This is a genomic window from Azonexus sp. (genome assembly GCF_030824335.1).
Taxonomy (GTDB): Bacteria; Pseudomonadota; Gammaproteobacteria; order Burkholderiales; family Rhodocyclaceae; genus Azonexus.
In genome coordinates this window covers 57,672-115,342 of record NZ_JAVBXX010000003.1, presented here as the reverse complement: position 1 = coordinate 115,342, position 57,671 = coordinate 57,672, and the positions used below count along the sequence as shown (strand labels likewise).

Genomic DNA, 57,671 nt, shown 5'->3' with positions numbered 1-57,671 from the left:
CAATGCGGTCAAGTTCACCGAGCGGGGCGAGGTCGACATCGTTATCCGCCTCAAGGAAGAAACCGAGCACGATGTGCTGATTTATTGCGCCGTTCGGGATACCGGTATTGGCTTGAGCGAAGCGCAGATGGCGCACTTGTTCCAGCGCTTTTCTCAGGCGGATACCTCGACTACCCGCGAGTTTGGCGGCACTGGCCTGGGGCTGGCCATTTCCAGGAAACTGGTCGAACTGATGCATGGCGAGGTCGGTGTCGAGAGCGAACTTGGCCAAGGCAGTACTTTCTGGTTTACGGCCCGTCTCGGCAAGTGTGTCGGGCTGCAAAAGAAACCGGCGCTATCGACCAATCTTCAGGGCAAGCGTGTACTGGTCGTGGACGATAACGACAATGCGCGGCTGGTGCTGGACGACATGCTGCAAGGCATGAGTTTTACGGTCGACCAGGCTGAGTCAGGGAAAATGGCGATTGCGGCAGTGAATCGTGCCGAAGCCCAAGGCACCCCCTACGATATTGTGTTCCTTGACTGGCAAATGCCGGCAATGGATGGGAGCGAGACGGCCAGGCGGCTTAGGGATCTGCCGCTGGAGCACATGCCGCACCTGATGATGGTGACGGCCTTCGGTCGAGAGGAAGTTATCAAGGATTCGGAGGCGGCCGGGATCGAGATGGTGCTGATCAAACCGGTCAATGCCTCGCTATTGTTCGATTCCGTCGCACGTGTGCTGGGCGGGGTGATCGCAGATGGTGCACGCACTGCAGGCGAGGTGCCGAGCGACAGCTTTGAACAACTTGCCAGTATCAAGGGCAGCCGGGTTTTGCTGGTCGAAGACAACGATATGAATCAGGAAGTGGCGACAGAATTGCTCCAGGAGGGTGGGTTTGTCGTCGATCTGGCCGAGAACGGCCAGGTCGCGCTGGAGATGGTCTACGCGGTCGATTACGACGTGGTGCTGATGGATATGCAAATGCCCGTCATGGATGGTGTGACCTCGACCCGGGAAATCCGCAAGGAGGCCCGTTTCAAGGATCTGCCGATTATCGCGATGACCGCCAACGCCATGCAGGTCGACCGCGATCTTTGTCTGGCGGCAGGCATGAACGATCATATTCCCAAGCCGATTGAACCCGAAGATTTGTGGGCTACGCTGCTCAAATGGGTCAAGCCTTGGCACGGGTTCGCCGTGGCGGAGGTGGTGTCGCCAGCACCAGCCACAGAGGAGGAAATACCTTCCGGCATCGACGGGCTGGATACGGCAGCCGGGTTGCGCCGCGTGCTTGGCAAGCGGCGGCTCTACTTGTCGATGTTGAAGAAGTTTGTCGCCGGGCAGAAATTGGCGACGGTAGATATCAAGCAGGCGCTTGAGGCAAACGACTGGCTGACGGCAGAGCGTCTTGCCCACACGTTGAAGGGGCTTGCTGCTCATATCGGTGCTACCGGTCTGCAGCAGATAGCGGAAAAGCTGGAGGCGGCGATCAAGGAAAAGCAGTCACCTCAGGCTGTCGATGTTCGGATCGAAGCATTGAAAGTGCCTCTACATACGCTGATTGCCCAATTGGAGGCGCAACTACCGAAGGCGCCGGCCAAGGTGGCGGTAGTGCTGGATCAGGAAAAACTCAAGTTGGTCTGTACCCAGTTGGAGGCCTTGTTGGTGGACGACGATGCAGAAGCCGCAGACCTCCTGGAGGCGAACGAGGCCTTGCTTGATACGGCCTTTCCCGCGCAGTTTTACGCGATCAGCGAAGGCATTCGCACCTTCAATTTCGAGGCCGCACTGGTCGCGCTGAGATCGGCCTGTGCCAACCCGGCCGGAAAGGAAATGTGATGGATGGGCTGGAATTGATCAAGAAGGCCACCGTGCTGGTGGTGGACGACACGCCGGATAACCTCACCCTGATGAGCAACCTGCTCAAGGATGAGTACAAGGTGAAAGTGGCCAATTGTGGTGAGAAAGCGCTAAAGATTGCGGCTTCGGAAGTGCCGCCTGATCTGATCCTGCTCGACATCATGATGCCCGGCATGGATGGCTATGAGGTGTGCGAAAGGCTCAAGCACGATGTCCTGACGATGGACATCCCGGTCATTTTTCTGACCGCCAAGGCCGAAATGGCGGACGAGCAGCACGGCCTGGAGCTTGGCGCGGTCGACTACATCATCAAACCGATTAGTCCGCCGATTGTCATGGCACGCGTCAAGAATCATCTTTCGCTGAAGCGCATGGCCGATTTTCTGCGTGACAAGAACGAATTTCTCGAACTTGAGGTCAGCAAGCGCACGAAGGAGGTGGTGGCGATCCAGGATGTCACCATTCTTGCCATGGCCTCGATGGCTGAAACGCGCGACACCGAAACCGGCAACCACCTGCGCCGCACGCAGTTCTACGTCAAGGCGCTGGCCGAAAGCTTGCGCGATCATCCGCGCTTTGCCTGGTTTCTCAGCGAAGCCAACATCAATATGTTGTTCAAATCGGCACCCTTGCACGATATCGGCAAGGTTGGCATTCCCGACCGGATTCTTTTGAAACCGGGGCGCCTGGAGCCGCAAGAGTTCGAAATCATGAAAACGCACACCACGCTGGGGCACGATGCCATTGCCCACGCTGAAAAGGCGCTGGGCATCGACTGCGATTTTCTTGCATTCGCCAAGACCATCGCGCTGTCGCATCAGGAGAAATGGGACGGTAGCGGTTATCCGGCAGGGCTAGCCGGTGACGATATTCCCATTCCGGCCCGTCTGATGGCGGTGGCCGATGTCTACGATGCGTTGATCAGCCGCCGTGTTTACAAAGAGGGCATGACACATGAAGCAGCGGTGAAAATCATGCGCGAGGGCCGTGGCACACATTTCGATGCCGACATGTTCGATGCCTTCATCACGATTCAGGAGAGTTTTTGTGCCATTGCCGAGCGCTTTGCCGATAGCCACAGCGATCTGGCCAGGAAGCAGGAATTACTGGCACAAGTCCTGAGTTGATAAAGCGTGCGAAGCCGAGTCGGTCGGTGCTCGCCTTCGGCAATACGGTAAATCTACAGATAAGTTTATCTAATGTATCCGGTGAGAAAACATTGTTTGCTGCAGTGCACCATCGGCTCTATAGTCCAGTTGTCGATTTCGACACGGTATTCAAGGAGTCAGCCATGTCCCTCAGTAACTTTTTTGCCCGTATCTTCGGCTTGTCTGTCGCAAATCCTGGTGCATGCGTCAGCTACGACTACGTGTTTGACGGCGAGGAAAGTGGGCCGCTTGCCGCCAGCGCTGTGAGCGCGCAATGGCTGGCCGGTTTGTGTCTGCCGGAGACTGATCCAGAGGCCTATTTCAAGGAAGTTTTTTCCGGGCCGGTATTTTAAGCCGTTTCATTCACGCACCATCGGCAATATGCCGGGGCATACCTTGAAATTTCTTGCATGATTGTTCGTCCGCATCTCCATTGGTTTCGTTTGTTGTTTGTTTGGCGCGGGTCTGTCCTGCCATATATTGCCAGCCGTTTGTTGCTGGTGGTCACGGTTGCCGTGATCAGCGTCCTGTGCCGAAACTGGTGGATGGCGGAATACGCAGCGTCTTCGCTATCGATTCCGCCATTTACGCTGATGGGTATCGCGCTGGCCATCTTTCTCGGCTTTCGCAACTCGGTCAGCTACGAGCGCTTCTGGGAGGCCCGCAAGCAATGGGGGGCGTTATTGATTGCCGCCCGCTCGTTGACCCGGGAAGTGGCCAGTTTCACGACTGACACCGCGTTGCAGAAGCGCCTTGCCTGTACCTTGTCGGCTTTCGTTTATGCACTCAAGCACCAGTTGCGCAACACCGATGCCCACGACGATCTGGCTTGCCGGCTGCTGCCGGCGCAGATGGCCCAGGTGACGGGGCGGCGCTACGCCACTGCGGCAATTCTTCTGGTGCTGGCGCAGGATCTGGCAAGCGCCCAGAAGAACGGTCTGCTCAGCGACCTGCAATTGCAGTCGATGGATCGCAACCTCAATCTCCTGACGGAAGCGTCCGGTGCCTGCGAGCGCATTGCCAACACGCCGATCCCTTACACCTACCGCGTGCTGATGAATCGTACCGTGATGGCCTATTGCCTTCTCCTGCCGATTGGCCTGAGTACTTCGATTGGCTGGCTGACCCCGCTGATCGCAACGTTTGTCGCCTATACCTTTCTCGCGCTCGATGTGATTGGCGAGCAGATCGAAGAGCCTTTCGGCACCGAACCCAACGATCTGGCACTGGCCTCGATGTGCCATGCAATCGAGGTTTCCGTCTGCGAACTGGTCGGCGAAACCCCGCGCAGCCAGCCACCGGAAATTACGGCGTACGTGCTGACCTGAAATCGCTCGGGAAAATCAGACAGCGTCAGTTGCGCTTCATCGCGAGGAATTCGTCGATCAGGCGGACAAGAATTTCTTCTTCGTCATCATCATCGGCCAGGCCCAGTATTTCAGCGACCTGTCTGACCTTGCCTGGATTGACCTTCTGGCGAGGGGGGGCTGGCGGTGCGGTGTTCTGGATAGTACTGCCTGGAAGAGGGGCTTCCTGCTGCATGGGGGCTGTTTCGGCTCCGGATGCCGGTTTGTGCTCTGCTGCTGCTTCCTGCGGTGCAGCAGCGACAACCGTTTCTTCCTTCTTCTTGCCGCGACCGGTTTCTTCTGAAATGGCGTGGTCGACCCGCTTTTTCGATATTTTTTCACCCTCGGGTAATTGCTCGATCTGGTCGATCAGGGATTCCGCTTTGGCTTCGTTGATCTTGACCAGTTTTTCGAGTTGAACGGCGGCGCCGGTGCTGGCGATTTTTCCCGAATCGAGCAAGGCGCTGACTTTTTCCGACAGATTGGCTGCTGCCGTGGCCTGATTGAGCCAGGTCGAAGGGCGGCCAAAGTGCTGGGCTGCTTCTTCTGGCGAGGCAAATTGCGTTGCAATGTGCTGAATGGCATTGGCCATGTCGCGTGCTTCCAGGGCTGAACGGACGCCGAGGCCCATGTTTTCGAAAACCTGGACTTCCAGTGTGGCATCCGGCGAACAATCCCGGACAATCACCGGCACGATGCTTTCGCCAGCCTGGATGGCCGCCTGGCGACGTCGTTCGCCAACGATGACGATGTAACGACCGGGCGAATTGCCAGGCCGCACGACCAGCGGATGGATCATGCCCAGCTTCTGGATCGAATTGATCAGGCCCTTGATCGCATCCTCGTTCAGATTTTGCCGTGCGGCCTTGAGGTCGGGGTCGAGCAGCGACACGTCGAGCATTTGAAACTGGAATGAACTGTTTTTGAAGGTCATGTGAGATGGCTTATATTGCGGGGCCGCAGATTCGCTGCCGTTTGTATTTTTGAGGAATTGCATTGCGCAGAAAACGCCAGATCAAGGCAGCGCCGCTGCGTGCATCGACCGGGCCTTTACCGGACAAGATTGCCGGGGAGTATCACGGGCAGTTGCTGGTTTTTACCGATGCCAGTAAACGGCGCCAGGCGGCCATTGCTGCGGTCCTGTTTCCGGATCACGCAGGCGAGCCTGTCGTCCTGACCGAACAGGTGCCAATGATCGGCAGCAATGAACTGGAATTGCAGGGAGTTTTATATGGCTTGCTGCAGGCTCGGATGCTTTTTCCTGGTCGGCCCATCGCCTTGTTTTCCGACAACCAGGACGCAATTGTCCGCTTGAGTCGGGCGAAAAGCGTCGGGATTGAGCAGGATGCAGCGCTCGTCACGATATTTCCCGGACTGAGCATGCAAGTCCTGGAAGACGTGGTGCGTCTGGCCTCGTTTCGCTGGGTCAAGGCACACCATTACTGTCGCGGCAACTTGCTGGCCGATGCTGCAGCAGGAAAAATCGCCGGTCAGTAGTGCTGTGAAAGCACCCGTCCGGCGATTTGCCTGCAGATTACTTGGCGGCGGATTTTCTGCCGGGAGCTGCCGGTGGCGAGAAACCGCGCACGCGACACTGGATCTGTTCGATCGGTTTTCCCTTTTCAAACCGCGTGACCGAGCATTGGGCAATTTCGCCCAGTTCGGCCAGTGTGGCGATCGAGGTGCGAACATCGGCCAGTTTGATGCCGACGGCTTGGGCAATTTCGGAATCGAGTAATTGGCCGTGTTTCTTCAGGTGTTGAAGAACTTTTTCATGGTGCATATCGAACCCTTTATTCCAGTGACCCTTTATCAGGTCGTCCGTGAAGGCAAGCCAGACCAGTACAGATGGCCCGATGCGTATTGCTATGGACAGGTTTGCCGGAACGATGTTCCAAAGCAAAAAAGCCCAAGCAATTGCTGGGCTGATCCCTGATTCCGATTGTGCTGCTCGGTTGGTTGCGGGGGCAGGACTTGAACCTGCGACCTTCGGGTTATGAGCCCGACGAGCTGCCAACTGCTCCACCCCGCGTCCGTTATCGTTATTGAAAATGCGAAATAGTTTTCGCTGATTATTTCAATGACTACCGATTGCAAAAGTATATCAGACAAATCGTCGATTGCCCAGCGTTATCGCAATATTGATCTATTAAACAGAAATGGTCGGGGAGGGGATAAGCATTTTCGGCCTGCTCGTATAAGCAAATCGGGTTTTATTATTTTTGTTGCCCGGCGCGCACCCCTAGAGTTCGCTCACTCTAATTTGAAGCGAGGAAACGATCATGAAGCACTCTGTAATTCGCCGGGTCCTGCTGGCGAGTGCGCTGTTCGCCGGGGTTGCCGGTGCCGGCCTGGCCCAAGCCCAAACCACCCTGCTGAATGTCTCGTACGACCCGACGCGCGAGTTGTACGCCGAGTTCAATTCAGTGTTTGCCAAGCACTGGAAAGCCAAGACCGGTGAAGAGTTATCCATCAAGCAGTCGCATGGCGGTTCCGGCAAGCAGGGGCGCGCCGTGATCGACGGTCTGGAAGCGGACGTCGTGACGCTGGCGCTGGCCTACGATATCGACGAGATCGCGCAAATCTCCAATAACAAGCTGTTGCCGAAGGATTGGCAAAAGCGTTTGCCGCACAATAGTTCGCCCTACACCTCGACCATCGTCTTCCTGGTCAAGAAGGGCAATCCAAAGGGCATCAAGGACTGGGACGACCTGATCAAGCCGGGTGTGGAAGTCATCACGCCGAATCCGAAGACCTCCGGCGGGGCGCGCTGGAATTACCTGGCCGCCTGGGGGTATGCGCTGAAGAAGTACGGTAGCGAAGCCAAGGCGCAGGAATTCGTCAAGAACCTGCTGAGCCATGTCCCGGTACTTGACTCGGGGGCGCGCGGCTCGACCAATACCTTCGTCCAGCGCGGTATCGGCGATGTGCTGCTGGCTTGGGAAAACGAAGCCTTCCTGTCGATCAATGAACTGGGGCCGGACAAGTTTGAAATCATCGTTCCGTCGGTGTCCATCCTGGCCGAACCGCCGGTCACCGTGGTCAATGGCGTGACCGAGAAACGTGGCACGACCAAGCTGGCAACGGCTTACCTGGAGTATTTGTACTCGGCTGAAGGGCAGAAGATTGCGGCCAAGAACTACTACCGGCCGATCAAGCCGGAACTGGCTGACAAGAAGGATGTGGCGCGTTTCCCGAAGCTCAATCTGATCAAGATTGACGAACTGGGTGGCTGGCAGGCCGCGCAGAAGAAGCACTTCTCCGATGCTGGGACGTTCGACCAGGTCTATGGCAAGAAGTAAATAGCCGATTCGATTCAACCCGTGAAAGCCGGTGGCGAGAAACCCTCGTCATCGGCTTTATCTATTTTTCGTATAAGAAAATCGGTTTTTATTCGTTAGCGCGCTAATCGGTGCACTTTAGACTTGGTCTCGTTACTTAGTTACCCGGAGCCCATGATGACTCACCGCCTGAAAAATTCCCTGCGCCGTTCGGTTGCCGCACTAGCCTTTCTGACGGCCGGTGCCGCGTTGGCGCAGACGACGATCCTCAATGTTTCTTACGACGTATCGCGTGAGCTGTACAAAGACATCAACCCCGCATTCAGCGCGGCCTGGAAGAAACAGGGTGGGGCCGATATTGCGGTCAACCAGTCGCACGGTGGTTCTTCCAAGCAGGCTGGCGCAGTGATCGGCGGTCTCGAGGCCGATGTGATCACGATGAACCAGTCGCCGGACATCGACATCCTGGTCGAGCGCGGTGGCTTGGTGGCCGCCGACTGGCGCAAGCACTTCCCGCATGATGCGACGCCCTACACGACGACCTCGGTCTTCCTGGTACGCAAAGGCAATCCGAAGAAGATCAAGGATTGGGACGATCTGGCCAAACCGGGTTACCAGGTGATCGTGCCGAATCCGAAGACCTCGGGTAACGGTCGTTACACCTATCTCGCCGCCTGGGGCTATGCCCTGGAAAAAACCGGTTCGGATGCGGGGGCCAAGGATTTTGTCAGCAAGCTGTTCGCCAATGTGCCGGTACTTGATGGCGGCGGTCGCGGGGCAACGACGACCTTCACCCAGCGCGATGTCGGCGATGTGCTGGTCACCTTCGAGAACGAAGCCATCCTGATTGCCAACGAACTGGGGGGGAATCAGTTCGATATCGTTTATCCGTCGCTGTCGATCGAAGCCGCTGCCCCGGTGGCCGTGATTCAGAAGATTGCTGCCAAGCGCGGGACGGAGAAGGTCGCCAAGGCTTACCTGAACTTCCTGTTCTCGCCCGCCGGCCAGGAAAACATTGCCAAGCACGATTTCCGGCCGCGTGACGCCAGCGTGCTGAAGAAGCATGCCGCCAAGTACCCAAGTATCCGCACCTTCACGGTCGAGCAGAAGCTTGGTGGTTGGGCTGCCGTGCAGAAGGTGCATTTCGCCGATGGCGGTTTGTATGACCAAATTATCCTGAAAAAGTGATGTCGACCGCAAAATCCTTCCGTGTATTGCCGGGCTTCAAGCTGACGCTCGGCTATACCCTGGGCTACATGTCGCTGCTCATCCTGATCCCGTTGTCGGCGGTCTTCCTGAAGACTTTCGAACTGGACTGGGAACGCTTCATCGAGGTCGTGACCGCACCGCAAGTGGTGGCGACCTACAAGCTCTCCTTCGGGGCCTCCTTGCTGGCGGCGGCGATCAACGCAGTGTTCGGCCTGTTGCTGGCCTGGGCGCTGGTTCGTTACTCGTTTCCGGGCAAGAAGCTGGTCGATGCGCTGGTTGATCTGCCATTCGCCTTGCCGACGGCCGTCGCCGGTATCGCACTGACTGCGCTGTACGCCAAGAATGGCTGGATCGGCCAGTATCTGGAACCGTTCGGCATCAAGGTGGCATTTACGCCGGTGGGGGTGCTGGTGGCGCTGGTCTTCATTGGCTTGCCCTTTGTTGTCCGTACCGTGCAGCCGATTCTTGAAGATCTCGATACCGAACTGGAAGAAGCCGCGGCCAGCCTCGGTGCGCAACGCTGGCAGACTTTTCGCCACGTCATCCTGCCGATCCTGCTGCCGGCATTGCTCACCGGGTTTGCACTGGCCTTTGCCCGGGCCGTCGGCGAATACGGTTCGGTGATCTTCATCGCCGGCAATCTGCCGTATGTTTCCGAGATCACGCCGCTGATGATCATTACCCGTCTGGAGCAGTACGACTATCGCGGCGCGACGGCGATTGCCTCGGTCATGCTCATCTTTTCCTTCATCCTGCTGCTGATTATCAATGGGCTGCAGGCGTGGACCGCAAAACGTACCGGGAGGGATCGGTAATGGCTGGTGCAACAAGCATGCATATTGGCGGTGATCATGCCGCCCGTTTCGAAAACAAGGCGGCAACGCGGGAAACGCCGCTGGTCAAATGGACCATCCTGGTGCTGGCGCTGGGCTTCTTCGCCATTTTCCTGTTGCTGCCACTGGTTGCAGTGTTCGTCGAGGCTTTCCGCAAAGGCTGGGAAACCTATGTGACGGCGCTGATTGATCCGGATGCCTGGTCGGCAATCAAGCTGACCTTGCTGGCGGCAGTCATCTCGGTGCCGCTCAACCTGGTGTTCGGGGTGGCGGCAGCCTGGTGTATTGCCAAGTTCGAGTTTCGCGGCAAGCAATTGCTGATCACCTTGATCGATCTGCCATTCTCGGTTTCTCCGGTGATTGCCGGGCTGGTCTTCGTGCTGGTGTTCGGCGCGCAGGGCTGGTTCGGTAGTTGGCTGTCGGAGAACGACATCAAGATCATCTTTGCCGTGCCGGGGATCGTGCTGGCCACCGTTTTTGTCACCTTTCCCTTCGTTGCCCGCGAACTCATTCCGCTGATGCAGGCGCAGGGCAGGGATGAGGAAGAAGCGGCGGTGGTGCTTGGTGCCAAGGGCTGGCAGGTGTTCTGGCACGTCACACTGCCCAACATCAAGTGGGGCCTGATGTACGGCGTAATTTTGACCAATGCCCGGGCGATGGGCGAGTTCGGCGCGGTCAGCGTCGTCTCCGGCCACATCCGTGGGCAGACCAACACGCTGCCGCTGCACGTCGAAATCCTCTACAACGAATACATGTTCTCGGCGGCCTTTGCCGTGGCCTCGCTGCTGGCCTTGCTGGCACTGGTCACGCTGGTCATCAAGAACTGGGTCGAGCATCAGGCGGCCCGCTCCTATCGCGAAACTGAGCAAGCATCATGAGCATTCAAGTCAAGAACATTCACAAGGAATTCGGCAGCTTCACCGCGCTGAACGACATCACCCTCGATTTCCCGACCGGCGAACTGGTTGCGCTGCTCGGCCCCTCCGGTTGCGGCAAGACGACGCTGCTGCGCATCATCGCCGGGCTGGAACAGGCCGACTCGGGCCAGGTCCTGCTCGATGGCGAGGATGCGTCCAGCACCCACGTCCGCGAGCGCCAGGTCGGCTTCGTGTTCCAGCATTACGCGCTGTTCAAGCACATGACGGTATTCGACAACGTGGCTTTCGGCATGCGCATGAAACCGCGCGGCGGGCGCCCGTCGGAAGCGAAAATCAAGGAAAAGGTGCATGAACTGCTCAATCTCGTGCAACTCGACTGGCTGGCCGACCGCTTCCCGTCGCAGTTGTCCGGCGGCCAGCGTCAGCGCATCGCGCTGGCCCGGGCGCTGGCGGTTGAGCCGCGCGTGCTGCTGCTCGACGAGCCGTTCGGCGCGCTCGATGCCAAGGTGCGCAAGGAACTGCGTCGCTGGTTGCGCAAGCTGCACGACGAACTGCACATCACGTCGATCTTCGTCACGCATGACCAGGAAGAAGCGCTCGAAGTCGCCGACCGCGTGGTGCTGATGGACCACGGCAAGGTCGAGCAGATCGGCACGCCGGAAGAAGTCTATCGCCACCCGGCGACGCCCTTTGTCTATGGCTTCCTCGGTTCGGTCAATTTCTTCCACGGTCGGGTCGACGGCGAGTCGGTGCGCGTCGGTGACGATACGTTGCCGCACGAAGCCAATGATTTCGCCCATGGTGCCGAAGTCGTCGCCTTTGCCCGGCCGCACGAACTGGAAATTGACACAAATCCCGCGTCGACCGCAGGAATTGCCGCACGCATCAACCGGGTGCTGGCTTTCGGCGTCACGGCGCGGGTCGAGCTCGATGGCATCAATGGCTCGAGCGGCCAGCACTTCGAGGTCGAGATCACGCGCGAACGTGTTCTTGAGCTGGGTTTGCAGGATGGTCAGGATGTACGGCTGGTGCCATCCCGCCTGAAGGTCTTTGAACGCGAAGGAGCGTCGGCATGAATTTCCAGCAACTACGCATCATTCGCGAGACGGTGCGTCAGGATTTCAACCTGACTGAAGTGGCCAATGCGCTCTATACCTCGCAACCCGGCGTCAGCAAGCACATCAAGGATCTGGAGGATGAACTTGGCATTGAAATCTTCATCCGCCGGGGCAAGCGCCTGCTTGGCTTGACCGAGCCGGGCAAGGAACTGGTCGATGTGGTGCAGCGCATCTTGCTCGATACGCACAACCTGCGGCGCATCGCCGACCAGTTTGCCAGTCGGGAAACCGGCCATTTCGTGGTCGCGACGACACATACCCAGGCGCGCTATGCGCTGCCGAAAATCATCAAATGGTTCAAGGCCGATTACCCCAAGGTCCATCTCACCTTGCTGCAGGGCAGCCCTCGTGAAATCGCCGAACTCGTGGTGACCGGTCAGGCCGACGTGGGTATTGCCACCGAGGCGCTGGACAAGTCGGCAGAGCTGGCATCCTTTCCGTTCTACTCATGGCATCACGCGATCATCGTGCCGATCGGGCATCCCTTGTTGAGCGTCGAAAAAGTCACGCTGGATATCCTGGCCGATTACCCAATCATTACGTATCACGAGGGGTTTACCGGCCGGGCGCACGTTGACCGCGCCTTTGCCGAAGCCGGGATCGTACCCGACATCGTGTTGTCGGCGATCGACGCGGATGTGATCAAGACCTACGTGGCGCTGGAACTCGGTGTCGGCATCGTCGCCTCGGTTGCCTACGACCCGGAACAGGACCGCAACCTGGTGATGATTCCGGTACCCGAACTGTTCCCGGCCAACACGACGCGTCTGGCTGCGCGCAAGGGAACCTATCTGCGCAGCTATGTGCATGCTTTCATCGAGAAAGTCTGTCCGGATCTGGGCGAAGAGGCGATCAAGGCCGCGCTCAAGCCGCAAAGCGTCTCCGAGTGATTCGGCAGAAACAGCAGTGAAAAAAAAGCGCCGGGGAGGCGCTTTTTTTCATCGTGGCGAGTGCGATCAGCCGGTCAGCGGCTTGACCACACGCTTGACCGCCGTGTCGTCCGGGTGCGGATGGATGGTGAAGCCCAGGCTGGTCATCAGGCGGAACATCTTGCTGTTGGTCGATAGCACGTCACCGACCACGGCGCGATAACCCTTGGTGCGGGCGCAATCGACCAGTGCCGTCATCAACTTGCGGCCAACACCGCATTTCTGCCAGTCGTCACCGACGGCCAAGGCGAACTCGACCGATTCGCCATCCGGATTAAGCACGTAGCGGGCGACACCAATCTGGCTTTCCTTGCCGGTTTCATCATCGGTGATTGTCCCGACCAGCGCCATTTCGCGGTCGTAGTCGATCTGGGTGAAGCGCACCAGCATGGTCTGTGTCAGTTCGCGCAAGGTGTCCATGAAGCGGTAGTAACGCGATTCGTCGGACATGGCCTTGACGAATTCCTGCTCCATGTCGGCATCTTCCGGGCGGATCGGACGGATGGTGACCGTCTGCCCGTTGTTCATCTGCCATTCCTGGATCAGGTGTACCGGGTAGGGGTAAATGGCCATGTGAGCGTAACGGTCGCCGGAACTGTTGGCAGCGTGGTCGATGACGATACGCGCATCGGCCGCGATGGCGCCGTGCTCGTCCACGATCAGCGGGTTGATTTCCAGTTCAATGATCCACGGAAGTTCGCAGACCATTTCGGAGATGCACAGCAGCACTTCCTTCAGCGCTTCGCGGTCGACCGGCGGCATATTGTGGAATTGATCGAGAATCTTCGAGGTGCGGGTCGATTCGATCAGGTCCTTGGCCAGGAACTTGTTCAGCGGCGGCAGGGCGACCGAACGGTCGCTGAAGATCTCGTTGTCGAAACCGCCGGCGCCGAAGGTGATGACCGGCCCGAAGATTGGGTCGCGGATCACGCCGATCATGATTTCTCGGCCATGTGGGCGGGACAGGAAAGGCTCAATCGAGACGCCATTGATTTTGGCGTCCGGGTGGCGCTTTTGCACCGTATCGATGATGTCGTGATACGCATTGCGTACCGCTGGCGCATTCTGGATGTTCAGACGGACGCCGCCGGCATCGGTCTTGTGCGGCAGTTCCGGCGAATCGACTTTCATGGCAATCGGGAAACCGATCTGTTCGGCCAGCAGCAGCGCTTCGGTGGCGGTGCGGGCGACCATGGTCTGGGCAACCGGCACTTTGAAGGCGCGCAGGATGGCTTTCGATTCCATTTCGGACAGCACCTTGCGCCGTTCGGCCAATAGCGCCTCGATCAGCATCTTGGCGCCTTCGGTTTCCGGGCGGCCATGCTGGCGCGTCGGTTCCGGCGTTTGCAGCAGCAGCTTCTGGTTACGGTAATACTTGGAAATGTGATGGAACAGTTCGATGGCGGTTTCCGGCATGCGGAAGGCAGGAATCCCGGAGTCTTCCAGCAGCTTGCGCGCTTCGGCCACCTGTTCTTCACCCATCCAGCAGCAGATGATGCGGCGGTTGAGCTTGTCGGAAATCGAGATGATGGCCTGCGCCACGCCCATCGGGTCGGTCATGGCCTGCGGCGACAGCATGACCAGCGTACTGTCGACGTTCGGATCCTGCGTGACGGCGAGCAGGGCGTCGCGGTAACGTTCCGGTGTGGCATCGCCGGCGATGTCGATCGGGTTGCTGTGCGACCAGGTGGCAGGCAGCACCTTGTTCAGATTGCCCATGGTTTCGGCCGACAGTTCGGCCAGCGGGATGCCCAGGTCGCCCGCACGGTCGGCTGCCATGGCGCCCGGACCACCGCCGTTGGTGATGATGGCCAGACGGTCGCCCTGGGGACGGAATTTGGAGGCCAGTGCCTTGGCGGCGTAGAACAGTTGGCCGACATTCTTGACGCGAACCACGCCAGCCCGGCGGATGGCGGCATCGAATACGGTATCCGAAATGGCCGCCATGCCGGAATGCACGGTGGCGGCTTGCGAACCGGCTTCATGACGGCCAGCCTTGAGCAGGATGATCGGCTTGATGCGGGCTGCCGAACGCAGGGCGCTCATGAAGCGGCGGGCGTTGCGGATGCCTTCGACGTACATCAGGATGTAATGGGTGCGGCTGTCGTAGATCAGATAGTCGAGAATTTCGCCGAAGTCCACGTCGGCGGTCATGCCCAGCGAAATGACCGAAGAGAAGCCGACCTGATTCGATTTTGCCCAGTCCAGCACCGCCGAGCACATCGCACCGGATTGCGAAACCAGCGCCAGATTGCCCGGATTGGCCGTGATCTTGGTGAACGTGGCGTTCAGGCCGAGTTCCGGACGAATGATGCCGAGACAGTTGGGGCCAAGGATGCGCACGTTGTAGGAACGGGCGATTTCCATCACCTTGCGTTCAAGCGCAGCACCGATGTGACCGGCTTCGGAGAAACCGGAAGCAATCACGATGACGTTGCGCACGCCGCTGCGGCCACACTGTTCGATCAGTTGCGGTACGGTCTGCGGCCGGGTGGCGATGACAGCCATCTCGACACGCGCACCGATTTCCTCGATCGACTTGTAGGCCTGCTGGCCGAGAATGGTCTCGTGCTTGGGATTGATCGCGTAGAGCCGACCTTTGTAGCCTGAACCCAGAATGTTCCTGAAGATGACATTGCCGACCGAGTTTTCGCGCTCGGAAGCGCCGATGACGGCAACCGATTTGGGTTCGAAAAGCGCAGTCAGATAGTGCTGTTCCAACATGGTAGGTTCCTATTCAGGCTAATTATTGTGCAGTGCAATATTTTCTCATACTACGCCAGGCAATACCATGTGAATTCAGGGGGTATTACCTGCGGAAATCACTTAGTCGGTGAGTGCGCAATCGAGTTGGAAGGACTGTGCCAAGGCCCGGTGTACCGGGCATTTGTTGGCAATTTCGAGCAGGCGCTGGCTTTGTTCCGCACTCAGTTCGCCATCGAGCGTGATCTTGCGCTGGATGCAGTCGCGGGCCACGCCATCGATGTCGACCTTGTGGTGCGACAGTTCGACCTGCACGTTGCGCAAAGGCAATTCCTTGCGCTCGGCGTACATGCGCAAAGTCATCGAGGTGCAGGCACCGAGTCCGGCCATCAGGAAATCGAAAGGTGCCGGGCCGGCATCGCCGCCACCCATGCTGACCGGCTCGTCGGCCAGCAAATGATGCTCGCCGGCAATGACGTCCTGCTGGTATCTTCCTTGCCCGTTCTCCCTGACGATTACCGTTCCCGACATGACACGCTCCACTAATGGTTTGCCCGAAATCATACGCCCTTCGTCGTGGGTCGAACATTACTGTTCGCACTTGCCGAGATCCGGCCGTGTGCTTGATCTGGCCTGCGGTAGCGGGCGCCATACCCGGCTGCTGGCGGGGCAAAATCTCGCCGTTCTTGCGGTCGACCGCAATAAAGAGGCACTTTTCGCGCTGGCCGGTGTGCCGGGCATTGAAACTGCCTGCCTGGACCTCGAAGGCGACGACTGGCCGCTGGCCGGTCAGCGTTTTGCCGGCATCGTCGTCACCAACTACCTCTGGCGACCGCGCCTGCCCGACGTGCTTGCCATGCTGGCGCCGGGCGGTGTGCTGATTTACGAAACTTTCATGCTCGGTAACGCGGTTTACGGCAAACCGTCGAGTCCGGATTTTCTGCTGCTGCCTGGGGAGTTGCGCGCGCTTACTGCCGCTGCCGATTTGCGCGAAATTGCCTTTGCCGAAGGCTATGCCGATACGCCGAAACCCTGCATGCGTCAGGCCATCGTCGCGGTCCGGCCTATTTGAGCAGTGGCTGTAGCTTGGGCCAGACGTGGTCGAGCAGCAGCGGCTGGGCTTCTGCCGTTGGATGCAACTGGTCGGCCTGGAACAGATCGGCGCGGGTCGCCACCGGTTCGAGCAGGAAGGGCAGCAGGGCCGTCTGTTTTGTTTTGGCAATGTCGACAAAACTTTGCAGGAATTGATCGGCATAAGGACCGTAGTTGGGGGGCAGACGCATGCCGGCGACCAATACCCGGGCGCCGGATTTTTTGGCGCTGTCGACCATGGCATCGAGGTTGCCGCGTATCTGGCCTAGCGGCAAACCACGCAGACCGTCGTTCGAGCCGAGCGCCAGGATGACGATGCTCGGCTGATATTTACGTATCGCTTCGACCATGCGCGATTGCCCGCCGGCCGTGGTTTCGCCAGAGATCGACAGATTCACGACGTTATAATCAAGGCGCTTTTCGTTCAGTCGCCGGTCGAGCAGCGACGGCCAGGCTTGTTCCGGGCGAATGCCGTAACCGGCCGACAGGGAATCGCCCATCACCATGATGGTTTTTGCCGCGATGGCTGAGGGGGCGGCAAGAAACAGGGCAAACAGGAAAAGGACAAGACGCATGTCAGGAAAGCCAGTAGTTGAAGTGGTCGGTTTGGGCAAGATGGTGGATAACGGCGGTGCGCCGCTGACGATTTTGCAGGATATCTCCTTTGTCGTCATGCCGGGTGAGACGGTGGCCATCGTTGGTGCCTCCGGCTCGGGCAAATCGACCCTGCTCGGACTGCTGGCCGGGCTGGACGTTCCATCGGCCGGCGAAATCCGCCTCGATGGCTTGGCGCTGGCCGCGCTCGACGAGGATGCGCGGGCCGTGCAGCGCGGTCGCTTGCTCGGTTTCGTCTTCCAGTCTTTTCAGTTGCTGCCGTCGCTGACCGCGCTGGAAAACGTCATGCTGCCCCTGGAGTTGGCGGGTAACAAGGCGGCCGCCCGGATTGCCGGCGACTGGCTGGCGCGCGTCGGCCTCGCTCACCGTCTGAAGCATTATCCGAAACACCTGTCCGGCGGCGAACAGCAGCGCGTTGCGCTGGCTCGCGCCTTCGCGCCGGAACCGCGGCTGGTGCTGGCCGACGAGCCGACCGGCAACCTCGATGCGGCGACCGGTGCGCAGGTGATTGAAATGATGTTCGACCTGAACGCGAAGCAGGGGACGACGCTGATCCTGGTCACCCACGACGAGGCGATTGCCGCCCGGTGCGGGCGCGTGCTGCGGATTCAGTCGGGGCGTTTGATCGACGCCTAGGCACGGCAGGTCAGGCCAGCGGAACGGCCCGGGCGGCGCGCAGGCCGCTCCTGACGGCGCCTTCCAGCGTCGCCGGATAATCGGCCCAAGTGTAGTCGCCGGCGAGGAAAACGCGTGGATCGGCGGTGCGATGATCGGGTCGTGCCTGCTGCGGTCGACAGCGGAAAGTTGCCCTTTTCTCGCGGATTACCTGCTGCCAGCTTGCCGTTTCGCCGAGCCCGAGTTCGTCCTGCAAGGCGTGCACCAGCGCCGCGTCATCCAGCCTTTCCCATTCGCCGTGCCCGCTGATGACACAGGCAAACAGGCCGTTGCCGCGGTCGACGACCCATTGGCCGTATTTTCCGGCGAGGTTGAGGAGCGGGAAGGGCAGCGCGGTTTTTGCCGAAAATTGCAGGTAGACCGTGGCAATTGGCTCGTAGTCGAAAGCAATGTCCATCGCCGGCCACAACGTTGGGACATGTTGCGGTGCGACGGCGAGGATGACGGCGTCAAACGTTTCGCCATCGACGAGGAACGGCGAGTCATCGTGAGTGCTGCGGGGCGATCCAGTGTTGGCAATGATGCTGCGTACCCGCTGACCAAAGCGTAGCGTCGCGCCGTGCTCACCGAGCCAGCGGCAGGCCGGTTCCGGCAGCAGTTCGCCGAACGGGGCGCGTGGCAGCAGCAGGTCGGTGTCTGAACGGCGCGAACTGCCCAGGCTGTCGCGCAGCACGTTGGCAAAAATCTGCGCCGATGCCGTGTCGGCCGATGTGTTCAGCGCGGCGAGGCAGAGCGGTTCCCACAGGTGGCGACGCAGCTTGCCGGTCTGGCCGGCGGCATCGAGCCATTCGCTGACGCTGCAATCCCGCGCCAGGCGGAACTTGCGCCATTTGACCCCCTGCATCCACAGCGCGGTTTTCAGCTTTTCCGGCAGGTCGACCGCAGTAGCGCCGAGCAGTCCCCAGGCGACGTTGAGCGGCGCCGGTAGCATCGGCAGAGCCAGCCGGAAACCGCCGGGATCAACAACCTTCAGCGGCCGGCGCTCGAACAGTAGTTCAGGATCGGCGCCGACCTTGCGCATCAGCGCCAGCGTTTCGCGATAGGCGCCGAGCAGGATGTGCTGGCCGTTGTCGAGCGTGCGTCCGTCGATTTCCACCGAGCGCGCCCTGCCACCCGGCACGCGTCCGGCTTCCATCAAGGTGACGGCGGCGCCGCGTTCCGTCAGTTCAACCGCAGCGGCCAAACCTGCCCAGCCGGCGCCAATGACGGCGACGCGCATCGTGCTCAGCCCTTGATCCAGGTCTTCGTCGCCAGCCACAGCTTGCGCGTGGCCGGTAGCGAAATGCGCTGGTGCAGGACCTGGAAGTTCTCGTCGCGGATTTCGGCCAGCAGCGTCCGGTAGATCGCCGCCATGATCAGGCCCGGCCGCTGATTTTTGCGGTCAACCGCCGGTAGCAGCGAAAAAGCCTGTTCGTAATAGCGTTCGGCGCGTTCGTACTGGAACTGCATCAGCGCGGTGAAATTGTCCGAATACTTGGCGTTGAGGATGTCGGCGGCTGGCACGTTGAACTGCTTCAGTTCATCCATTGGCAGGTAGATGCGGCCGCGCCGGGCGTCTTCGCCGACATCGCGGATGATGTTGGTGAGCTGGAAGGCCATGCCGAGGTCGTGCGCGTATTTCTGCGTCTGCCGGTCGGTATAGCCGAAGATTTCGGCGGCGAGCAGGCCGACGACGCTGGCGACGCGGTAGCAGTACAGCGAGAGGCCCTTGAAGTCGAGATAGCGCGACTGCTGCAGGTCCATCTCCATGCCGTCGATGATTTCCAGCAACTGTTCCTTCGGCAGGTTGATGCTCGGGGCAACCGCTTGCAGCGCCAGGCCGACCGGGTGCGTGGCCTGTTTTTCGGCGATCCGTTCGACTTCCATGCGCCACCAGACCAGCTTGGTCGAGGCGATTGAAATGTCGGTGCATTCGTCGACGACATCGTCGACTTCGCGGCAGAAGGCGTAGAGCGCCATGATCGCTTGACGGCGCTCGGGCGGCAGGAAGAGGAAGCTGTAGTAGAAGGAGGAGCCGCTGGCCGCGCACTTCTCCTGGCAGTATTGGTCAGGATTCATGGGGTCACATTCTAATGGAACGGGCGAGCAGTACGAGCCAGTCGCGCTTGCCCAGTGTTGGCCGCTGGTGGAAAACATCGCCGCGCACCTGGCGGATGCGTTCCAGGATGCGCAGGCCACCTTGCACGGTCAGGCGGATTTCCCAGCCCAATCGGCCGGGCAGGGCATGGACCAGCGGGGCGCCGCGCAGCATCAGCGTTTGCGCCCGGTCGATCTGGAAATCCATCAGCGCCGCCCAGTTGGCCGAACTGCGCCCTTGGGCGATGTCGTCTTCGCTGACTTTGAAATGCGGGAAGTCGGTCTGCGGGATGTAAACCCGGTCTTTTTGCCAGTCGACCGCAACATCCTGCCAGAAATTGATCAATTGCAAGGCCGAGCAGATGCAGTCAGACTGTTCCAGATGTTCCGCTTCGGTGCGTCCGAACAGGTGCAATACCAGCCGGCCGACCGGGTTGGCCGAGCGGCGGCAGTAATCGATCAGTTCCGGGTAATCGGCATAGCGCTTCTTGATCACATCCTGCGCGAAGGCGTCGAGCAGATCGCGGAAAAGCTGGATCGGCAAGGCGTGGACCGCAATAATTTTGGCCAGCGAGACAAAGAGCGGCGTTTGCGGCAATTCCCCGCTGGCAATGCGATCGAGTTCGGCCTGATAGGCGGCAAGTTCGGCCAGACGCTGCTCCGGCGTGGCATCGCCTTCGTCGGCAATGTCGTCGGCGCTGCGGGCAAAGCGGTAAATCACCTCGATGGGTTGGCGCAGGTGTCGCGGAACCAGAATGGAAGCGACAGGAAAATTTTCGTAATGATCGACAGGCATGGGCGCTTAGTCCGAGTCAGTGTTAGAATGCGGCCCGCTTGCCCAGGTGGCGAAATTGGTAGACGCACCAGATTTAGGTTCTGGCGCCGCAAGGTGTGGGGGTTCGAGTCCCTTCCTGGGCACCATTAAAAAACAGTGACTTATGTTACTTTTCCATATTTTCCCGTGCTGGGAAATACTGGTTTTTTTCATCAAAATTTTCCCAGATTTTCCCGGTGATGGCCTTGAATCCCGGGCTGCTTTCGGCAAAGCTTTGTCTCAAGTTACGGCAATCCGGCGGTTTGACCAGCGTTTTGGCTGCGCTCGGCTGTCGTGCTGAAGGCCGGATGATACCGCCGAAGCGTATCGCCAGGCAGCGCACGATCCGTTAAACCTTTGCGGCTCTGAGTCATCAGCCGCCAGCTGAAATCCTGACAGCAAACTCCTGTGCTACGGCAAGGGATGGATAGCGGCCAGCGAGTTGGCAAATTGAGCCATTTCAAGCCTGGTGCCGTCAGTTCTGCAGGTATTTTGCTGCTGTGTGCGCAACCGAACGGAGCTGCCAAAGGCATCGCGGTACTTTGAATCGCTCATTCCCTGCGCTTGCCTGGCTACCAAGTGGATGGGCGCTCGTTCAATAACCGGAGGGAATTCCCATGAAATATTCAAACATTTGTGCGGCGCTGTTGGCTGCCTTGGCGGTGAGCGCCTGTGACAAACAACCAACGGTTGTTACGCCAACCGTGGTGACCGTGCCTGTGCCAGGTCCGGCCGGTCCGGCAGGACCGACGGGGGCCGCCGGTTCAAGTGGCATGACCGGACAGACCGGGGCCAGCGGTACGACCGGTGATGTCGGCCCGACCGGTTCCAGTGGTGGAACTGGCGCGACCGGGGCGACTGGAGAACCGGGGAAAACCCATAGCGAAACGCTCATCGTCGTTCCGCCTGCCCCTACGTTGGCGCGTTGAGCATGAATAACTTCAGCAAATATCTGTCTGCCTTGTTTTTGTCGCTGACGCTGCTCGGCGCCGTAGGTTGTGCATCTACCGCCAAGTCGGAAGGTACTGGTGAATACGTTGATGACGTGATGATCACCAGCAAGGTCAAGGCGGCCATTTTCGGTGAGACAAGTCTGAAGTCGACTGAAATCAACGTTGAGACCTACAAGGGGGTTGTCCAGTTGAGCGGCTTCGTCAGTTCGCATGCTGCAGCCGGCAAGGCCGTCGAGCTTGCCAGCAAGGTTCGTGGCGTTACAGCGGTAAAGAACAGCATGAGTATCAAATAATTGACCATCAGCCCGTTCGCCGGTGCCAGCGTTTGCTTGGCTACCGGGCGGTCGGACAGTAGGTTTCAATCTCACGATGCGCCATGCGCCGTGAGATTTTTTTATGGGAAGGCGATTCGATTTGAAATCGAGCCAGTCGTTTGTTGAGCACTTTCGCCTGTTGGGCAGAGGCTTCGGGGATAGCGATTGGTCAGCCGCCCAGTCGGGCGAAGAGGCGCCGCTACGCGCCGCTTTGTATAGTGCCGACCAGATGGCGCAGCACGGCAAGGCGCTGGCGATGGCGCACCGACTTGCCGCCGGGAAGGTCGAGGACCGCCTGCTGGCCCGTCTGGCAGCCAATGAAAATACGCTGGTCGATGTTTGTCGTCACCTGACCTTTTTTGCCACGGAAAAGCGCCGCATCACGCCGGCCGGGGAATGGCTGCTCGATAATTTTTACCTGATTGAAGAGCAGATACGCACTGCCCGACGACATTTGCCCAAAGGCTACAGCCGCCAATTGCCGCGCCTGGCAAGTGGACCGTCAGCCGGGCATCCGCGGGTGTACGACATTGCGCTGGAAACCGTTGCACATGGCGATGGGCGGGTTGATCCGGAAACTTTGAGCCGCTTCGTGGCAGCCTATCAAACCGTGACCGATTTGCGCCTCGGTGAATTGTGGGCGATCCCGATCATGCTGCGTCTGGCCGTGATCGAAAACTTGCGCCGGGTTGGTGTGCGTATTGCCGCCGGTTGGGCGGCGCGCAACCTGGCTGAAATGTGGGCGGATCGCATGATCGAGGCGACCGAGCATGATCCGAAAAGCCTGATCCTGAGTATCGCCGACATGGCGCGTTCGCAGCCGCCGATGGTCAGCGCTTTCGTGGCTGAACTGGCCCGCCGCCTGCAGGGGCGTGGCCCGGCCCTGGCTCTGCCGCTTACCTGGGTTGAACAGCATCTGGCCGAATCCGGCTTGACCATTGCCCGGATGGTGCAGGCGGAAAACCACTTGCAAGCGGCCGATCAGGTGTCGATCAGCAACAGCATCGGCAGCCTGCGGGTCATCGGGGCGATGGATTGGCAAACGTTCGTCGAGACCCAGAGCATTGTCGAGCAGACTTTGCTCGGCGACCCCGGCGGCGTCTATGGTGCGATGGATTTCGCAACGCGCGACCGCTATCGCCATGCGACCGAAGCGATTGCCCAGCAGACCGATTTATCCGAAGGAGTGCTTGCTGCCCGGGCGCTTGACTTGGCTCGCCGGGCGGCTCGGAACGGGGCGGCTGGGCCAGCCAGCCATGTCGGCTATTACCTGATCGGCCTCGGGCTGGCGCAACTTGAAAGCGCGGCCGATGTTCGCCATAGCTTGCCCGAGCGAGCCCGTCGGGCGGCGCGGCGTGTACCGCTGAGCCTTTATCTGGGCGGTGTTTGCTTGTTTACCGGCTTGTTGTCGAGTGGTTTGGTCATCCGTGTCATGCCGCTTGGTTTGCCGCTGTGGGCGATGATTGGGCTCGGATTGGTTGCGCTGCTGGCGAGCAGCCAACTGGCCGTGTCGCTGGTGAACTGGCTGGCCAGCCAGTTGGTCGTGCCGCATCCCTTGCCGAAAATGGATTTTTCCCAAGGTATTCCAGCGGCCTCGCGAACCTTGGTGGTGGTGCCGACCATGCTGACCAGCGTGGCTGGCGTCGAGAGTTTGATCGAGGCATTGGAAGTCAGGTTTCTGGCCAACCGCGACCCTTGTCTGCACTTCGCGCTGTTGACCGATTTTCTCGATGCCGATCAGGAAACGCTGCCGGATGATGCCGCCCTGATGCAGTTGGCCGCGGCAAAGATCGATGAACTGAATTTGAAATATGGTCAAAAAATCGGGTTGACCCCAGGGCCAGCCTTTGACTCTGTGGTCCCAGGGCCAGCCTTTGACTCTGTGGTCCTAGGGCCAGCCCTTGCTCCCATCGGCGCAGAAGACGTGTTTTTCCTGTTCCATCGGCCGCGTCGCTGGAATCCGCAGGAGGGCGCCTGGATGGGGTATGAACGCAAACGCGGCAAACTGGCCGATCTGAACGCTTTGTTGATGAACGGCACACCCGACGCCTTTGCGCTGATTGTCGGCGATACCTCGGCGCTGGCCGGTACACGTTATGTCATCACTTTGGACACCGATACCCAGTTGCCGCGCGATACTGCGCGGCAGTTTGTCGGGACCATGGCGCATCCGCTGAACCGGCCATGCTTTGATGAGAGGCAGCAACGGGTCGTCAGCGGTTACGGCATCCTGCAACCGCGTATCGCGGTCAGTCTGCCCGGTACCCACCGTTCGCTGCTGGCACGGCTCTACGGTGGCGAGCCTGGTATCGACCCCTACACCCGCGCCGTGTCGGATGTTTATCAGGATGTCTTTGGCGAAGGCTCGTTTATCGGCAAGGGTATCTACGATATCTCTGCCTTCGAGCGAGCGCTGGGCCGCTGTTTTCCGGAAAACCGTATCCTCAGCCATGATCTTCTTGAAGGTTGCTACGCCCGCTCCGGTTTGCTCAGCGACGTGCAGTTGTACGAAGATTCGCCGGCCAGTTACCGGGCCGATGTCATTCGCCGCCAGCGCTGGCTGCGCGGTGACTGGCAGTTGGTCGGCTGGCTGTTCCGCAAGGTGCCGGGTGCCGGCATGTGCCGGCATGCCAATCCGCTGTCGGTGTTGGCGCAGTGGAAACTGATCGACAACCTGCGGCGAAGTCTCGTGCCGGCGGCACTGTGCGGGCTGTTCATTCTCGGTTGGACGGTGCTGGCGTCCGTTGCCTGGTGGACCGTTTCCATCCTCGGTATCCTCGTCGTGCCACCGCTGTTTTCCGCCGTGCTCGATGCTTGCCGCAAGCCCGACGAAATCCTGTTGCGCCTGCATCTGGCTGCTGTGGTCAACTCGGCCTGGCGCCATTTTCGGCAGCTTGGCTTCGAGTTGGCCTGTCTGCCCTACGAAGCCTGTTTCAGCCTCGATGCTATCGCCCGAACCAGTTGGCGCTTGCTGGTTTCGCAGCGTCGTCTGCTCGAATGGAATCCGTCGAGCGAGGTTGAGCGCCAGTTGGCTGGGCGCCACCAAGGTGAATTGCTTGCCTGTCTGCGCACGATGTGGATCGGGCCGTTGCTCGCTGGCGGCTTGAGTAGCTGGCTGCTTGTCGCGAATCCGGCAGGGTTGCTGATCGCCGGGCCGCTCTTGCTGCTCTGGTTCGCCTCACCATTCATCGCCTGGTGGCTTAGCCGTCCCTTGCTTGCCGGGAAAGCCCAGCTAAGCGCCGAGCAGGGGTTTTTTCTGCGCCGGATTGCCCGCCGTACTTGGGGCTTTTTCGATAATTTCGTCGGTCCGGAGGACAACTGGCTGGCACCGGACAATTATCAGGAATACCGGGTTGCCGCCGTCGCCCACCGCACCTCGCCAACCAATATGGGCCTGGCCCTGCTGGCCAACCTGAGTGCCTGGGATTTCGGCTATATCCCGACCGGCCAATTGCTTGAAAGGACCGCCAATACGCTGCGCACGATGGGCGGGCTGGCACGCTATCGCGGCCATTTTTACAACTGGTACGACACGCAGACTCTGCAGCCATTGCCCTTGCTGTACGTGTCCACGGTCGACAGCGGCAATCTGGCCGGTCATCTGTTGACCCTGCGCGGCGGCTTGCTGGCGCTGGCTGATGCACCGATCTTGCAGCCAAAATTGCTGGCCGGACTCAACGACACGCTCGGCCTGCTGGCAGAGCACGCCGATGATGTGCTGACCGACTCGCTGAGCGCACTGCACCAGATGCTTGGTGTGGCGATGCTCAATCCGCCATCGACTTTTTCGGCGATGCGTCGCCTGTTGCAGCAACTGGATGAGGGGGCCGGCGAATTGCTGAGCGAGCTTGAGTTGAACCAATCGCCAGTCGATGAGCGCGTGCCCGAAAACGAGGCCGTGGTATGGGCGCAGGCGCTGTTGCGCCAAGTGGCCGAATCGCGGGCCGAACTGGAACATCTGGCGCCTTGGTTGAGTCTGCCGCCAGCGCCGGCCGGGCTGGAAGTATTTGCCCGGCTTGCCAACGAGGCTGCCTTGCCGACCCTGCGTGGCTTGGCCAGGCTGGCGAGTGAACGCTGTCCGGAGATCAAGGCCTACGAGGTGACGGACTTGAACGCCTCACAACGCAATTGGTTGGCCGAGCTGTCGCACCAGATTGTGCTGGCCGGCAATCTCGCAACCCAGAGAATCGTCCGGATCGACACGCTGGCTGCTCAGGCTGGCGAGCTGGCCCAGATGGATTACGACTTCCTGTTCGACAAAACGCGCCATCTTTTGGCTATTGGCTATAACGTTGCTGAACGTCGGCTCGATAGCAGCTTCTACGACTTGCTGGCTTCCGAAGCACGGCTGTGCAATTTTGTCGCCATTGCCCAGGGGCAACTGCCACAGGAAAGCTGGTTCTCACTCGGTCGTCTGCTCACCGCTACCGGTGGCGAACCGGCTTTGCTGTCTTGGAGCGGCTCGATGTTCGAGTATCTGATGCCGATGTTAGTCATGCCCAATTACGAAAATACCTTGCTCGACCAGACCTGCAAGGCAGCCGTAGCGCGGCAGATCGAGTACGGCAAACAGCGTGGCGTGCCGTGGGGCGTTTCCGAATCCGGCTACAACACGGTCGATCTCCATCTCAATTACCAGTACCGCGCCTTTGGTGTGCCGGGGTTGGGCCTCAAGCGTGGACTGGCCGAAGATCTGGTGATTGCCCCCTATGCCTCGGCGCTGGCCCTGATGGTGGCACCGGAAGCAGCCTGCCTCAACTTGCAGCGTATGGCTGAGGAAGGTTTTGTCGGCCAATATGGCTTCTTCGAGGCCGTTGACTACACGCCGGCCCGCCAGCGACGGGGCCAGTCGCATGCTGTGGTGCGCTCTTTCATGGCACACCATCAGGGGATGAGTCTGCTGGCGCTATCGCACCTGTTGCTGGGGCAGCCGATGCAGCAGCGCTTTGTCTCTGATCGTCTGTTTCAGGCCGTCCTGCTATTGCTTCAGGAACGCATTCCGAAGGCTACAAGCTTGTTTTCGCACACGGCTGAACTGGCCGATGCGCGTTCGGCATCGAGCGCCGACGAAATGCCGATCCGTGTTTTCAACAGCCCGGATACGCCGATGCCGGAAGTCCAGTTGTTGTCGAATGGCCGTTACCACGTGATGCTGACCAATGCCGGTGGCGGCTACAGCCGATGGAAGGACCTGGCCGTCACGCGCTGGCGCGAAGATGGTACCTGCGACAATTGGGGGAGCTTCTGTTACATCCGCGAACTGGCCAGCGGCACCGTTTGGTCTACCGCCTATCAGCCGACACGCAAACGGCCGGCGCATTACGAGGCGATCTTTTCCGAAGGGCGGGCCGAATTCCGTCGCCGTGATTTGCTCGATGGCGGGAAGGGCGAGTTCGAAACCTATACCGACATCGTCGTTTCGCCCGAGGACGATATTGAACTGCGGCGAACCAAAATCACCAACCGCTCACGGCTGCGCCGCGAAATCGAAGTCACCAGCTACGCCGAGGTGGTGATCGCACCGTCAGCAGCGGACGAATTGCACCCGGCGTTCAGCAAGTTGTTCGTGCAAAGCGAAATCCTTGCGGCGGGTAATGCCGTGTTGTGTACCCGACGCCCTCGATCCGTCGGGGAACAAGTGCCCTGGATGTTGCATCTGATGGCGGTGCATGATGCCGTGTCGATCGCTGTTTCCTGCGAAACCGACCGTGCCCGCTTTATCGGCCGGACGCGCAGTACTGCCTCGCCACAGGGCATGGATGAAGCTGGCAAATTGTCTGGCACAGAAGGTTCGGTGCTCGACCCCATCGTCGCCATTCGCCACCGCATCGTGCTTGATCCTGAGCAATCGGTGACCATCGATCGGGTGACCGGTATTGCCGAAACCCGCGCCATGGCGCTCGGGTTGGTCGACAAATACCAGGACCGCCATCTGGCTGACCGGGTTTTTGAAATGAACTGGACGCACAGCCAGGTGGTCCTGCGCCAGCTTAATGCCAGCGAGGCCGATGCCCAGCTTTACGCGCGCCTGGCTGGTTCGCTGATCCATGCCCAGGCTGCATTGCGCGTCGATGCCTCGGTGCTGGTCCGTAATCAGCGCGGTCAGTCCGGCCTGTGGGGCTACGCCATCTCTGGTGACCTGCCCATCGTGTTGTTGCAGATTGGCGATGCGGCCCATATCGATTTGGTCCGCCAACTGGTCCAGGCCCACGCCTACTGGCGCCTGAAAGGGCTGTTTGTCGACCTGGTGATCTGGAACGAGGATCATGCCGGTTACCGTCAGCGGCTGCAGGATCAGATCATGGGGCTGATTGCCTCGGGCATCGAAGCCAGCGTCATCGACCGGCCGGGCGGTATTTTCGTGCGCCTGGCCGAACAGATATCGAATGAGGATCGTATCCTGCTGCAATCGGTGGCTCGGGTTGTGATCACCGACTGCCGTGGTACGCTGGCTGAGCAACTTGATCTGCGCAGCCCGGCCGAACTCCGAGTCCCACGTCTGTTACCGAGCCGGCGTTATCACCCTGAAGTGCCGCCTGAAGCGTCCGTCAACGGTCTCGGTCTACAGTTCTACAACGGCTTGGGCGGCTTTTCGGCCGATGCTCGGGAATACGTCATCAGGCTGGCGTCCGGTCAGACGACACCGGCGCCATGGGTCAATGTGCTGGCCAATCCCAATTTCGGCACGGTGATTTCGGAAAGTGGCAGCGCCTATACCTGGAGTGAAAATGCCCACGAATTTCGCCTGACACCGTGGCCGAACGATCCGGTCAGCGATGTCGGTGGCGAAGCCATTTACCTGCGTGACGAAGAAACCGGCCACGTCTGGTCGCCGACACCGTGGCCAGTACGTGGTGCCATGCCTTACGAGATTCGTCACGGATTTGGCGTCAGTACTTTTGCTACCACGGTCGGCGGCATTGCCTCCGAACTCACGGTCTATGTCGCCAGCGATGCACCAGTCAAATTCTCGACCTTGAAAATCAGTAATTTTTCCGGTCGACCGCAGAAAATCTCGATAACTGGCTATGTCGAGTGGGTGCTGGGTGATTTGCGCGGCAAAACGGCGATGCATGTCAGTAGTGAGGTTGCTGTCGAGAGCGGCGCGCTGCTGGCGAGCAATCCCTACAGTCTCGAATTTTCCGGACGTGTTGCCTTTTTTGACGTTGATGAAGTTAGCCGTACGTTGACCGGCGATCGCAACGAATTCATCGGACGCAATGGCTCACTGCGTGACCCGGCGGCGCTGAAACGGGCACATTTGTCTGGCAAGGTCGGGGCGGGGCTGGACCCCTGCGGTGCGATTCAAATTATGCTGGAACTGGCCGATGGCGAGGCGCGCGATGTTGTTTTTCGTCTGGGGGTCGGGCGCAATCGCGATGATGCTGAACATTTGATCCGGCGCTACCGTGGCCCGCTGGCTGCCCATGCAGCGCTCGAAGCGGTCGAGTCGTACTGGGCCAGGTCGCTCGGTGTCGTGCAGGTCGAGACCCCCGATCCGGCGCTCGATGTGTTGGTCAACGGCTGGCTGCTTTATCAGACGCTGGCTTGCCGGGTCTGGGCGCGCAGCGGTTATTACCAGTCCGGCGGTGCTTTTGGCTTTCGCGACCAGTTGCAGGACATGATGGCATTGGTCCACAGCGAACCGCAATTGGTCCGCGAGCATCTGTTGCGCTGTGCCGGCCGCCAATTTGTCGAAGGCGATGTCCAGCACTGGTGGCACCCACCGGCGGGACGCGGTGTGCGAACGCGCTGTTCGGACGATTACCTGTGGTTGCCGCTGGCTGTCTGCCACTACGTAATAGCAAGCGGCGATACAAGCGTACTCGATGCTGGCAGTAGTTTCCTCGAAGGGCATCCGGTCAACCCGGAAGACAATTCCTACTACGATTTGCCGGTCCAGTCGGGCGAAGTGGCCAGTCTCTATGAGCACTGCGTGCGGGCTATCCGCCACGGACTGCGCTTCGGTGCCCATGGTTTGCCGCTGATCGGCTCGGGCGACTGGAATGACGGCATGAGCCGGGTCGGCATTGCGGGCCGAGGCGAGAGCGTCTGGCTCGGCTTCTTTCTCCATGAGGTGCTCAGGCAGTTCAGTGGCGTGGCAACCAAGCACGGTGATCCGGCATTCGCTGAACTCTGTCTTGGCGAAGCCGCCCGGCTACATCAGAACCTTGAGACGCAAGCTTGGGATGGCGGCTGGTATCGGCGTGCATTTTTTGACGATGGGACACCAATCGGTTCGAGCACCAGTGTCGAATGCCGGATTGACTCCATCGCGCAGAGCTGGGCGGTATTGTCCGGGGTGGCCGATGCCAGGCGTGGAGCAATGGCCATGCAGGCGGTCGATCAACGTCTCGTTCGTCCGCAGGACGGGCTGGTCCAGTTGCTCGACCCACCCTTTGACAAAACGCCGCTTGATCCGGGCTATATTCGTGGCTACGTACCGGGGGTGCGGGAAAATGGTGGGCAATATACCCACGGTGCGATTTGGGCGGCAATGGCCTTTGCCCGGCTTGGTGACAATGAGCGGGCCTGGGCTCTTGCTACGATGATCAATCCGATCAACCACACGCGCTCGGCTGCCGCTGTTTCGACCTACAAGGTCGAGCCTTACGTCATGGCTGCCGACGTTTATGCGTTGGTGCCGCATACCGGTCGTGGCGGCTGGTCGTGGTATTCCGGCTCAGCTGGCTGGATGTACCGTTTGCTGCTTGAGTCTTTGTTGGGCTTGCGGCGAGAGGGGCACAAACTGCACCTGTCGCCCTGTTTGCCGGCGAGTTGGCCAGGATTCAAGATTCATTACCGTTATCAGGCGACGTTATTCCATATTGCCGTACAGCAACTACCGGCCGATCCTGAATTCACTGGCCGCCCAATCGTCATTGTTGTTGATGGTGTTGAGCAGGCAGATCAGGCAATTTCTCTGGTCGACGATCTGGCCGAACATCAGGTCGTGATCCGCCTCCAGACAGGTAATTGATTGCTGATGCACCGAGCTGATCTCTGGCGGGCCGGATTTGTCGCATGAACGCAGGCCGGATCGGTTTAGAATAAAAACCGAATTTTTTGATTCCGGATGGAAATTTGTGTCAAGTCCCAGTCACCTCATATCCATTCAGGCGGGTTCCGAAGGTTCGGGATTTTTCCTGATCCATAGCATCGCAGGGGAATTTACCTGGTCAAAATATCTGGCGCGATGTTTGGGGCCAAGACAAGCGGTGTACGCGTTTGCTGCTCCTGGACTGAATTCGGACGCACCATTTTTTTTCTCTCTTGAGTCAATGGCTTCAGCATATTTGTCGGATATGCGCAAAGTGCAGCCCAGCGGCCCGTACATGCTGGGTGGTTACTCCATGGGCGGTGTAATCGCTTTCGAGATGGCCAGACAACTGGAGGCATGCGGAGAGCAAGTGCGACTGCTGGTCATGATCGATGCCTTCGCTCCCGATCAGGAACATACGAAAAATATTGCAGCATGGAGCAGGAATGGTTTGTTGATGCAGGTCATTGGCAATCAACTGGCCTTGCAATGGAAATCAGATCAGTTAATTGCCCCGGATGTGCTCAAAAATTTACCTTTTACCGAGCACAGCACTTATGTGACCCGGCACTTGCTGGCGTTCTGTGAAATCTCCCATAGCCAAGCGAGTTTGCAAAGCTATTTGCGGCGCTGTCAAATCATGATGCGCGTTCATGCTCAGTTGCTTGCCGACTACAAACCAATGCCTCTCGTGCAAAATCCGCCCTGCGTATTGTTTCGGAACACGCTGGGTTTGATCGGAAATCCGAGTCGCTTGAATCTTCCCATCTTGCCGGATAGCGAACGCGATCCACCGCATCGCTGGGATGGTTTGCTGCAATCGTCACCGATGGCAATTGATGTTCCGGAAGAGCATTTCATGCTCGGCAACGAAGCCTCAATGGACTTTATCTGCCAGGCACTGAAAGAGTTTGTTACTGGCTGAGCTTGCTCAGCCAGTTGTCTCGCCAGAGTCTGCAGGGCTAACGTGATGTCTCTGGCTTTGTAGGGGCAGAAGATTTTTTCTCTTGCTCAATTCGCTTTTGAGTTGTGGCATTGAATCCCGACAGGTTGTCTTGCAGGCTCTGACTCTCGGTATTCATAATCAAGGGCAAGCCATTTTTTGCATTGCCAATGACCACAACTTTGGCATTCGGTGATTTGGCGAGCTCGAGTGTGGCTTCAATGCCACGCCAGCGCAGGTAAGAGTCACTCATTCCGCTGCTGACAATTTCCTGGAAGTGACGAATACCGGCTGCTTCGGCCCGTTTTCTGTCGGCCTCCTTGTTTTCCTTTTGAATGCGGAATGTGTACTCCTCCATCTCATGGAAGGCGGCATTCTTCCGCACGATTGCATCCTGAACGCCAGTCGGGAGCGTCATCCCTTTGATCAGGACGTCTTCGAATCGGATATAGTTTTCTCTGTCGTCAATGTTCGGTTTGAATTGATCGCCCAAAAAAAGTCTGACCGATTCGAGAATCTTGTTCTGAATGATCAGCCGGCGCTCAGTGTAAATTTCTTCTGGTTGGTACATCGAGATGATGTCGCGTGCCCGAGCACCAACAGTCGGGGTGATCAAGGACTCGGAATAATCCGGCCCGATGGCCTTGTGTAGTTCAGCGACGGTTTTGGGGTTGAGGTGGTAGCGCCAAACCAGTTGCAGCGTAATTTCCAGACCGTCCGAGGACAGTACCTTAACTTCCCGCTCAATTTTTTGCAGTCTTACATCGTAGACATGAAACAAATCCCAAGGCCATGTCAGCCTGAAGCCTTCTGGATAAACGGTTTCGGTCACTGTACCGCCACTGAAACGTTTCCATAGCACCCCTACGTGTCCGGCAGGTACGGTGTGATAAATGTTGTGAAAAAGAAAAACCAGAAGGAATGCAAAAAGCAGGAAAAAAACGCTCAACTCAAAACGGTTCGCCTGCAACCATGCCTGCGTGTGCCGTTTGGTTTTATGGAGAAAATGGGTGAAACGGGCAATGGGTGAAACCTGAGTCTGGATCATTTCATCCATTTCGGTTTGCCTCCAGTAGTGCTGGCATAGACCCAGAAATCATATGGCGATGCTGTCCTTCCAGATGATTTCGCTGGATAGTAAAAGTCGCCCCTGTGAGCATCGTTTCCAGGAAAAACACCGTCAACTCATTGTCCGATCGTTGCATCAGTCGTCAAACTTTATGGTTGGATTCTTGACCTTTACCTGGCTGCGCGCGTCTTCTTCCGGGTCAAGTGTCGTGAAAATCAGCAGGTAAAACATCATTGCAAACGGCGTAAGCATGACGCAAAACAAAAAGCCCCGGAAAAATCCGAGTTTTGTTTTGCGGCCAAGCAAGGCCACCATGACGCAGAGTGATAAGTAAATGACCAGAGTCATGGTTTTTCCCCTGAATGTTTTGTTCGTGATTGCAACGGGATGGCACCGAAGTTAATTGCTTGAATATCGTCCGAGCAATCTTCGCCAGTTGTGTAAACACATCGAACGACATTTAATTCTCCGGTCAACCCGGAACATTTCGAAGTTTCAAGCTGGTTGAAAAAATGCGACTCGATCCGTTTTACCTTGATGTTGGTAAAGCGCGAAACACTGGAGCCCGCAGATGAGCCGGCTGCCGAACGATAGGTGATGCCGACGATCAGTTCTTCGATTACTTTATTTGATCCATTTGCCGCCCGAACAGATGGTGAACAATAGAGTGGGCTACGCTCGCCACCCATGCCAAAGACGTAGGCTACAGGGACTGAAACAAAAATAGGGCCTTTGTCTCGCTGCCTGATCAACTCTTTGCTGTATTTGTCGATGACCGATTTGTGCGAATCGACTTGTGCGAAAGCATTGCTGACCAACATCAGGCAAGTCGAAATCGACATCCGTAACAGGAGATTCATGGTGCACAAGAGATTGATTTTCATCGAGTTGTACAATTTTTCCTAAGAATCAGCCCTTGATTCGGTTGGTCGACTGAGGTGGCGCGAGTGATCAGGCACGCAATGAAATTTTCATTATTATACACAGCCTGATGACAACGGATCTCAGGACGCAAGTCCTTGAGTTATCTGGGATGTCTGCCTTGCTTGCGTTTGCTCAAGCAGCATTTCCGGGAGTTCGAACAGGCTGTGTGTCAAATGCTAAATCGATTGTTTCGAGGGGGCTTCCTCTGATTGCCAGTGCTGCGCAATAGCCTGGTACGACATTGCGTTGTGCCAGATGCCAGTGATGTATTGTCCCAGGGGGAAAATCCATTTCCAGGAATTGTGTCTGTGCTTCATGCGTAAAGTCGACACGAAGTCCTTTCAGGTCAATTGTCAGGCCACAACCCAAAGCCTTGGCCATTGCTTCCTTGCCTGTCCATGCGCGGTAGAAAGCAGGCATTTGTTCTGCTACTGGCAACTCCTGCCATACCCGCAGGTCTTCCGGGCAAAAAATCATGCTGGCCATTCCCAGAAGGTCTTTCATCTTGCGCTGCTGCTCAATATCGACACCCACCTCGCCTTGTCTGGTGATGGCGATCAGTCCCCGCTGGCCGGAGTGAGTTACGTTGAAGTACAGGGAAGCAAATGATACGGGAAGGGATGGTTTGCCGAATTGATTGGCCTGGAGCGGTATTTTTTCCGGAGTTGTGTTCAGGTAAGCGCCTAAAAGCGAGCGTAGGGCGTGACGAGTCATGACAAATTGTTGTCGGGCCTCCGGGCGAAGAAATTTTGCTGCGCGGGTTTTTTCCTCGTCCGACAAGCATTCCGTTGGCAAGGAGTGCGCCATATCCGGTGTGCACAAGGAAATGTGCCAGAGATGGCATTCATGTTGATGCAATTGGGGTACGCGCATTTGAAGTTCTTGCTGAGTCTGTGGCCAAGTCATTTATACTTTTGCATAAAATTTGACTCATGGTGAGGATGTAAATGATTTCTTCACAGGTGTTTTTATGTTGAGGGCATTCAACTGAAGAACCTTTGGCGTTTGTTTCAGATGGGTAAGCCGGGGGGGAGGATGGGAGCATTCTATGTTACCTGTCTGGCCGGGCTGGCCAATGCGGTTTTGATCGGCTTGGTAAACACCGCAGCGGAACAGACGGCGCTTGCTCAGCCGATTAGTATTCGGTTGCTGGCGTTATATATCCTCGCTTTTGCCATCTACGTTCTGGCTAACCAGACATCGTTGCGTCGCGCGAATGATTTTCTCCAATCGCGCCTGGGCGAGTTGCGCTTGCGTCTTGCCGACAAGATCCGTCATGCTGAATTGCGCACGCTGGAGTCTCTTGGGCGCGGTCGTTTGTATGCTGTCGTCGCTCAGGAAACTAATCATCTTGCGCAAAATGTCCCTTTGTTGGTCGGGGCTGCTCAAAGCTTGTTCCTGTTGGTTTTTTGCCTTTTTTATATTGCCACCTTGTCCCTTGTGTCGTTTTTGGTGGTTTGTGGCGTCGCGCTGCTGGCCATGGCGTTTTTTTACACAAGACGCAAGGCGCTTAACAAAGCCATGATTTCCGTTCATGCGCAGGAAAGTGAAATGCTGGACTCGTTGTCGCATTTCACGGAAGGGTTTCAGGAAATTCGCCTGAATTCTGATAAAAATGATGCCTTGTTTGCCCGCTATGTGCAGATTGTTGACGATCTGCAGTCCTTGATTGTCGGGATAGGGGGGAAATGGGTGGTTTTGTTGTTGTTCAGCAATGCTTTTCTCTATGGCTTGCTGGGTGTCGTGATTTTTGTCTTGCCGGGATTTTTTGACGGTTATACCGACGTAATTTACAAGATCGCTGCGGTGGGCATTTTTTGTGTTGGTCCAGTTTCCGCAATTACTTCAGCCGCACCACTGTTTACTCGGGCCAGTATTGGGCTTGGGCATGTTTTCAGTCTGGAGCAGACACTGGATCGAGGCAGCGCCGCCCGAGTGTCCGATAGCTTGCCGAGTGAATCCCGCTTCAGCGGCTTTGAGCGTATTGCCTTTGAAAATATCGGGTTTTCCTATCGCGACGAATCGGGTGCAAGTACGTTCAGTATTGGTCCTTGGGATTTGGCCTTGTCGCGTGGCGAAGTGTTGTTTTTGCTGGGCGGTAACGGCAGTGGTAAATCTACTGCCCTCAAGCTGATTTCAGCACTTTATTCGCCGGATGTTGGGTACGTACGCGTTGATGGGGAGGTGCTTACCAAGGATGCCGTGCAGGAGTATCGCGAACTCTTTTCTTGCATATTCCCGGATTTCCACTTGTTCGAGCGTCTCCACGGATTGGAACATGTCGATGTGGCCCAGGTGAGTCAGTTGATTGAGCGGATGGAACTGTCGGACAAGGTGTTTTATGTCGATGGCCGTTTTTCCACTCAGAATCTTTCTTCCGGTCAACGCAAGCGCTTGGCCATGGTCGTCGCCTTACTCGAAGAACGGGAAATTTATATTTTCGATGAGTGGGCTGCCGATCAGGATGCTCATTTCCGCACTGTTTTTTACACGGAAATTCTGGCTGAGCTCAAACAGGCTGGCAAGACGGTCGTCGTGGTCAGTCATGATGATCGTTTCTGGCATCTTGCTGATCGGATCGTGACTCTGGATCTGGGGCAGGTCGTTGTGCCGGATGGGAGTGGATTGCCATGATCCTGTTCGATTTTATCAAACGGGCCAATCCGCCGGATTTGGGGCGGATGCTGTTGCTGACTTCGGTTGCCGGAATCGCCAACGCGCTTCTGGTGGTTATGGTCAATCTGGTGGCCGAACTGGTGGCCGAAGCGGAGCGGCCCGATATTTGGCACTGGCTGGCCTTCGTCATGGCTTTTGTTTTGTATTATTTGTGCGACAACCGCGCCTTACTCCTTGCCAACCGGATTATCGAAGGCTTGTTGCGTGACCTGAGGGTCAATGTGGCGGCCAAACTCAGGCGGACCGAATTGCAAACCCTCGATGATGTCGGGCGAGGGGAGTTGTATGCCATGGTTTCTCAGGAAACCAACCATCTTTCCGTTACATTTCCCTTATTGATCAATAGCTTTCAGCAGGCAATCCTGCTTGCCGTTTCGCTTGTTTATCTGGCTTATCTGTCGGTGCCGGCATTGATTGTCTTTGTTGTGGTCGTCGTGTTGGGGATTGTTGGTTACCTGAACATCAATACGCGTTTTCGCACGACTCTCGCAGAGTTGGGCCGCTGCCAAGGCAAGATGCTGGACTCCATTTCGGACATCATCGATGGTTCGAAGGAGTTAATACTGAATACCCGGCGCAGCGAAGCTGTTTTCGCTGATTATGAAGATCTATCCCGGACCGGGCATCGTTTGATGGTTGGTGCTGGTGAATACTGGGTTTCCATGGTTCTGCTTAGCGTGCTCATGGTGTATTCAATGCTTGGGATTGTCGGGTTTATCTTCCCTCTTTACGTCCCGGCGCATAGCACCATCGTCTTTCAGTTGGTGGCCACCCTGATGTTTTGTATTGTGCCGCTGACGCTGATCGTGGCGCATTCACCGATGTTTGTGCGTGCTGAAGTGGGACTGAGGTCGATTATTTCACTGGAGCAGCAATTGGATGCGGCTCCTGGCGTCGACCCTGCGACCGCTCGGGCGCTCGCGGAACCTTATCGGGATTTTCAACGTATCGGCTACCGAAATCTGGTATTCAACTATCGTGCCAAATCGGGGGATGCAGAATTCAGTTTGGGACCGTTGAATCTTGAAGTAGAACGCGGTGAGTTGATTTTTCTGGTAGGTGGCAATGGCAGTGGCAAATCGACAACTCTGCGTTTGATTACAGGTCTTTATCCCGTGGAGAGTGGTCAGATTGAGATAGACGGGGAGGTTTTGGCGAAAAATGAGGTGCCAGGTTTTCGCGAACTGTTTTCAGCAATTTTTGCCGATTTTCATTTGTTCGACAGACTTTACGGGCAAGAGGGCAGAGATCCGGAGGAGGTCAATCGCCTGATTCGGGAGATGGGCTTGAGTAGCAAGCTGCGTTACGTTGATGGACGTTTTTCCGAACTTCACCTGTCAACCGGGCAACGAAAACGCCTGGCTCTGATCGCTGCACTACTTGAAGATCGTCCGATCTACATATTTGATGAGTGGTCCGCTGAGCAGGATTTTCACTTCCGTCAGCATTTTTATAACCGGATCCTGCCGGATTTGAAAGCAAAGGGTAAAACTGTCATTGCCGTGACCCATGATGACCGTTTCTGGCATGTGGCTGATCGTGTGATCAAGCTGGATCTGGGGGGTGTGGAATGGGAGAAAAAAGGGAAGGAACTGGAGGCGACGCCATGAAAGCTTTTATGTTTCCCGGCCAGGGGGCGCAGCGTATTGGCATGGGTAAGGACTTGTTTGCAGCCTTCCCGGACTTGTTGCGTCAGGCAGAGGGCATCCTTGGTTATTCGGTTGCCGAACTTTGCCTGGCCGGGCCCTTGGAGCGACTTACCCAGACTCAATTTACGCAGCCGGCACTATATGTGGTCAACAGTCTTGCTTACCTGCAGCGTATTCAAAATGCACCTTTACCGGATTTCCTGCTTGGTCATAGCGTTGCCGAGTACGTTGCACTGTTTGCCGCAGGGGTGCTGGATTTTGAAACCGGGCTGCGCCTTGTGCAAAAGCGCGGCGAGTTGATGGGGCAGGCGCATGGCGGCGGCATGGCAGCGGTGCTTGGGCTTGATGAAGAAAAGATTCAAGCGGTATTGGTCAAACACGGGTTGAGCGATGTCCATGCCGCCAATTTCAATACGCCTTTGCAGATTGTACTGTCCGGGCGCCGGGAGGCGGTTGCTCAGACCGAGTCGCTGTTTATGGAAGCCGGGGCGACGTACTTCAAGCTGTTGCAAGTCAGTGGTGCCTTCCATACACCTTTTATGGCGGATGCCCGCGATGCCTTTGGCGAATTCGCCCAGCAAGTGCATTTTGCTGCGCCGACCATTCCGGTTATTTCGAACGTCACGGCGCGCCCACACCTTCCAGGCTTGATCCGGGAGCGCATGATCGAGCAGATCACGGCACCGGTGCGCTGGGCTGAAAGCCTGCGCTACCTTCTGGCCAAGGGTCTGGCAGTCGGTGATTTTGATGAAATTGGTCCGCCGGGGATCAGCGTGGTGAAGCCGATGGTCATGCGTACCCAGACTGAGGCTGGCCCGCTTGATGCCAGCATTTTGGCCGAGGAGGCGTTGACCGATAGCGCCAGCCAACAGCAGATCAATCCGCTTCCGGTCGTGTCGAACGTCACTCCCCTGCATTTTGGTGCGGCTTCTCTTGGTTCTGCTGCATTTCGCGCGACCTTCAATCTCAAATACGCTTACCTCGCCGGTGGCATGTACCAGGGCATTTCTTCGGTGGATATGGTGGTGCGTCTGGCCAAGGCTGGGCTAATGGCTTTCTTTGGCGCAGGGGGGCTGGATATGGAGACGATAGAGAACAGCATCGTCCGTATCCAGCAGGCTATTCCGTCAGGGGCTCCCTATGGTGTCAATTTTATTGCGCACATTCATCGCCCCGAACTTGAGGATCAACTGGTTGACCTGCTGCTTGTTCACGGCGTGAGGACCATTGAGGCTTCTGCTTTTGTCGAGGTGACGCCAGCATTGGTCCGTTATCGTGCGAAGGGGTTGTTACGTCGTCCGGACGGGCGGGTTGAGGTGCGGAATCGAATTGTCGCCAAGGTTTCCCGACCCGATGTGGGGGCGCAGTTCTTTTCTCCTGCACCGCAGCGCCTGATTGACAAGTTGCTGGCCAGTGGCGGGCTGAACGAAGAAGAAGCGTTACTGTTGGCTGACATACCGATGGCCGATGCCCTGTGCATGGAAGCTGACTCGGGTGGGCATACTGACCAGCGCATGCCTTTTACCTTGATTCCGGCGGCCTTGGGTGTGCGTGACGAGATGCTGCGCCGCTATCCAGCGCACCCGCTTTATGTCGGGGCTGCCGGTGGTATTGGAACGCCCGAGGCTGCCGCGGCTGCTTTCGTGATGGGGGCCGATTTCATCATGACTGGTTCGATCAACCAATGTACGGTCGAAGCGGGAACCAGCGATCTGGTCAAGGATTTGTTGCAGGAAATGCAGGTTTACGACACCGATTACGCGCCTTCTGGTCTGCAGTTCGAAATGGGTTCGCGAGTGCAGGTTCTGAAAAAAGGGATCTTTTTCCCGAACCGGGCTAACAAGTTGGCCAGCCTTTACCGACAACACGAGTCGATTGACGAGCTGGATGCCAAGACCCGTCAGCAACTCGAGGAACGATACTTCCAGCGTAGCCTGGACGAGGTTTTTGCCGAGTTGCAAACAAGCTGTCCGGCCGCAGACCTGGAGCGTGCGGCGCGCAGTCCGAAACATCGGATGGCGCTGATTTTCGGGCGTTATTTCAAGGACGCAAGTCGCTGGGCATTGCGTGGCGAAAGCGCGCATAAACTGGATTTTCAGATTCATTGCGGTCCTGCACTTGGTGCATTCAACCAGGCGGTGCAGGGGAGCGAACTGGCGCCTTGGCGCGCTCGACACGTAGATGAACTGGCCAGGCACCTGATGGATAAAACAGCCGCCTTGCTGGTTCAGCGTTTTGCCATGATGCAGATTCCACAAGGCTAAAAAATGAATGCGCCGACTGATCGTCAAGCCATTGCCATCATCGGCCTCGGTGTCCGCTTGCCCGGTGCGGATTCCCTGGATGCGTTCTGGGCGCATCTGGCGGCAGGTCGGTCGCTGATCAGTGAAGTGCCTGCCCGACGCTGGGATAAGGATGCCCTGCGGGAAGTCATGCGTGGCAGTCCGGCCAAGGGCAACAAGACGAGCAGCATCTGGGGGGGATTCATCGAAGAGGCAGACTGTTTCGACGCCGCCTTTTTCAATATCTCACCGCGTGAAGCGGCCTGGATGGACCCGCAGCAGCGTTTTGCTCTGGAGTTGGCCTGGCAGGCCATCGAGGATGCCGGTTATCGCGCCAGTGCACTTGCCGGCTCCAATACCGGGGTGTTCATGGGGGTTTGTCACTGGGATTACGCAGAATTGCTGGAAAAGCATCTGTCCCAGCTTGATGCCTACACGCCGACGGGCATTGCTTTTTCCATCATCGCCAATCGCGTTTCGCATTTTTTCGATCTGCGCGGCCCCAGTATCGCCAACGACACGGCCTGCGCCGCTTCCTTGACTTCGGTGTACGAAGCGGTGCGGGCGCTCCAGTCGGGCAGTTGTGACCTGGCGATGGCCGGTGGCGTCAATCTGATCTGGTCGCCCAACCACTTCATTGCATTTTCCAGGAACGGCATGCTTTCCCCCAGCGGGGCAAGTCAGGCGTTTGACCAAGGAGCCGACGGTTACGTGCGCGGCGAGGGCGGGGCAGTGCTCTTGCTCAAGCCCCTTGATCGCGCCGTTGCCGATGGCGATCCCATCCATGGCGTAATTCGTGGTGTTGGCGTCAATCACGGGGGGCGTACCAATTCCCTGACCGTAACCAATCCGCAGGCGCAGGCCGAACTGGTCGCCAGCGTGATGCGCGAAGCCGGCGTGGCACCCGCCAGCATCAGCTATATCGAAGCGCATGGAACCGGAACCCCCCTCGGTGACCCGATTGAAATCGCCGGTTTGAAACAGGCATTTGCCAGTCTTTATGCCGCCACCGGTGAAGCGCCAGTGCCCGGTCATTGTGGCGTTGGCTCGGTAAAAACCAATATCGGCCACCTCGAAGGCGCAGCCGGGGTGGCCGGTATCGTCAAAGTGCTGGCTGCCTTGGGTCATGAAGCCTTGCCGGCCAACGTCAATTTTCGCGAACTCAATTCGCTGATCAAGCTCGACGGCACGCCGTTTCGTATCCAGAGCGAATTGACGCCATGGCCACGCACGTCGGATCAACCCAGGCGGGCAGGTGTCAGCGCCTTCGGTTTTGGCGGTAGCAATGCGCATGTCGTGCTTGAAGAAGCTCCTCAGCCGCCAATTATTGCGGTCAACGCCGCGCCAAGGCTGATTATCCTGTCGGCTCGCGACGAGGCACGTTTGCTTGCCCTGGCGCAGGGGCTACGCGAATTTCTGCTCAGTCCGGAGCAGGCCGTCAGTCTGTCTGAACTTGCGTGGACCTTGCAGGATGCTCGGGAAGCCATGGCGGTCAAGGCCTTGTGGTGGGTCGATGATGTGACGGCATTGCAAGCTGCGCTGGACGGTTTTATCGCCGGCGAGGTGCCGGCAGGCTCGGCACAACTGGCAGACGCCCCGACGTCAGTGCAGCTACTGGCCGCCCGTTGGTTAGCCGGAGAGGCGGTCGATTGGCGTGAACTCTATCCGGACGGTGTGCCGCGACGTATCCATGCGCCGACCTATCGTTTTGCCCGCGAGCGGCACTGGATGGACGCCGCCCTTGGTGGCAAGGATGCCGAGCCAGTGCAGCATCCCTTGCTGCAGCGCAATCTGTCGCAAATCGGACAGCAACGTTATCAATCCCGTTTTGCCGGCAATGAATTTTTCTGGGCGGAACACCATGTGGGCAGCCAGCAGGTATTGCCCGGCGTGGTCTGTCTGGAAATGGCCCGTGCGGCCTGGGCACTGGCTACCGGACAGGATGGCGCAGCGGCTGTTGCCTGTCGCATCGGGCAGATGTTGTGGACGCGCCCGGTATTGGCTGGCGAGGCGCCGGTCAGGGTGGGCATTCGCCTGAGTCCGGGCGATGCCGGTCAACTGGCTTTTGTCGTCGAATGTCTCGATGCTGCCGGTACGGGCAGTAGCGTCAATGCTCAGGGCAACATTTCCCGAGCCCTGTCGGCTGTGCCGGAAAACCTTGATCTGGCTTCCTTGCGCGCTGCTTCCACCGTGTTGGTGGCCGACCGGTTGTATGCCCGTCTGGCGGCTACCGGCATGCATCATGGGCCGAGCTTTAGGACCGTGCAGTCGCTGCATCTCGGTGACGGCTATTTGCTGGCCAGCCTCAAATTGCCGCGCCAGTTACGCGGGACACTGGACAGCTTTTTACTGCATCCAATGCTGCTTGATGGCGCCATCCAGGCCTGGATTGGTCTCGAACCCGAGACGCTTGGCTTGCCGGGTGCGGCGGTGCCATTTTCCTGCCGACAGATCGACATCATGGCGCCATGCAGCGACAGCATGTGGGCACTGCTGAAACCTATTGCTGGCCGGGAAGGCAGTCAGGAAGGTGGCTTGCGCCGTTTCGACATCAGCCTGGCCGACAAGACGGGGCGGGTCTGTCTGCGGTTTCACGAACTGGCTTTGCGGGTCATGACGCAAGGCAGCACGGCAGTGCCGGTTTTTTCCTCGCCACAGTGGACGACACGGCCCTTGCCCGAGGCCGCTGTTCGGGAGCAGATTCACCCCCGGACGCAGGTGTTGCTGGCGGGTTTTTCCCCCGCTGTCGTCGATGAACTGCGCGCCGCGAGCGGATTGCCGGTCGATGTGCTGCCCGAAATCGCTGATCCCGACTTGAGTGCCCAAAGCTGGTTCGATGCCTTGCGGCAACGCTATCAGGATCGCCGGGGTAGTCGTGATGCACAGCAATGGTTGCTGGTGTTGCCGGCCGGTTACGCGGACTTGCCGGGGGCGGCACTTGCCGCATTGCTGCGCTGTGTGACGACCGAGCAGCCCAAGTTTTTTGGCGCGGTGCTGCATTTGGCCGACGAACTGAGCCATGAACAACAGGCTGCCATCCTTTTGGCAGAAGCGGGGCGGGCTGATCGCTACACCGAGATTCGCTACGATGCGCAGGGCGTGCGCCATGTTGCGCGGCCACAAGTGATCGAGTTGGCGCCTGTCAGCCCTGCCAGCTTGCCTGACGCCAAAGGCGTGGTCCTGATTACCGGCGGGCAGGGCGGGCTGGGCCGACATTTTGCTGGCTGGCTGCTGAGTCGTGGTGTGGGCCATGTGGTATTGGCAGGTCGCGCGCCTGAAGCGCACGGGTTGGCAATACCTGGGGTGATCTATCGCTCGTGCGACGTCGCCGATGAACAGCAAGTCGCCGCCCTGGTTGGCTGGATCGAGGCCGAGCTTGGCCCGCTCAAGGGGATCATCCATGCTGCCGGTGTGTTGCGCGACGGCTATCTGCTGAACAAGCAAGCAGCAGACGTAGCCGCGGTTTTTGCGCCCAAGGTCACTGGTGTACTCAACCTCGATGCGGCAACGCGTCAGCTTCCGCTTGAGTTTTTCCTGGTCTGCTCATCGATTGCCGCGACCTTCGGTAATCCCGGGCAAAGTGATTACGCCGCTGCCAACGCCTTCATGGATGCCTGGGCGGACGCGCGTAGTCAGCAAGTCAACCGTGGTGAACGTAGTGGTCGTACCGTCGCCATGGCTTGGCCGCTATGGGCCGATGGTGGCATGGCGGTGGATGGTGCCACCCAGGCAGCCTTGCAGCGCCGTTTTGGCACTGTGCCGCTACCAACGGCGGTGGCCTTGGCGGCCCTCGACAGTGTGCTGGCAGACGGGGTGCCCAGCCGTATCACTTTGCAATACGGCCCGGTCGAGCGGATTAGCCAGGTGCTGGCGAGATTTGGCACCGATGACGGTGTCGGTATCGAGGCAACTCAAGCACTGGCCACGCCCGCTCAGAGCGATGATCGTTTGACGCTTGCGCTACCGGCAAATGCGCTTTCTACCGCCGATCTGACGATGCGGACCAGTGACTGGCTCAGGGACTTGCTGGGTGAACTCATCCAGATGGATCCGGTGAGGATTCAGGCACATCGCCGCCTGGAGGAATACGGGCTGGACTCCATCGTCATCGTCGAGATGACCAACCGGATGGAAGAATCTCTCGGTCAACTGTCGAAAACCCTGTTTTTTGAATATGTCGATCTGCAGGGCGTCGCAGGGTATCTGGTGGAAGAAAAAGCGGCAGCCCTGACTGCCTTGTTCTCTGCCGACGCAGAAAAGCTTGTGGCTCCGAGCGCTGAAATAACCATGCCGGCCGACGCAACGCTGCTTGGCGAAACAACGGGAAATCAGACAAAAGAAGCGACGGACGAAACCGGCAAGAAAGATGAGACGGAGCAGGGCGAACACGATGTGGCGATTGTCGGTTTATCCCTGCATGTCGCCGGGGCCGATGATCAGGAAAGTTTCTGGCGTCTGTTGGCGCAGGGCGAGCACGGTTTCCGGCGTTATCCGGCCGAGCGCTGGAATCACGAAGCACTGGTTCATCCCGAGCGCGATGTCCTTGGCAAAACAGTCGTCCAGACCGGTGCCTTTCTTGACGGGATCGATCGCTTCGATCCACGCTATTTCCGCATTTCCCAAGCCGAAGCCGAGTTGATGTCACCGGAAGTCCGGCTCTTCCTGCAGAGCTGTGTCGAAGCTTTCGAGGATGCCGGCTATTCACGGGAGACGCTGCAGCGCAAATATGGTGGCGATGTCGCGGTGATCGTCGGGTCAATGACCAACGATTACAACCTGTATGGCTTCCAGAACATGCTGCAACGCGGTTCGCTGGCCAGCGGCAGTTACACCGGCACGGTGCCGAACATGGTGTCGTATTACTACGGCTTCACCGGCCCGTCCTATTTCCTCGACACCATGTGCTCGGCCGCCGCGACCTGTGTCCATGAAGCCGTGCACATGCTGCGCAGCGGTCGTACCAAAATGGTACTGGCTGGCGGCATCAGCCTGCTGTTGCATCCGCAGAAGCTGATCGCCACCTCGCAGGAACACTTCACCAGCAAGACCGCAGAAGTCATTCGCGGTTACGGCCTGGGGGCCGATGGCACCATTCTTGGTGAAGGTGTCGGCGCCCTGGTGATGAAGCGCTTGAGTGATGCCGAGCGCGATGGCGATCATATTTATGGCGTGATCAAGGGCAGCGGCATCAGCAATGCCGGGGTGCGCAATGGGTTTACCGTGCCCAACCCACGACAGCAGGCGGCTGCCATCGCCAAGGCGTTGGACGATAGCGGCGTCGATCCGGCCAGCATCAGCTATATCGAGGGACACGGTTCGGGCACGGCGCTTGGCGACCCGATTGAAATCCGGGCCTTGACCGAGATCTACGGCAAATACATGCGCGAACCCCAGTGTTGCGCGATCGGTACCGTCAAGTCGAACGTGGCCCACCTGCTCGGCGCTGCCGCCTTGCCCGGCATCGTCAAGGTCTTGCTGCAGATGCAACAGGGCAAAATTGCGCCTTCCCTGCATGCCGAAACGCTCAACCCGAACATTCCTTTTGCCGATACGCCATTCCGGGTGCAGCGCCAACTGGCCGACTGGCCGCGCCAGCGGGATGCGGCGGGTGGCGAATTGCCGCGGCGCGCCGGCGTCACGTCAATCGGTGCCGGTGGCATCAACGTTCATCTGATCCTCGAAGAATATCCTGCCGCCCCTGCACTCCCTGCAGTGGCGGCCGCAGCGGATTCGTTGTTTGTCTTCTCGGCAATGAATGTCGAGCGTCTGCGTGCCTTGTTGACGCGTTTTGTCGCCTATCTGTCAGCCAGTCCCGCTGCGTTGGCAGACGTGGCCTGGACCTTGCAGATCGGGCGCAACGAGCTGCCATGCCGTCTGGCCGTGGTGGCGCGGGATGGAGCGCAGTTGGGGCAGGGCTTGACCCATTTCCTGGCCACTGGACAAGCCGAAAACGGCCTGCTGTTTACACCGAGCATTCTTGACCGAGATCCTCGGGTCGACGCTGCCCAAGTAGCCGATGCCTTGGCCAATCACGATCTGGCCCGGCTCGCTGCCTGGTGGTGCGACGGTGTGGTCATCCCCTGGGAGCAGTTAGCCGGCGCGTCAGCGCGGCGGCGGGTTTCCCTGCCGTCCTATCCCTTCGAGCAAGTACGCTGCTGGTATCAGGAATATCCGGATGCGCCCTCGGTGGTTAATCCGCTCGGTTCCAGCCTGAAACTGCACCCCTTTGTCGCCAGCAATCGTTCCGACCGGCATGGCTTGCGTTACCAGACCCCGATCTACCTGAACGAATTGCTTGATTACGTTTACACGGTCAATCGTCAGCCCCGCCTGCTGCCCACAGTGGTGGTCGAAATGGTGGCGGCGGTGGCTCATCTGGCTGGATTCAGCGAAGGCCTTGCACTGAGCCAACTGGAAATCGGCTATTCCCCGGACTGGTCGCGGGTCAGTGAATTGTCGGCGCAGGTGTTGGCAGAGGGGACGGTGCCACTGATCGAACTTGCCGTTACTGAGGGGGGGGCGTCCAGTCGGCCGTTTGCTCGTGTGCGGGTTGCATCAGGCATGCCGGCTGATCGGCCGGCCATTGCGCTCGATGCATTGCGGGCTGATTCAGTACGCAGTCTTTCGGGCGCGGCGCTTTACCAGGAACTGGCCCGGGAAAAACAGTCTTTCCTGCCCTACCAGGAAGTCGTTGAGTCGCTTTGGCAGCTACCCGGTGACGGGGTATTGCTCAGCTTGCGCCAGGACTATCCGATGCAGGATCACTTCAAGCGCAACGTACAATTCCCGGCCGCTCAGTTGGGGGCTGCCTGGCAAGCCCTGTTGCTGCTCCGGCCGCAGTTTGCCGCCTACGGCCTGAGTCGGGTGGCCGATGTTTTCCTTGCCGGTGGCGTGGTCAGCCACCTTCTGCTTCGCCCGGCGCTGCTGGCTGGGGAGGGATGGGATGTGTGCTTCCTGGCGGCCGACGGCTCGGTCGTGGCCGGGCTGAACGGCTTGTCTCTGGCGCTGCCTGAACAATTGGCCTGGTCGCCGCGGGCTGCAACTCGGGCTGCACTCATCGCTTCAGCCGCCGAACCGTCAGCGGACCGCCTGACCTTGGGCGCACCGGCTGGCGCCACGACCAGTGAAGTTATCCCGGCAATGCCTCCGGCTGCTTCGGGGGCTGTTTCCCGTCTGCATGACGATCTTCATCCCGAGGCCGTGGCACGCGCTGCTTTCAGCCTGGGAGTGTGCGAACTGGTGGCTGATTTGCTCAAGTTCCCGGTGGCTGACATCAATCCGCGTTCGCCCTTCCACGATCTCGGTTTTGACTCCATTTCGCTGACCCGGCTGGCCAATGAGATCAATGCCCGCTACGAGGCCAGCCTGACGCCGGCCATTTTCTTCGAATGCGAGCATATCGAGTCGCTGGCTGGCTGGCTGGCGGCACGCCTGCCTGCACCGGCAGTCGTACCCGAAGCCGTTTCCGCGTTACCTGCAACAGCACAGCCTGTTGCCAAGGATGCGACGGATGCAGCGCGGGTGGCGAAGCAGGCTGCGGACGATGCCGTGGCGATTGTCGGCCTGGCGGCGCGGCTACCAGGGGCGACGGATGCCGAGGCGTTTTTTCAGCGCCTGCTGCAGGGCGATGATCTGGTCGGCGATCTACCGCTCGAGCGTTATCCAGCGGCCTATCGCAGTCGTCTCGAAGCTGCCGGTTTTCCCCTTCAGGGCGGCTTTTTGAGCGATATCGATTGTTTCGACGCCGCCTTTTTCAAAACCTCGCCCCATGAAGCCAGTCGTCTCGATCCGCAACAGCGCTTGATGCTGGAAACCGCCTGGCGCGCTGTCGAGGCTGCCGGGTATCGTCCCGATGAGCTGCCGGCGGCAACGGGGGTTTTCGTCGGCGTCAGCGGCCGCGATTACGCCAGTCTCTTGCAGGATGCCGGCGTAGACAGCGATGCCTACGTGGCGACTGGCAATTCCTTGGCCATGGTTGCCAATCGCTTGTCCTGGCAATTCAATTTGCATGGGCCGAGCGAGGCGGTGGATACCGCCTGTTCCAGTTCCCTGGTGGCCCTGTTGCGGGCTGTCGAGGCAATTCGTAGTGGGCGTTGTGCCATGGCCCTGGCCGGCGGTGTCAATCTGGCCCTGTCCATCGAGGGTTTCGCCGGCCCATGGCAAGCCGGCATGTTGAGCCCGAGCGGGCGCTGCCGGACTTTCTCCAGTGCCGCCGATGGTTATGTTCGGGGCGAAGGTGCGGTGGTCTTGGTACTCAAAGGGCGAGCCGCTGCCGAACGCGATGGTGACCGCATCCTGGGTCTGATCGCCGGTGGCGCGGTCAACCATGGTGGTCATGCCGGTTCCTTGACCGCACCCAGTGCCAAGGCGCAGGCTGAACTGGTACAACAAGCGATGCTCGGGATCGAGCCGGCCAGCATCGGCTATATCGAAACGCACGGCACCGGCACCAGCCTGGGTGACCCGGTCGAGATCAACGGCTTGCGTCTGGCCTACGCCGGGCTGGATGCTCGCTTGCCACGGGACAGCATCGGCCTGGGTTCGGTCAAGTCGAATATTGGTCATCTTGAAGCGGCAGCCGGTCTGGCTGGTGTGCTCAAGGTCATCCTGGCGATGGCGGCGCGGACCTTGCCGCCCACCCTGCATTGCGCCTCGGTCAATCCCTATATCGAATTGCAGGACAGTCCCTTTTATCTGGTGCGCTCGCGTCAGACCTGGTCCCAGCCGGTGGATGCTGATGGCCGCTTACTGCCGCGTCGGGCTGGTGTCAGCAGCTTTGGTTTTGGCGGCAGTAATGCTCATGTCGTGATCGAAGAGTATCTCGGGTCGGGACAAGCGCCACGGCGAGAAGCCTTGCCGCCGAAGGTGTTTGCCAGCACCCGTTACTGGCTGCCAGTCGCTGGAGAGGCGAGTGGGGCAGACCGTGTCAGCGCCGGGTCGGCCCCGGCGGCCAGCCCAGCCCTGATGCTGGTGCCACACTGGCAGGCGCTGCCATTGCCCTCGCCAGCGCAGTCATCGGCAAGCAGCGGGGCGCTGACGCTGCGGCGTCTGATCCTGCCCTGCGAGTTTCCCCTTGCCGCTGGGGCAGGCTCCGCTACGGCGTTGATTGCCGTGCCACCTTTACTCGGTACGCCGGCGGCGCGTTACCAGACGCTGGCCGGCATTCTTCTGCAGGCCCTGCAACAAACGGTGAGTACCGGTATTGCAGGGGAGTTGCTGGTTCAGCTACTGGTTCCCCGCGATGGTGTGCGCAGCGTGCATGCCGGCTTGGCTGCCTTGCTCGACAGTGTCACAGCCGAAATGCCGCGCGTGCGTGGTCAGGTGGTCGAGGTGCCGGCAACATGGTCGGCTGCCGAGGCATTGGCTTGCCTGGACCGGGAAGCCGGGGCTGGAGAGCACCGGCGGGTGCGTTACCAGGAGGGCGAACGTTTTGTCCGGCTCTGGCGCGATTTGCCGCCAGTGTTGCCGCCAATTTCGCTCGCCACCGACTGGCGTCCCGGCGGGATTTATCTGATCAGCGGGGGGCTGGGTGCCTTGGGGCGTTTGGTCGCGGCGGATATTGCCCGCCGGGCACCCGGCGCCAGCTTGGTTCTGGCCGGTGTATCGCCGCTCGATCCGGCGCGTCAGGCGGCGCTGGAGGACTTGCGTCAGTTGGGTGCCAAGGTGCACTACCGGCAAGTGGATATCTGCGATGCGGCTGCCGTGAGCGCCCTGGTCGAAGATTGCCAGGCGCAGTATGGGGGGCTGCATGGGGTAATTCACTGTGCCGGTATCCACCGCGATAGTGCCTTTATCCGCAAGACGCAGGCACAGTTACAAGCGGTGCTGGCCCCCAAGGTGCTGGGTGCCTGGGCGCTGCATGAAGCTTGTCGTGGCTTGGCGCTGGATTGTTTCGTGCATTTTTCCTCGCTGGCCGGTGCCGTCGGTAATGCCGGGCAGGCGGATTATGCTGCGGCCAACGGTTTCCTTGATGCGCTGGCGGAAAGCCAGGGAGCACCGATGCTCGCCATCGACTGGCCGCTCTGGCGGGATGGCGGCATGCAGGTCGATGCAGCTGGGGAGCAGGCATTTTTTGCCCAGATGGGGCAGCGTCCCTTGGCCAGTGCGGCGGGGCTGACTGCCTTGCGTTCGGCCATCTCGAGCGGCCATCGCCAGCTTGCCGTGGTGGCTGGCGAGGCGGACCGCATCCGGGCATTTTTCCGGCAGGCCGCCATGTTGCCCGGCCTAGCCTTGGGTGGCGAAGCGGCTAGAACAATCGGTGGGGTAGCTGCCGGTATTGATACTGTCTTGCGCCGGGCCGTCGGTCAGCATTTGGGCGAATTGCTCGGCCGGATCGCCGGGCTGTCGGCAGCTCAGATCGAGCTTGATCAACCGCTTGAAAATTACGGTATCGATTCGTTGATGATCAACCGCTTGAATCAGGCCTTGGGTGAGCGTTTCGGTCGACTGTCAAAAACCCTGTTTTTCGAACATCGGACACTGGGCCAGGTTGCTGCTTACTTGCTGAACCAGCACGCTGCGGCGTGCCGGGACTGGGTCGGCCAGGAAGTCCTCGGCGCGCCGGGTTTTCATGAAAATATTGCGGTCGACCGCAATATCGGGGCAATTTCCAGCCAACTGGATGGCCGGACATTCGCGACTGGCGCTACCGGCGAGATGATCACGCTGGCATATTCCCCGAGCGATGCGCTGCCTCGTTCCAATACCCACGCCGATGCACCGGAACCTATCGCCATCATCGGTCTGAGCGGTCGCTATCCGGGGGCGGCCGATGTGCATCAGTTCTGGGCCAATCTGCTTGCCGGGCGCGAAAGCATCGTCGAGATCCCGGCCGAACGCTGGTCCCTGGATGGCTTCTATGAAGCTGATCCGGAGCAGGCCGTTGCCCAGGGGCTGAGTTATTCCCGTTGGGGTGGTTTCCTCGACGGTTTTGCCGATTTCGATCCCTTGTTCTTCCGGATATCCCCGCGCGAAGCGCTGGCCATGGACCCGCAGGAGCGGTTGTTCCTGATGGAAGCCTGGGCGGCCTGTGAGGATGCCGGTTATACCAGGACTCGCCTGGCCGAGCAGATGGGCGGCAGGGTCGGTGTTTTTGTCGGGGTCACCAAAACCGGTTATGCGCTGCATGGTCTGCAAACCGGCAGCAGCGGTTCACGCGTTCGCCCCTCCACTTCCTTTGCCAGTGTCGCCAATCGCGTCTCTTTCTGCCTCGGCCTCCAGGGGCCAAGCATGCCGATCGATACCATGTGCTCGTCGTCGTTGACGGCCATCCACGAAGCCTGCGCACACCTGCACCGGGGCGAGTGCGACATGGCCCTGGCCGGCGGGGTCAATCTTTACCTGCATCCGGACAACTACATTGAATTGTGTGCTGCCCGCATGCTCAGTCCCGACGGCCACTGCCGGAGTTTCGGGGCGGGTGGTAACGGATTCGTGCCGGGCGAGGGCGTCGGTTGCGTCGTCCTCAAACCCCTGTCGCGGGCGCTGGCCGACGGCGACCAGATCCATGGCCTGATCCGGGGCAGTGCGATCAATCACGGTGGGACGACCAGCGGTTATACGGTGCCCAATCCGCTGGCCCAGGGCGAGGTGGTCAAGGCGGCAATGGTGCACGCCGGCATTGACCCTGCCAGCATCGGCTATATCGAAGCGCACGGCACGGGAACCGAGCTGGGTGATCCGATCGAATTCAGCGGCCTGTGTCAGGCTTTCGCTGAGCGTGAGGGCGCCGCTACCAGCGCGACCTGCGCCCTCGGGTCAGTGAAGTCGGCGATTGGTCATCTTGAAGCGGCAGCAGGCATTGCCGGCCTGACTAAAGTATTGCTACAACTGCGCCATCAGCAGCTCGTGCCGACCCTGCACGCCGACACGCTTAATCCCAATCTGGAATTGGCCGGGACGCCATTTCACCTGCAACGCCAACTCGCTGCCTGGCCGGCACCCAGCGGTGTCGCTCAGGCGCCGCGCCGCGCCGGGGTTTCCTCCTTCGGTGCTGGCGGGGCCAATGCCCACCTCGTGCTGGAAGAGTGGCCGCGTGCCGCCTCTGTGCGCGCAGAATCCGGGCACATAAATTCGGCTAGTCGCCAGGCCATCCTGCTTTCGGCGCGCCATGCCGCGGGCCTGCGGGCCGTTGCCGAGCGCCTGCTGGCTTTCATCGAACAGCCCGCAGTCGGTGCTGAAACCGTGCGTCGCCCGGCCCTGATACCCGTCATCGCCGAGTTGCTGGCCGGTTTGCTCAGTGTCGATGCCGTCGATTTTGACCCCCACGAGCCACTCGATAGCTACGGCCTCGAGCCCGTGCACCGACATGCCCTGCGCCATGCCCTGGAGCAGCGTTTCGAGATATCCCTGAGTGTGGCTGCCGTGGCCGATTGGGATTGCATCGCGACGATTGCCGCCGCACTGACGGAGGTATTGCCGGCCGCAAGGCAAGCAGTCAGCGATTCCGCGCTACCGCCCCTGGCTGATCTGGCGTGGACCCTGCAAATTGGCCGGGAGGCGATGGAGTATCGTCTGGCCATCCAGACCACGACCTACGAGGAACTGGCGCATGCGCTGCGGGCATGGTTGCAGGCGGTGCCCGGACAAAACCCGGACGGCACGCTGAGCGGCAATACCAGCGGGCGACGCAGTGCCTTGGGCCTGCTGGCCGACGAGCCGGATGTACAAAGCATTATCGGGCGTTGGCTGGCGGCCGGCGCGGTGAGCGACAATCTGGCGCGCGTGCTGGGATTATGGGTGCACGGCGTCGATGTGGATTGGCGCTTGTTGCCCCGGCAGAACCCGCCACGCGTGGTCAGCGCACCGACCTATCCTTTTGCCAGGGAGCGCTACTGGCCGCTCGCTAGCGCTGCTGCGTCAAGCTTGCCGACGCGGCAGTCCGAGCGCTTGACCGCGGTCTTGGAGAAAGTGCTGCACACGCCGCAGCCCGGCCGCGTTGCCTTGCAGGAAGTGCACGACGAACTGGAAAGCCAACTGGCCAAATTGGTTCGCGCCGTGCTGCCCGATTTGTCGACGCAGCCCCTCGGCCCGGCTTGGGAACCCTGGCGAACTGCCTTGCTTGATTTGCTGGTGGCGTACCCGGGTTCTACGGGAGAAGATTTGACCAGCGCCTGGGCTGCCTGGACGACTTATCGGCAGCGGGCAGCCATCGCCGATGGACCCGCCGCCCAGATTCGCCTGGTTGAAACCGTGCTGCATGCACTGCCGGAAATTCTTGATGAGCGCCTGGCTGCCACCGCCGTGATGTTCCCCGATGGCCGGATGGACCTCGTCGAGGCCGTATACAAGCAAAACGCGGTAGCGGGCCGGTTCAACGCCTGCCTGGCGCAGGCCGCGGCAGCCGTGCTGGCCGAGCGACGGGCGCTGAATCCGGCATGTCGTTTGCGCATATTGGAAATTGGTGCCGGTACAGGCGGGACGACTGAGCCCGTATTGGCGGCGCTGAGCGTGCGCTCAACCCAGAGGCCAACCCCGCTGACCGAGAGCATTGCCGAATATTGTTATACCGACGTATCGCGGGCTTTCCTGATCCATGGCGAGCGGCATTTCCGTGCCAGGGCACCGTGGCTGCGCCCGACCTTGTTCGACGTCGAGCAGCCTCTGGTCGGGCAGGATGTCGTGCCGGGGGGCTACGATCTGGTCATTGCGGCCAATGTTCTGCACGCGACCCGGTATATCGACCGGACCCTGGCTAATGTGCGCGATCTGCTTGCTCCTGGTGGCATTCTGCTGGTTAACGAAACCAGTTGCGCCACGCTGTTCACCCATTTGACTTTCGGTTTGCTCGAAGGCTGGTGGCGCTTTGCCGATGCGTCACGGCGCATTCCCGGTTCGCCGGCGCTGACGCCAAATAGTTGGCAAGCCCTGGTGGGCGAACTGGGACTGGTCTGGCTGGGTGGAACGCCGGACGAGGAGCACGCTTTGGGTCAGCAGGTTTGGGCTGCTCAACGCAAGGGCGATCACGGCTCGGCGAGAGATGCCTATCCTGGCGACAATCCCGACAGCAGCACCGCCAATCCCGGTGCCGCAGCAACGCTTGTCGTCCCTTCGACTGGCACGATCACTGCAGCTGGGACAGCCAAAGATCTCGCCGGTCTGATCGTCGCGGCTTTAGCCACCACCTTGAACCTGGCACCGACCCAGATTGACGCCGGCCTTTCCTTCGCCGATTACGGTCTGGATTCCATTCTTGGCGCAGAACTGGTGCACCGCCTGCGGCAGCAGCTTGATGTGAAACTGGTGCAGACCGATTTGTTCGATTATCCGAGCGTCAGCCAGTTGGCCGTCCATCTTCAAGCCTTGGGGGCCAGCATCGCCAAGGTCAACCTTCCCCCCGTTGCGGCAGAGGCGGTTTCGGACATCTCCGCCAGCAAGGCAGCATTGATGCACGGTGCCGACCGGCTTGAGCTGACTTTGCCACAAGCGCCGCCAGCCCGTTCAGCCCCCCCCGAACTGGGCGAACCGATTGCCATCGTTGGCTACAGCGGCCGGTTTGCCGGCTCGGCCGGCCCCGAGGCCTTGTGGCAGCACCTCATGGCCGGCGACGATCTGGTTCAGCCGGTAAGCCGTTTCGACCTGGCACCGTTCTTCCGCGACGCCGAGCCGGGGAGCTGGTGTCAGCATGGCAGCTTCATTTCGGAGATTGATCGCTTCGATGCCCGCTTCTTCAATATCTCCGGGCTCGAAGCGACCTACATGGATCCGCAGCAACGCCTGTTCCTCGAGGAAGCCTGGCGTACGCTGGAACATGCCGGTCATGCCGGTGCCGATATCGAAGGACGCCGCTGCGGCGTATTTGTCGGCTGTGCTCACGGCGATTACCAGGAACTTTTCCGCAGCCAGCCGCCGGGGCAGGCGTTCTGGGGTAACACCTGTTCGCTGATTCCAGCGCGCATTGCTTACCATCTGAACTTGAAAGGTCCGGCCGTCGCCGTCGATACGGCCTGTTCGAGTTCGCTGGTGGCGGTGCACCTGGCTTGCCAGAGTCTGTGGCAGGGGGATGCCGACCTGGCGCTGGCCGGTGGCGTGTTCATTCAGTCGTCGCCCCGGTTTTATCGCTACGCCAATCAGGCCGGCATGCTTTCGCCCAGCGGTCGCTGTGCTGCCTTCGGGGCCGGTGCCGACGGCATCGTGCCGGGTGAGGCAGTTGCCGCGGTGTTGCTGCGTCCCTTGTCCCAGGCCTTGGCCGACGGCGACACCATTCATGGTGTCATCGTCGCCAGTGGCATCAATCAGGACGGTTCGACCAACGGCATCACGGCGCCCAGTGCGCTGTCGCAGGAGCAACTGATCCGTGAGGTCTACCAACGCTACGGCATCGATCCGGCGCGTATCGGCCTGGTCGAGGCGCATGGCACCGGCACACCGCTCGGCGATCCCATCGAACACGCGGCATTGAGCCGGGCTTATCGTGGCTGGACGGCGGAGCGCGGCTACTGTGCCCTCGGCTCGATCAAATCCAATCTTGGTCATGCCACAACTGCTGCCGGTATCACTGGTCTGCTCAAGGTTTTGCTGGCGCTGGAACATGAACAGATTCCACCGACGCTGCACGCCGGAGAGCCGAATCCTGCGCTATCCATGGCCGATAGTCCGTTCTTCCTCAATGATCGACCGCTGCCCTGGCCGACCCAGCCAGAGCAGCCGCGCCAGGCAGCGATCAGTTCCTTCGGTTTTGGCGGGACCAATGCCCATCTGGTCATTGAGGAAAATATTGCGGTCAACGCAGCAAAAACCCCGGAAATGCCAGCCTGCTTGTGTGTGCTATCGGCACGTTCGGCCGAGCAGTTGCGGGCACAGGCTGCGGCATTGCTCGCCCATTTGCCGGCCAGACCGGAACAGCGGCTGAGCGATGTGGCTTACACCTTGGCGGTCGGTCGTCGGCATTTTGTCCACCGCCTGGCCGTGCTGGCCGAAGACCGGGCTGCGCTTGGCACCCGTCTCGCTGCCTGGTTGGCCGGGGAGGGGGATGCCGATACGGTGTCGGCTGTAGTGTCGGCGCAGTGTGAAGATGGTGCAACGCAACCGGATCTGCCGGGACGGGCATTTGCCGGTGACGCACTCGGCTATTGCGCCATGCTGCGGCAACTGGCGCAGGCCTTCCTGGCGGGCGACGACGCGGCACCAAGCCGACAGTTTGCCGCTGGTTCGAGACAGCGCATTCCCTTGCCGACCTATGTCTTTGCCGGCAAGTCGTACTGGGTCGATGCTGCGCCTGGGTCGGTCGAACTGGCCGTCAGCGCCGTGGAGTCGCTCACCCAGCCGGTTTTGCCGCCCGCGCAAGCGGCCCGGCTTGTGACCGGCACAGCCAGACGAGTCGTGCATCGCCTTTTGCCGCCGGCCGAATGCTTCCGGGCCGAGGCCGAAGCAAAGAGCAAACCGCGCCATCTGCGCCCGGTGCAGTTGGCGCCCTTAACCGAGCGCTTGTCGGGTGTCGCCCGTCTGCAACGCCTGCCCGATGTCGATGGGCTGCGTACCCTGCAGATCGTCGGTCCTTGGGATGTGTCGTTGTTGGCCGAACTGGCTGGCGAACTTTCCGTTGCCGCCGCCGATTTGCAGGTCACTGCGCTGTTGCTCACGGGTGACTGGTGGGCGCCGCTCGATTTCAATGCCGCACCAGCCGCACTGGCGGTGCCCTTGCTGTGTCCGCTGCCGATCATCGCTGCCGTGCCTGCCGCACGCGGGGCTGGCTTGGCACTGGCCGCCCACTGCGATTTCCTGATTCTGGCCGAAAACGGGCTTTATCACGGTCAACCGGGCTTCGCGGCTGATTTTTCCAGCGACCTGGCAGGTGATCCGGCTGCATTGTTGCGACGTCGTTTTGGCCTGGCAGCGGTTCGCCGTCTGTGGGGTGAAGTTGCCGGGCGAGAACTGGCCAGCGGCCTTGCTGTCGTCGCGCCGGAAGTGCTTGCCGAGCAGGCGATGGCGCTGGCGCACCAGATTGCCGCTGCCCCGCGCCTTGCCCTGATCGAATTGAAAGCGCATATGCGTCGCGGGCCGCAAGCGCCGCAGGATCTGCCACCGCCACCGCTGGGCAGCCGCGAACTGGCTGAAGGGCTGCCGACGGCTGACGAGCAGGCGCTTTGGGGGGCTCCGCAGCGTCTGGCCCTGGCATCACCGGTCATCGCCCTCGAATTGTTCGATGATGGCGTGGCTGTGTTGCACATGCTCGAACGCCAGCACAAGAACACCTTTACGCCCGCCTTCATGGAAGGCATCACCGAGGCTTTCGCGCGGCTCGCCGAGATGCCGGCGTGCAA

The 57,671-nt window shown here is 59.3% G+C and carries 33 protein-coding genes and 2 tRNA genes (2 of these 35 cut by a window edge); 22 read left to right on the top strand and 13 right to left on the bottom strand.

Annotated features, from left to right (window positions below):
• The 4 genes in view from RCI20_RS00420 to RCI20_RS00405 are tightly spaced (at most 57 nt apart) and all read left to right on the top strand, a layout consistent with a single transcriptional unit that may run on beyond the window.
• Positions 1 to 1,822, top strand: the 3' portion of a protein-coding gene (locus RCI20_RS00420; RefSeq protein WP_306602471.1) for a response regulator. Its footprint begins 1,109 nt before the window's first position; only the last 1,822 of its 2,931 coding nucleotides appear in the window; its start codon lies off the left edge, out of view; its stop codon occupies positions 1,820 to 1,822.
• On the top strand, positions 1,822 to 2,970 hold the full coding sequence (locus RCI20_RS00415; RefSeq protein ID WP_306602470.1) for a two-component system response regulator: 1,149 nt from the start codon (positions 1,822 to 1,824) through the stop codon (positions 2,968 to 2,970). The genes RCI20_RS00420 and RCI20_RS00415 overlap by 1 nt, the downstream gene beginning before the upstream one ends.
• Before the next feature lie 26 nt (positions 2,971 to 2,996).
• On the top strand, positions 2,997 to 3,344 hold the full coding sequence (locus RCI20_RS00410) for a hypothetical protein (protein ID WP_306602469.1): 348 nt from the start codon (positions 2,997 to 2,999) through the stop codon (positions 3,342 to 3,344).
• A gap of 57 nt (positions 3,345 to 3,401) precedes the next feature.
• On the top strand, positions 3,402 to 4,319 hold the full coding sequence (locus RCI20_RS00405) for a bestrophin family protein (protein WP_306602468.1): 918 nt from the start codon (positions 3,402 to 3,404) through the stop codon (positions 4,317 to 4,319).
• Positions 4,320 to 4,344: 25 nt separating this feature from the next.
• Here RCI20_RS00405 and RCI20_RS00400 read toward each other — a convergent pair whose 3' ends face one another.
• Positions 4,345 to 5,271: a ParB/RepB/Spo0J family partition protein gene (locus tag RCI20_RS00400; protein WP_306602467.1), complete on the bottom strand. Its 927-nt coding sequence runs from the start codon at positions 5,269 to 5,271 to the stop codon at positions 4,345 to 4,347.
• Between the two features lie 62 nt (positions 5,272 to 5,333).
• On the opposite strand from RCI20_RS00400, the gene RCI20_RS00395 reads away from it, so the two are divergent.
• Positions 5,334 to 5,834, top strand: a complete 501-nt coding sequence (locus RCI20_RS00395) for a hypothetical protein (protein ID WP_306602466.1) — start codon at positions 5,334 to 5,336, stop codon at positions 5,832 to 5,834.
• A gap of 37 nt (positions 5,835 to 5,871) precedes the next feature.
• Here the strand turns inward: RCI20_RS00395 and RCI20_RS00390 are convergent, their stop codons facing one another.
• Entirely contained in the window at positions 5,872 to 6,120 is a 249-nt protein-coding gene (locus RCI20_RS00390) for a transcriptional regulator (protein ID WP_306602465.1), read from the bottom strand.
• A 173-nt stretch (positions 6,121 to 6,293) separates the two neighbouring features.
• Positions 6,294 to 6,369 (bottom strand) — tRNA-Met (locus tag RCI20_RS00385).
• 250 nt (positions 6,370 to 6,619) lie between these two features.
• Between RCI20_RS00385 and RCI20_RS00380 the strand changes: the two genes are divergently transcribed.
• From RCI20_RS00380 to RCI20_RS00355, 6 genes are all read left to right on the top strand, one after another.
• Positions 6,620 to 7,639 carry a sulfate ABC transporter substrate-binding protein gene (locus RCI20_RS00380; RefSeq protein WP_306602464.1) on the top strand — a complete coding sequence of 340 codons (1,020 nt, stop codon included), beginning with the start codon at positions 6,620 to 6,622 and terminating at the stop codon, positions 7,637 to 7,639.
• 156 nt (positions 7,640 to 7,795) lie between these two features.
• Complete coding sequence (locus RCI20_RS00375) at positions 7,796 to 8,806, top strand: sulfate ABC transporter substrate-binding protein (protein ID WP_306602687.1); 1,011 nt, start codon at positions 7,796 to 7,798, stop codon at positions 8,804 to 8,806.
• Positions 8,806 to 9,642, top strand: coding sequence for a sulfate ABC transporter permease subunit CysT (cysT, locus tag RCI20_RS00370; RefSeq protein ID WP_306602462.1), 837 nt, complete (start codon positions 8,806 to 8,808; stop codon positions 9,640 to 9,642). The genes RCI20_RS00375 and cysT overlap by 1 nt, the downstream gene beginning before the upstream one ends.
• Positions 9,642 to 10,538 carry a sulfate ABC transporter permease subunit CysW gene (gene cysW, locus RCI20_RS00365; protein ID WP_306602461.1) on the top strand — a complete coding sequence of 299 codons (897 nt, stop codon included), beginning with the start codon at positions 9,642 to 9,644 and terminating at the stop codon, positions 10,536 to 10,538. The genes cysT and cysW overlap by 1 nt, the downstream gene beginning before the upstream one ends.
• Positions 10,535 to 11,614 carry a sulfate/molybdate ABC transporter ATP-binding protein gene (locus tag RCI20_RS00360; protein WP_306602460.1) on the top strand — a complete coding sequence of 360 codons (1,080 nt, stop codon included), beginning with the start codon at positions 10,535 to 10,537 and terminating at the stop codon, positions 11,612 to 11,614. Before cysW ends, RCI20_RS00360 begins: the two co-directional genes overlap by 4 nt.
• Complete coding sequence (locus RCI20_RS00355) at positions 11,611 to 12,546, top strand: CysB family HTH-type transcriptional regulator (protein ID WP_306602459.1); 936 nt, start codon at positions 11,611 to 11,613, stop codon at positions 12,544 to 12,546. The genes RCI20_RS00360 and RCI20_RS00355 overlap by 4 nt, the downstream gene beginning before the upstream one ends.
• Before the next feature lie 66 nt (positions 12,547 to 12,612).
• On the opposite strand, the gene RCI20_RS00350 is transcribed toward RCI20_RS00355, so the two are convergent.
• A complete protein-coding gene (locus RCI20_RS00350) occupies positions 12,613 to 15,309 on the bottom strand; it encodes a bifunctional acetate--CoA ligase family protein/GNAT family N-acetyltransferase (protein WP_306602458.1) in 2,697 nt (898 codons plus the stop codon).
• Positions 15,310 to 15,411: 102 nt separating this feature from the next.
• Complete coding sequence (locus tag RCI20_RS00345; protein ID WP_306602457.1) at positions 15,412 to 15,819, bottom strand: OsmC family protein; 408 nt, start codon at positions 15,817 to 15,819, stop codon at positions 15,412 to 15,414.
• Between RCI20_RS00345 and RCI20_RS00340 the strand changes: the two genes are divergently transcribed.
• On the top strand, positions 15,818 to 16,360 hold the full coding sequence (locus tag RCI20_RS00340; protein ID WP_306602455.1) for a bifunctional 2-polyprenyl-6-hydroxyphenol methylase/3-demethylubiquinol 3-O-methyltransferase UbiG: 543 nt from the start codon (positions 15,818 to 15,820) through the stop codon (positions 16,358 to 16,360). The genes RCI20_RS00345 and RCI20_RS00340 overlap by 2 nt on opposite strands.
• Here the strand turns inward: RCI20_RS00340 and RCI20_RS00335 are convergent.
• A complete protein-coding gene (locus RCI20_RS00335; RefSeq protein ID WP_306602454.1) occupies positions 16,353 to 16,955 on the bottom strand; it encodes an arylesterase in 603 nt (200 codons plus the stop codon). The two genes, RCI20_RS00340 and RCI20_RS00335, sit on opposite strands and share 8 nt — an antisense overlap.
• Here RCI20_RS00335 and RCI20_RS00330 point away from each other — a divergent pair.
• Complete coding sequence (locus RCI20_RS00330; protein WP_306602453.1) at positions 16,954 to 17,631, top strand: ABC transporter ATP-binding protein; 678 nt, start codon at positions 16,954 to 16,956, stop codon at positions 17,629 to 17,631. The genes RCI20_RS00335 and RCI20_RS00330 overlap by 2 nt on opposite strands.
• A 10-nt stretch (positions 17,632 to 17,641) precedes the next feature.
• On the opposite strand, the gene hpnE is transcribed toward RCI20_RS00330, so the two are convergent.
• Genes hpnE through hpnC form a run of 3 tightly spaced genes read right to left on the bottom strand, consistent with a single transcriptional unit; the run spans position 17,642 to position 20,542 of the window.
• Positions 17,642 to 18,928 (bottom strand): hydroxysqualene dehydroxylase HpnE, encoded by a 1,287-nt coding sequence (gene hpnE, locus RCI20_RS00325; protein WP_306602452.1) that lies wholly within the window; start codon positions 18,926 to 18,928, stop codon positions 17,642 to 17,644.
• Positions 18,895 to 19,728, bottom strand: coding sequence for a presqualene diphosphate synthase HpnD (gene hpnD / locus RCI20_RS00320; RefSeq protein WP_306602451.1), 834 nt, complete (start codon positions 19,726 to 19,728; stop codon positions 18,895 to 18,897). Before hpnD ends, hpnE begins: the two co-directional genes overlap by 34 nt.
• A 4-nt stretch (positions 19,729 to 19,732) precedes the next feature.
• Positions 19,733 to 20,542 (bottom strand): squalene synthase HpnC, encoded by an 810-nt coding sequence (gene hpnC, locus RCI20_RS00315; RefSeq protein WP_306602450.1) that lies wholly within the window; start codon positions 20,540 to 20,542, stop codon positions 19,733 to 19,735.
• A gap of 40 nt (positions 20,543 to 20,582) precedes the next feature.
• Between hpnC and RCI20_RS00310 the strand changes: the two genes are divergently transcribed.
• The 5 genes from RCI20_RS00310 (at position 20,583) to RCI20_RS00290 (ending at position 31,792) form a co-directional block, all read left to right on the top strand.
• Positions 20,583 to 20,667, top strand: a tRNA-Leu gene (locus tag RCI20_RS00310).
• 510 nt (positions 20,668 to 21,177) lie between these two features.
• Positions 21,178 to 21,489 (top strand): hypothetical protein, encoded by a 312-nt coding sequence (locus RCI20_RS00305; RefSeq protein WP_306602449.1) that lies wholly within the window; start codon positions 21,178 to 21,180, stop codon positions 21,487 to 21,489.
• A 2-nt stretch (positions 21,490 to 21,491) separates the two neighbouring features.
• Entirely contained in the window at positions 21,492 to 21,806 is a 315-nt protein-coding gene (locus RCI20_RS00300) for a BON domain-containing protein (protein WP_306602448.1), read from the top strand.
• Positions 21,807 to 21,927: 121 nt separating this feature from the next.
• The gene (locus RCI20_RS00295; RefSeq protein WP_306602447.1) at positions 21,928 to 30,807 is read left to right on the top strand and encodes a glycoside hydrolase family 94 protein; all 8,880 of its coding nucleotides are present in this window, start codon (positions 21,928 to 21,930) and stop codon (positions 30,805 to 30,807) included.
• 37 nt (positions 30,808 to 30,844) lie between these two features.
• Complete coding sequence (locus tag RCI20_RS00290) at positions 30,845 to 31,792, top strand: thioesterase domain-containing protein (RefSeq protein WP_306602445.1); 948 nt, start codon at positions 30,845 to 30,847, stop codon at positions 31,790 to 31,792.
• A gap of 37 nt (positions 31,793 to 31,829) precedes the next feature.
• Here RCI20_RS00290 and RCI20_RS00285 read toward each other — a convergent pair whose 3' ends face one another.
• The 4 genes from RCI20_RS00285 to RCI20_RS00270 all read right to left on the bottom strand — a co-directional run bounded on the left by RCI20_RS00285 (position 31,830) and on the right by RCI20_RS00270 (position 34,676).
• Positions 31,830 to 32,867, bottom strand: coding sequence for a prohibitin family protein (locus RCI20_RS00285; RefSeq protein WP_306602444.1), 1,038 nt, complete (start codon positions 32,865 to 32,867; stop codon positions 31,830 to 31,832).
• A gap of 147 nt (positions 32,868 to 33,014) precedes the next feature.
• On the bottom strand, positions 33,015 to 33,227 hold the full coding sequence (locus tag RCI20_RS00280; RefSeq protein WP_306602442.1) for a hypothetical protein: 213 nt from the start codon (positions 33,225 to 33,227) through the stop codon (positions 33,015 to 33,017).
• Entirely contained in the window at positions 33,224 to 33,763 is a 540-nt protein-coding gene (locus RCI20_RS00275; RefSeq protein ID WP_306602441.1) for a hypothetical protein, read from the bottom strand. Before RCI20_RS00275 ends, RCI20_RS00280 begins: the two co-directional genes overlap by 4 nt.
• A 172-nt stretch (positions 33,764 to 33,935) precedes the next feature.
• Positions 33,936 to 34,676, bottom strand: coding sequence for a 4'-phosphopantetheinyl transferase superfamily protein (locus RCI20_RS00270; protein ID WP_306602439.1), 741 nt, complete (start codon positions 34,674 to 34,676; stop codon positions 33,936 to 33,938).
• Between the two features lie 141 nt (positions 34,677 to 34,817).
• On the opposite strand from RCI20_RS00270, the gene RCI20_RS00265 reads away from it, so the two are divergent.
• The 4 genes in view from RCI20_RS00265 to RCI20_RS00250 are tightly spaced (at most 3 nt apart) and all read left to right on the top strand, a layout consistent with a single transcriptional unit that may run on beyond the window.
• The gene (locus tag RCI20_RS00265; protein WP_306602437.1) at positions 34,818 to 36,437 is read left to right on the top strand and encodes a cyclic peptide export ABC transporter; all 1,620 of its coding nucleotides are present in this window, start codon (positions 34,818 to 34,820) and stop codon (positions 36,435 to 36,437) included.
• The gene (locus RCI20_RS00260; protein ID WP_306602436.1) at positions 36,434 to 38,089 is read left to right on the top strand and encodes a cyclic peptide export ABC transporter; all 1,656 of its coding nucleotides are present in this window, start codon (positions 36,434 to 36,436) and stop codon (positions 38,087 to 38,089) included. The genes RCI20_RS00265 and RCI20_RS00260 overlap by 4 nt, the downstream gene beginning before the upstream one ends.
• Positions 38,086 to 40,392, top strand: a complete 2,307-nt coding sequence (gene fabD, locus RCI20_RS00255) for an ACP S-malonyltransferase (RefSeq protein ID WP_306602435.1) — start codon at positions 38,086 to 38,088, stop codon at positions 40,390 to 40,392. Before RCI20_RS00260 ends, fabD begins: the two co-directional genes overlap by 4 nt.
• A 3-nt stretch (positions 40,393 to 40,395) precedes the next feature.
• Positions 40,396 to 57,671, top strand: partial view of an SDR family NAD(P)-dependent oxidoreductase gene (locus RCI20_RS00250; RefSeq protein WP_306602434.1) — the 5' portion only. 3,976 nt of this gene lie beyond the right edge of the window; the window shows 17,276 of its 21,252 coding nt (coding positions 1-17,276); the start codon lies at positions 40,396 to 40,398; its stop codon lies off the right edge, out of view.

Excerpts from the sequence above, each read along its gene's own strand:
- RCI20_RS00415 (WP_306602470.1), top strand. The coding sequence starts at position 1,822 with ATGGATGGGCTGGAATTGATCAAGAAGGCCACCGTGCTGGTGGTGGAC.
- RCI20_RS00405 (WP_306602468.1), top strand. The coding sequence starts at position 3,402 with ATGATTGTTCGTCCGCATCTCCATTGGTTTCGTTTGTTGTTTGTTTGG.
- RCI20_RS00400 (WP_306602467.1), bottom strand. The coding sequence starts at position 5,271 with ATGACCTTCAAAAACAGTTCATTCCAGTTTCAAATGCTCGACGTGTCG.
- RCI20_RS00390 (WP_306602465.1), bottom strand. The coding sequence starts at position 6,120 with ATGCACCATGAAAAAGTTCTTCAACACCTGAAGAAACACGGCCAATTA.
- RCI20_RS00380 (WP_306602464.1), top strand. The coding sequence starts at position 6,620 with ATGAAGCACTCTGTAATTCGCCGGGTCCTGCTGGCGAGTGCGCTGTTC.
- RCI20_RS00375 (WP_306602687.1), top strand. The coding sequence starts at position 7,796 with ATGACTCACCGCCTGAAAAATTCCCTGCGCCGTTCGGTTGCCGCACTA.
- cysT (WP_306602462.1), top strand. The coding sequence starts at position 8,806 with ATGTCGACCGCAAAATCCTTCCGTGTATTGCCGGGCTTCAAGCTGACG.
- cysW (WP_306602461.1), top strand. The coding sequence starts at position 9,642 with ATGGCTGGTGCAACAAGCATGCATATTGGCGGTGATCATGCCGCCCGT.
- RCI20_RS00360 (WP_306602460.1), top strand. The coding sequence starts at position 10,535 with ATGAGCATTCAAGTCAAGAACATTCACAAGGAATTCGGCAGCTTCACC.
- RCI20_RS00355 (WP_306602459.1), top strand. The coding sequence starts at position 11,611 with ATGAATTTCCAGCAACTACGCATCATTCGCGAGACGGTGCGTCAGGAT.
- RCI20_RS00350 (WP_306602458.1), bottom strand. The coding sequence starts at position 15,309 with ATGTTGGAACAGCACTATCTGACTGCGCTTTTCGAACCCAAATCGGTT.
- RCI20_RS00340 (WP_306602455.1), top strand. The coding sequence starts at position 15,818 with ATGACACGCTCCACTAATGGTTTGCCCGAAATCATACGCCCTTCGTCG.
- RCI20_RS00345 (WP_306602457.1), bottom strand. The coding sequence starts at position 15,819 with ATGTCGGGAACGGTAATCGTCAGGGAGAACGGGCAAGGAAGATACCAG.
- RCI20_RS00330 (WP_306602453.1), top strand. The coding sequence starts at position 16,954 with ATGTCAGGAAAGCCAGTAGTTGAAGTGGTCGGTTTGGGCAAGATGGTG.
- RCI20_RS00335 (WP_306602454.1), bottom strand. The coding sequence starts at position 16,955 with ATGCGTCTTGTCCTTTTCCTGTTTGCCCTGTTTCTTGCCGCCCCCTCA.
- hpnD (WP_306602451.1), bottom strand. The coding sequence starts at position 19,728 with ATGAATCCTGACCAATACTGCCAGGAGAAGTGCGCGGCCAGCGGCTCC.
- hpnC (WP_306602450.1), bottom strand. The coding sequence starts at position 20,542 with ATGCCTGTCGATCATTACGAAAATTTTCCTGTCGCTTCCATTCTGGTT.
- RCI20_RS00305 (WP_306602449.1), top strand. The coding sequence starts at position 21,178 with ATGAAATATTCAAACATTTGTGCGGCGCTGTTGGCTGCCTTGGCGGTG.
- RCI20_RS00300 (WP_306602448.1), top strand. The coding sequence starts at position 21,492 with ATGAATAACTTCAGCAAATATCTGTCTGCCTTGTTTTTGTCGCTGACG.
- RCI20_RS00285 (WP_306602444.1), bottom strand. The coding sequence starts at position 32,867 with ATGGATGAAATGATCCAGACTCAGGTTTCACCCATTGCCCGTTTCACC.
- RCI20_RS00280 (WP_306602442.1), bottom strand. The coding sequence starts at position 33,227 with ATGACTCTGGTCATTTACTTATCACTCTGCGTCATGGTGGCCTTGCTT.
- RCI20_RS00275 (WP_306602441.1), bottom strand. The coding sequence starts at position 33,763 with ATGAAAATCAATCTCTTGTGCACCATGAATCTCCTGTTACGGATGTCG.
- RCI20_RS00270 (WP_306602439.1), bottom strand. The coding sequence starts at position 34,676 with ATGCGCGTACCCCAATTGCATCAACATGAATGCCATCTCTGGCACATT.
- RCI20_RS00265 (WP_306602437.1), top strand. The coding sequence starts at position 34,818 with ATGGGTAAGCCGGGGGGGAGGATGGGAGCATTCTATGTTACCTGTCTG.
- RCI20_RS00260 (WP_306602436.1), top strand. The coding sequence starts at position 36,434 with ATGATCCTGTTCGATTTTATCAAACGGGCCAATCCGCCGGATTTGGGG.
- fabD (WP_306602435.1), top strand. The coding sequence starts at position 38,086 with ATGAAAGCTTTTATGTTTCCCGGCCAGGGGGCGCAGCGTATTGGCATG.